The 54,721-nt window shown below is 71.2% G+C and carries 55 protein-coding genes and 4 pseudogenes (2 of these 59 only partly in view); 15 read left to right on the top strand and 44 right to left on the bottom strand.

The genetic code is table 11. The features are described 5' to 3' along the window. Window positions 1-359: the 3' portion of a hypothetical protein gene (locus OG552_RS34410; RefSeq protein ID WP_329139766.1), read on the top strand. The gene continues 19 nt to the left of window position 1, outside the view; the window shows 359 of its 378 coding nt (coding positions 20-378); the start codon falls outside the window, past its left edge; its stop codon occupies window positions 357-359. Between the two features lie 46 nt (window positions 360-405). On the opposite strand, the pseudogene OG552_RS34405 reads toward OG552_RS34410, so the two are convergent. Further along, window positions 406-660: pseudogene (locus OG552_RS34405) on the bottom strand (ATP-binding protein); the annotation flags it as partial. On the opposite strand from OG552_RS34405, the gene OG552_RS34400 reads away from it, so the two are divergent. Both OG552_RS34400 and OG552_RS34395 read left to right on the top strand, forming a co-directional pair. After that, on the top strand, window positions 604-864 hold the full coding sequence (locus tag OG552_RS34400; RefSeq protein WP_329139764.1) for a hypothetical protein: 261 nt from the start codon (window positions 604-606) through the stop codon (window positions 862-864). The pseudogene OG552_RS34405 and the gene OG552_RS34400 overlap by 57 nt on opposite strands. Beyond that, window positions 861-1,295, top strand: coding sequence for a DUF6228 family protein (locus OG552_RS34395; RefSeq protein WP_329139762.1), 435 nt, complete (start codon window positions 861-863; stop codon window positions 1,293-1,295). Before OG552_RS34400 ends, OG552_RS34395 begins: the two co-directional genes overlap by 4 nt. A gap of 77 nt (window positions 1,296-1,372) precedes the next feature. Here OG552_RS34395 and OG552_RS34390 read toward each other — a convergent pair whose 3' ends face one another. From OG552_RS34390 to OG552_RS34345, 10 genes are all read right to left on the bottom strand, one after another. Next, window positions 1,373-1,657, bottom strand: coding sequence for a tyrosine-type recombinase/integrase (locus tag OG552_RS34390; protein WP_329139760.1), 285 nt, complete (start codon window positions 1,655-1,657; stop codon window positions 1,373-1,375). A 90-nt stretch (window positions 1,658-1,747) separates the two neighbouring features. Further along, window positions 1,748-2,035, bottom strand: a complete 288-nt coding sequence (locus OG552_RS34385; RefSeq protein WP_329131265.1) for a hypothetical protein — start codon at window positions 2,033-2,035, stop codon at window positions 1,748-1,750. 36 nt (window positions 2,036-2,071) lie between these two features. Beyond that, a complete protein-coding gene (locus tag OG552_RS34380) occupies window positions 2,072-2,437 on the bottom strand; it encodes a hypothetical protein (protein ID WP_329131267.1) in 366 nt (121 codons plus the stop codon). A 61-nt stretch (window positions 2,438-2,498) separates the two neighbouring features. After that, window positions 2,499-2,951, bottom strand: a complete 453-nt coding sequence (locus OG552_RS34375; protein ID WP_329131269.1) for a hypothetical protein — start codon at window positions 2,949-2,951, stop codon at window positions 2,499-2,501. Between the two features lie 51 nt (window positions 2,952-3,002). Further along, window positions 3,003-3,464, bottom strand: a complete 462-nt coding sequence (locus OG552_RS34370; RefSeq protein ID WP_329131271.1) for a hypothetical protein — start codon at window positions 3,462-3,464, stop codon at window positions 3,003-3,005. Further along, window positions 3,461-5,659 carry a site-specific integrase gene (locus OG552_RS34365; RefSeq protein WP_329131273.1) on the bottom strand — a complete coding sequence of 733 codons (2,199 nt, stop codon included), beginning with the start codon at window positions 5,657-5,659 and terminating at the stop codon, window positions 3,461-3,463. Before OG552_RS34365 ends, OG552_RS34370 begins: the two co-directional genes overlap by 4 nt. Further along, window positions 5,656-7,371, bottom strand: coding sequence for a hypothetical protein (locus OG552_RS34360; protein WP_329131275.1), 1,716 nt, complete (start codon window positions 7,369-7,371; stop codon window positions 5,656-5,658). The genes OG552_RS34365 and OG552_RS34360 overlap by 4 nt, the downstream gene beginning before the upstream one ends. Then, the gene (locus OG552_RS34355) at window positions 7,371-8,843 is read right to left on the bottom strand and encodes a site-specific integrase (RefSeq protein ID WP_329131277.1); all 1,473 of its coding nucleotides are present in this window, start codon (window positions 8,841-8,843) and stop codon (window positions 7,371-7,373) included. Before OG552_RS34355 ends, OG552_RS34360 begins: the two co-directional genes overlap by 1 nt. Window positions 8,844-8,933: 90 nt before the next feature. Next, the gene (locus tag OG552_RS34350) at window positions 8,934-9,722 is read right to left on the bottom strand and encodes a tyrosine-type recombinase/integrase (protein ID WP_329139759.1); all 789 of its coding nucleotides are present in this window, start codon (window positions 9,720-9,722) and stop codon (window positions 8,934-8,936) included. Window positions 9,723-9,726: 4 nt separating this feature from the next. After that, the gene (locus OG552_RS34345) at window positions 9,727-10,002 is read right to left on the bottom strand and encodes a hypothetical protein (protein WP_329139758.1); all 276 of its coding nucleotides are present in this window, start codon (window positions 10,000-10,002) and stop codon (window positions 9,727-9,729) included. 107 nt (window positions 10,003-10,109) lie between these two features. On the opposite strand from OG552_RS34345, the gene istA reads away from it, so the two are divergent. After that, window positions 10,110-11,462, top strand: coding sequence for an IS21 family transposase (gene istA / locus OG552_RS34340; protein WP_443071109.1), 1,353 nt, complete (start codon window positions 10,110-10,112; stop codon window positions 11,460-11,462). Beyond that, a pseudogene (locus OG552_RS34335) lies at window positions 11,459-11,797 on the top strand (ATP-binding protein); the annotation flags it as partial. The gene istA and the pseudogene OG552_RS34335, both read left to right, overlap by 4 nt. Before the next feature lie 67 nt (window positions 11,798-11,864). Here the strand turns inward: OG552_RS34335 and OG552_RS34330 are convergent. The 8 genes and pseudogenes from OG552_RS34330 to OG552_RS34300 form a co-directional block, all read right to left on the bottom strand. After that, on the bottom strand, window positions 11,865-12,209 hold the full coding sequence (locus tag OG552_RS34330) for a hypothetical protein (RefSeq protein ID WP_329139755.1): 345 nt from the start codon (window positions 12,207-12,209) through the stop codon (window positions 11,865-11,867). A 172-nt stretch (window positions 12,210-12,381) separates the two neighbouring features. Then, complete coding sequence (locus OG552_RS34325) at window positions 12,382-12,726, bottom strand: DUF6262 family protein (protein WP_329141349.1); 345 nt, start codon at window positions 12,724-12,726, stop codon at window positions 12,382-12,384. Beyond that, window positions 12,701-13,099, bottom strand: a complete 399-nt coding sequence (locus OG552_RS34320; RefSeq protein ID WP_329139754.1) for a tyrosine-type recombinase/integrase — start codon at window positions 13,097-13,099, stop codon at window positions 12,701-12,703. The genes OG552_RS34325 and OG552_RS34320 overlap by 26 nt, the downstream gene beginning before the upstream one ends. A gap of 373 nt (window positions 13,100-13,472) precedes the next feature. Continuing rightward, window positions 13,473-13,772, bottom strand: a pseudogene (locus OG552_RS36575) (tyrosine-type recombinase/integrase); the annotation flags it as partial. 375 nt (window positions 13,773-14,147) lie between these two features. Continuing rightward, window positions 14,148-15,908: an acetyl/propionyl/methylcrotonyl-CoA carboxylase subunit alpha gene (locus OG552_RS34315; RefSeq protein ID WP_329139753.1), complete on the bottom strand. Its 1,761-nt coding sequence runs from the start codon at window positions 15,906-15,908 to the stop codon at window positions 14,148-14,150. Between the two features lie 491 nt (window positions 15,909-16,399). Further along, window positions 16,400-17,218, bottom strand: a complete 819-nt coding sequence (locus OG552_RS34310; protein ID WP_329139751.1) for a DUF2785 domain-containing protein — start codon at window positions 17,216-17,218, stop codon at window positions 16,400-16,402. 157 nt (window positions 17,219-17,375) lie between these two features. Beyond that, window positions 17,376-17,732 carry a DUF2255 family protein gene (locus OG552_RS34305; RefSeq protein WP_329139749.1) on the bottom strand — a complete coding sequence of 119 codons (357 nt, stop codon included), beginning with the start codon at window positions 17,730-17,732 and terminating at the stop codon, window positions 17,376-17,378. Between the two features lie 299 nt (window positions 17,733-18,031). Then, the gene (locus OG552_RS34300; protein ID WP_329139747.1) at window positions 18,032-18,607 is read right to left on the bottom strand and encodes a TetR/AcrR family transcriptional regulator; all 576 of its coding nucleotides are present in this window, start codon (window positions 18,605-18,607) and stop codon (window positions 18,032-18,034) included. Between the two features lie 101 nt (window positions 18,608-18,708). Between OG552_RS34300 and OG552_RS34295 the strand changes: the two genes are divergently transcribed. Further along, window positions 18,709-19,683, top strand: a complete 975-nt coding sequence (locus OG552_RS34295) for an NADP-dependent oxidoreductase (RefSeq protein ID WP_329139746.1) — start codon at window positions 18,709-18,711, stop codon at window positions 19,681-19,683. Window positions 19,684-19,820: 137 nt separating this feature from the next. Here the strand turns inward: OG552_RS34295 and OG552_RS36570 are convergent. After that, window positions 19,821-19,937, bottom strand: a pseudogene (locus OG552_RS36570) (TetR family transcriptional regulator); the annotation flags it as partial. Between the two features lie 85 nt (window positions 19,938-20,022). Between OG552_RS36570 and OG552_RS34290 the strand changes: the two are divergent. Next, window positions 20,023-20,538, top strand: coding sequence for an FBP domain-containing protein (locus OG552_RS34290; protein ID WP_329139744.1), 516 nt, complete (start codon window positions 20,023-20,025; stop codon window positions 20,536-20,538). Between the two features lie 214 nt (window positions 20,539-20,752). Here OG552_RS34290 and OG552_RS34285 read toward each other — a convergent pair whose 3' ends face one another. After that, window positions 20,753-21,313: a TetR/AcrR family transcriptional regulator gene (locus OG552_RS34285; protein ID WP_329139742.1), complete on the bottom strand. Its 561-nt coding sequence runs from the start codon at window positions 21,311-21,313 to the stop codon at window positions 20,753-20,755. Window positions 21,314-21,417: 104 nt separating this feature from the next. Between OG552_RS34285 and OG552_RS34280 the strand changes: the two genes are divergently transcribed. Then, the gene (locus OG552_RS34280) at window positions 21,418-22,332 is read left to right on the top strand and encodes an NmrA family NAD(P)-binding protein (protein WP_329139740.1); all 915 of its coding nucleotides are present in this window, start codon (window positions 21,418-21,420) and stop codon (window positions 22,330-22,332) included. Window positions 22,333-22,606: 274 nt separating this feature from the next. Here the strand turns inward: OG552_RS34280 and OG552_RS34275 are convergent, their stop codons facing one another. After that, complete coding sequence (locus tag OG552_RS34275) at window positions 22,607-23,494, bottom strand: AraC family transcriptional regulator (RefSeq protein WP_329139738.1); 888 nt, start codon at window positions 23,492-23,494, stop codon at window positions 22,607-22,609. A 196-nt stretch (window positions 23,495-23,690) separates the two neighbouring features. Here OG552_RS34275 and OG552_RS34270 point away from each other — a divergent pair, with 196 nt between their 5' ends. After that, a complete protein-coding gene (locus OG552_RS34270; protein WP_329139736.1) occupies window positions 23,691-24,449 on the top strand; it encodes an SDR family NAD(P)-dependent oxidoreductase in 759 nt (252 codons plus the stop codon). Window positions 24,450-24,502: 53 nt separating this feature from the next. On the opposite strand, the gene OG552_RS34265 is transcribed toward OG552_RS34270, so the two are convergent. The 5 genes from OG552_RS34265 to OG552_RS34245 all read right to left on the bottom strand — a co-directional run bounded on the left by OG552_RS34265 (window position 24,503) and on the right by OG552_RS34245 (window position 30,007). Further along, entirely contained in the window at window positions 24,503-25,405 is a 903-nt protein-coding gene (locus OG552_RS34265) for an ABC transporter substrate-binding protein (RefSeq protein ID WP_329139735.1), read from the bottom strand. A gap of 87 nt (window positions 25,406-25,492) precedes the next feature. Beyond that, window positions 25,493-26,614, bottom strand: coding sequence for an ABC transporter substrate-binding protein (locus OG552_RS34260; protein ID WP_329139734.1), 1,122 nt, complete (start codon window positions 26,612-26,614; stop codon window positions 25,493-25,495). Window positions 26,615-26,634: 20 nt separating this feature from the next. Next, entirely contained in the window at window positions 26,635-27,567 is a 933-nt protein-coding gene (locus OG552_RS34255; protein WP_329139732.1) for an ABC transporter ATP-binding protein, read from the bottom strand. Beyond that, complete coding sequence (locus tag OG552_RS34250; protein ID WP_329139730.1) at window positions 27,567-28,346, bottom strand: ABC transporter permease; 780 nt, start codon at window positions 28,344-28,346, stop codon at window positions 27,567-27,569. Before OG552_RS34250 ends, OG552_RS34255 begins: the two co-directional genes overlap by 1 nt. Window positions 28,347-28,840: 494 nt before the next feature. Next, window positions 28,841-30,007, bottom strand: a complete 1,167-nt coding sequence (locus OG552_RS34245; protein WP_329139728.1) for a hypothetical protein — start codon at window positions 30,005-30,007, stop codon at window positions 28,841-28,843. A gap of 315 nt (window positions 30,008-30,322) precedes the next feature. On the opposite strand from OG552_RS34245, the gene OG552_RS34240 reads away from it, so the two are divergent. Continuing rightward, a complete protein-coding gene (locus OG552_RS34240) occupies window positions 30,323-31,183 on the top strand; it encodes a LysR family transcriptional regulator (RefSeq protein WP_329139726.1) in 861 nt (286 codons plus the stop codon). 10 nt (window positions 31,184-31,193) lie between these two features. Here OG552_RS34240 and OG552_RS34235 read toward each other — a convergent pair whose 3' ends face one another. From OG552_RS34235 to OG552_RS34190, 9 genes are all read right to left on the bottom strand, one after another. Then, window positions 31,194-32,528: an FAD-binding oxidoreductase gene (locus OG552_RS34235; protein ID WP_329139724.1), complete on the bottom strand. Its 1,335-nt coding sequence runs from the start codon at window positions 32,526-32,528 to the stop codon at window positions 31,194-31,196. After that, complete coding sequence (locus OG552_RS34230) at window positions 32,525-32,965, bottom strand: acyl-CoA dehydrogenase family protein (RefSeq protein WP_329139722.1); 441 nt, start codon at window positions 32,963-32,965, stop codon at window positions 32,525-32,527. Before OG552_RS34230 ends, OG552_RS34235 begins: the two co-directional genes overlap by 4 nt. Before the next feature lie 44 nt (window positions 32,966-33,009). Further along, window positions 33,010-34,152, bottom strand: coding sequence for an LLM class flavin-dependent oxidoreductase (locus tag OG552_RS34225; protein WP_329139720.1), 1,143 nt, complete (start codon window positions 34,150-34,152; stop codon window positions 33,010-33,012). Window positions 34,153-34,165: 13 nt separating this feature from the next. Continuing rightward, window positions 34,166-35,185: an ABC transporter substrate-binding protein gene (locus tag OG552_RS34220; RefSeq protein ID WP_329139718.1), complete on the bottom strand. Its 1,020-nt coding sequence runs from the start codon at window positions 35,183-35,185 to the stop codon at window positions 34,166-34,168. Between the two features lie 69 nt (window positions 35,186-35,254). After that, entirely contained in the window at window positions 35,255-36,061 is an 807-nt protein-coding gene (locus OG552_RS34215) for an ABC transporter ATP-binding protein (protein ID WP_329139717.1), read from the bottom strand. A gap of 2 nt (window positions 36,062-36,063) precedes the next feature. Then, window positions 36,064-36,978, bottom strand: coding sequence for an ABC transporter permease (locus OG552_RS34210; RefSeq protein WP_329139715.1), 915 nt, complete (start codon window positions 36,976-36,978; stop codon window positions 36,064-36,066). Beyond that, window positions 36,975-38,921: a rhodanese-like domain-containing protein gene (locus OG552_RS36565; RefSeq protein WP_443071108.1), complete on the bottom strand. Its 1,947-nt coding sequence runs from the start codon at window positions 38,919-38,921 to the stop codon at window positions 36,975-36,977. Before OG552_RS36565 ends, OG552_RS34210 begins: the two co-directional genes overlap by 4 nt. Beyond that, entirely contained in the window at window positions 38,918-39,667 is a 750-nt protein-coding gene (locus tag OG552_RS34195; RefSeq protein WP_329139713.1) for an alpha/beta hydrolase, read from the bottom strand. The genes OG552_RS36565 and OG552_RS34195 overlap by 4 nt, the downstream gene beginning before the upstream one ends. Window positions 39,668-39,835: 168 nt before the next feature. Next, window positions 39,836-39,988, bottom strand: coding sequence for a hypothetical protein (locus OG552_RS34190; RefSeq protein ID WP_329139711.1), 153 nt, complete (start codon window positions 39,986-39,988; stop codon window positions 39,836-39,838). A gap of 157 nt (window positions 39,989-40,145) precedes the next feature. Here OG552_RS34190 and OG552_RS34185 point away from each other — a divergent pair, with 157 nt between their 5' ends. Further along, the gene (locus OG552_RS34185) at window positions 40,146-40,559 is read left to right on the top strand and encodes a TIGR03668 family PPOX class F420-dependent oxidoreductase (protein WP_329139708.1); all 414 of its coding nucleotides are present in this window, start codon (window positions 40,146-40,148) and stop codon (window positions 40,557-40,559) included. 43 nt (window positions 40,560-40,602) lie between these two features. Here OG552_RS34185 and OG552_RS34180 read toward each other — a convergent pair whose 3' ends face one another. After that, complete coding sequence (locus OG552_RS34180; protein WP_329139706.1) at window positions 40,603-41,805, bottom strand: cysteine desulfurase-like protein; 1,203 nt, start codon at window positions 41,803-41,805, stop codon at window positions 40,603-40,605. 287 nt (window positions 41,806-42,092) lie between these two features. Here OG552_RS34180 and OG552_RS34175 point away from each other — a divergent pair, with 287 nt between their 5' ends. After that, window positions 42,093-42,941, top strand: a complete 849-nt coding sequence (locus OG552_RS34175) for a prephenate dehydratase (protein ID WP_329139704.1) — start codon at window positions 42,093-42,095, stop codon at window positions 42,939-42,941. 36 nt (window positions 42,942-42,977) lie between these two features. Here the strand turns inward: OG552_RS34175 and OG552_RS34170 are convergent, their stop codons facing one another. The 6 genes from OG552_RS34170 to OG552_RS34145 form a co-directional block, all read right to left on the bottom strand. Then, window positions 42,978-43,892, bottom strand: a complete 915-nt coding sequence (locus tag OG552_RS34170; protein WP_329139702.1) for a carbohydrate ABC transporter permease — start codon at window positions 43,890-43,892, stop codon at window positions 42,978-42,980. Beyond that, a complete protein-coding gene (locus OG552_RS34165; RefSeq protein ID WP_329139700.1) occupies window positions 43,889-44,821 on the bottom strand; it encodes a carbohydrate ABC transporter permease in 933 nt (310 codons plus the stop codon). Before OG552_RS34165 ends, OG552_RS34170 begins: the two co-directional genes overlap by 4 nt. After that, window positions 44,818-46,206: an ABC transporter substrate-binding protein gene (locus OG552_RS34160; RefSeq protein WP_329139698.1), complete on the bottom strand. Its 1,389-nt coding sequence runs from the start codon at window positions 46,204-46,206 to the stop codon at window positions 44,818-44,820. The genes OG552_RS34165 and OG552_RS34160 overlap by 4 nt, the downstream gene beginning before the upstream one ends. Window positions 46,207-46,256: 50 nt before the next feature. Next, a complete protein-coding gene (locus OG552_RS34155) occupies window positions 46,257-47,354 on the bottom strand; it encodes an enolase C-terminal domain-like protein (protein WP_329139696.1) in 1,098 nt (365 codons plus the stop codon). Between the two features lie 70 nt (window positions 47,355-47,424). Next, entirely contained in the window at window positions 47,425-50,727 is a 3,303-nt protein-coding gene (locus OG552_RS34150) for a discoidin domain-containing protein (RefSeq protein WP_329139694.1), read from the bottom strand. A gap of 111 nt (window positions 50,728-50,838) precedes the next feature. Then, window positions 50,839-51,690 carry a FadR/GntR family transcriptional regulator gene (locus tag OG552_RS34145; protein WP_329139691.1) on the bottom strand — a complete coding sequence of 284 codons (852 nt, stop codon included), beginning with the start codon at window positions 51,688-51,690 and terminating at the stop codon, window positions 50,839-50,841. 320 nt (window positions 51,691-52,010) lie between these two features. Between OG552_RS34145 and OG552_RS34140 the strand changes: the two genes are divergently transcribed. Beyond that, window positions 52,011-52,334: an L-rhamnose mutarotase gene (locus tag OG552_RS34140; protein WP_329139689.1), complete on the top strand. Its 324-nt coding sequence runs from the start codon at window positions 52,011-52,013 to the stop codon at window positions 52,332-52,334. Window positions 52,335-52,429: 95 nt separating this feature from the next. On the opposite strand, the gene OG552_RS34135 is transcribed toward OG552_RS34140, so the two are convergent. Next, window positions 52,430-52,771, bottom strand: a complete 342-nt coding sequence (locus OG552_RS34135; protein WP_329139688.1) for a hypothetical protein — start codon at window positions 52,769-52,771, stop codon at window positions 52,430-52,432. 139 nt (window positions 52,772-52,910) lie between these two features. On the opposite strand from OG552_RS34135, the gene OG552_RS34130 reads away from it, so the two are divergent. Continuing rightward, window positions 52,911-53,573 carry a response regulator transcription factor gene (locus tag OG552_RS34130; RefSeq protein WP_329139685.1) on the top strand — a complete coding sequence of 221 codons (663 nt, stop codon included), beginning with the start codon at window positions 52,911-52,913 and terminating at the stop codon, window positions 53,571-53,573. Further along, window positions 53,570-54,721: the 5' portion of a sensor histidine kinase gene (locus OG552_RS34125; protein ID WP_329139684.1), read on the top strand. 471 nt of this gene lie beyond the right edge of the window; 1,152 of the gene's 1,623 nt are visible here — the first part of the coding sequence; its start codon is at window positions 53,570-53,572; the stop codon falls past the right edge of the window. The genes OG552_RS34130 and OG552_RS34125 overlap by 4 nt, the downstream gene beginning before the upstream one ends.

Here is a 54,721-nt window from a genome sequence, read left to right as displayed (position 1 = left end):
GGATCATCAGTCCCGCGACCCGTGCGGTGGTCAGCGACCACCCGGCCATGCGTATCGGAGCTGAGTATCCCGTTCTGGAAGTGCTGACCGCAGTGGACCGGGTGCTGCTTCGTATCCCGGATCCGGTCGACAGCCCGCCCGGGGCCTTCGACAGCTCAGGACTCTGGGACGCGTCCATGTTCGCTGTCGTCAGCGACCGGGTGCCTGCTTGCTGGGTTGCTTCGCTGGATGAGGGAGCCTTGAGTCTGGCTCCGCGGGAGTGGCAGCGCCCCGGGTTCTGGGAGGACTTCTTCGACCAGGTGCCCGTCGCCGTTGCCGAATACGACCGGTGCAAGGCCGAGATTCTCCAGCAGTGCTGATGCCCGGGGCGGTCCTTGTTACGCAGTGCTCCGCCCCGGAACGGTCTCAGGCCCGTCGGCGCCTTTCCTTCGTCTGAGCCAGTCGGAACGAGTCGGTGCCGGTCTCGACGATGTGCGCGTTGAACGTGACACGGTCCACGATTGCCGCGCAGAGCCGTGGATCGGTGAAGGTCTGCTTCCGCTCCGAGAAGGGTGCGTTCGAGGCGATGGCGATCGCGCGTCGTTCTTCGCGTTCGGTGAACACGTGGAACAGCAGTTTCGCGCCGGGTTTGTCCAGATCGAGATATCCGAATTCGTCGATCTATGCCGATATCCGCAGAGCTGGATCTATGCCGAGACCGCGACCATGCCGACTGGCGTGAAGACGAAGAGCGATGGTCGCTGGGTGCTGGCAGCACCAGATGGTGGTGGCAGCCTGGAATTTCGTCAAGAAGTAGCAGCGGCTCGGGCGCCCCAGAATGGTGATGCCGTCGACTTGCCGGTGTGCGTATCCTTCGGCGGGTGAGTCTGATCGAGGTGGGTCCGGAGCAGGTCGAGCTTGTCGTCGGTGGGCGGGGGGCACTCGCGCCCCGTGTCCGGTTGTTCGACTTGTCGCGGGCTGACGAGTATGAGGCCTCCTTCGCCGTGGAGGCTGTTGCCGACGGTGTCCGCGCACGGCTCGAAGCCGTGACTGTGACCGTCTGGGACAATCTGGACGAGTTCTTCGACAACCTTGCGCGCGACTTCCGCGGTTGGGAGGGCGAGCGGGTCTGGGTCAACAACCATCTGGTCGTGACAGCGACCTTTGGCTCGGGTGGTCACGTGTATCTGAGCTGGACCTTGAGGTCAGGCTTCTTCCCCGAGGACTGGAAGTGCACCGTCACGAACGTGGTCGAAGCCGGTGAAGGAATGACGACCCTGGCCGCTGACGTGCGCGAATTCCTGGGCCAGGAGTAGGTCGTCAGCGCGCTGAGCCGAGAACGTCACCTCTCGGCAGGTTCAGCGGCAAGCCCTTTGAGAGGGTCTCGGCATAGTCACAGGCGATCGAGGAAGGCCAGAACCTTGTCGGTGGGCCGGTAGCGGCCCGGCCGGGCCGCTACCGGTGCGGTCAGCGCGAGCGCCTTCTCCTTGATGGTCATGTCGGCATGGACGTAGGCGTCGGTGGAGCGGACTCCGGCGTGGCCGAGCCAGAGTGCGATGACCGTGGTGTCGACGCCGGCCTGCAGCAGCGACATCGCGCAACTGTGCCTTGTGTCCGCAGAGGCCGTGTGCGGATCAGCCCGTGTTGCTTTTGAGCTGGCGGGACTCGGAGGCGGCATTCGCCGCGTTTCTCCCGGGCCGTGTTGCATTGCGGCCACCCAGATGTGAGGCAGGCCACACTTGTGGGTGGCGCCCCTGGACCGTGCTGATCACGCTTCCTCGATGCCCTGGACGAGTCGCTGATGTTCCCTCAGCTCGGTGGTCCGGGCTGCACTCGTGAGTACGATCTCCTTCGCCGTCCCGAGGGATCCTTGGCCTGCGCCGAGCAGTTCGCGGGTGACGACGATGGAGTCGATGACGCTGGCCCCCTGACTGTGCAGAAAGCGTTGGACGGCCTCCATTCCGCGCTCCTGTCCGAACAGTGGAAGGCTCTGCTCGACCAGAGAGGTGAGGCGGGCGGCTCGGTCAGGGGTGAGGCCGTGAACGTCGTCGAACATGGGATCGATCCCTCCTGGATACTGCTGCTTCGATGCTCAGGTGACCTGGGTTTCTTCGTTGTTCTCGCGCTCCGCAAGGAACTCGTCGAGTAGTTGGAAGAGAACCTCGATCGCGCTGGCTTCGTCCTCGGGCGGCAGGTCCCAGGGGTTGTCCCAGCCGTCGGGAAGGGCGATGTGCAGGACCTGACCGGGCCATGCGTGGTTGCAGCCCTGTCCTCGCCGGGCAACAAGCCACTCGCGCCATCCCGTCAGCCCTGGAGACCGGTGCCGGGCCGCGTTCTGGTCGTATCCGGTGAGGAACGCGGTCAGCGCGTGGAAGGAAGGTCGGCCGACGAACATCCCGGGCCGCTTGCCGACGTTGGAGAAGTACTCGCGTTCGCTCATTTCGATCAGACTGGTCATGAGTCCGTTCTCTCGCGGATCGGGGTCGCGGTCTCGCGGACCTGTTGGGGCGGCGACGGGGTCAGGGACAGATCCAGCAGTAGAGACGGGCATTTCGGGCGACCGCTCGGCCGGCGAGTTCGGACAGCTGTTCCAGGAAGCTGGCGAGATTCTCTGGATCAGCCGGGTAGTAGAAGACGCCCTCGGTGCTCGACCAGCTGGAGGCGATTGAGCGCGAGGACGTGGCTTCGCAGGTCGCGAGCGCGTCCCGGAAGGCGTCCGTCAGCGACACGACCACCAGTTCGCCGTCCCCCAGCATCCCGATGAGGCTGCCGTGTCGGGGGTCGGACTGGACATCGGCGGCGGATCGTCCTGTCATGAGGGCCTCGGCGGGGGTCAGCTCCGCCACTGGATCGATGCCCTTGATCACCAGTTGGTCATAGCCGGTCCCGCTGGGCTCACCGTCGTCTCGGACGACGGCTCGAACAGCGTCGTCGTCATCAGCGGCGGCGAAGTAGCCGTAGAGAACGCCCATGGGCAGATCATCGCATCCGCTGCTGACGGCGCCGCAGGTCGGGACGGTTGCCTAACTGCAGGATCCGATCGTCGTGGTTCGGGCTGCTGGGAGGCGTGTCACGCCGCTGATCGTCGCCGCCGACCTGCGGAGGTGGAGGATCTCGTCGTGCTGGGCGGCGAGCCGGGCCAGGGCCTGAGTGCGGAACTCGCCGAACTCTTCGTTGGTCTCTTCCGCAGTGGCCAGCCGCGTCTTGAGCGCGGAGACCTCAGCTTTGAGCCGGGCGATCTGAGCCTCGCGCGGATCGGGGATCTCCCCCGCCTGCTGAAGGGCCTGCAGGCGGCGTTCGAGCTCGACGCGGAGGTGAGCGTAGGGGCGGCTTCCGTAGAACGCGGTGCGGTCGACGGCCGCTTCGCGGGCGAGGGTCTTGACGTCGCATTTTCCGCCGGGCGGGATCTCTCCGCGTAGGAGCCGGTCCATGGCGGCCCGGATGCGGTTCTCGTTCTCGGCCCGCTGGGCTGCGGAGATTCTCATGCGGATTCCCTGTTCACGATGTTGGCGCTGTCGATCTCGGTGACGACCCGGAGAGCGCGGTCGTAGTCGGCTTGGAGCCGGGCGCGTTCGGTCTTTCGGGTGGTGCCGAGCTGGCCGAGGAAGGTCTCGGTGCGTCCGGCGTGCTCGGCCCAGACGGGCCGGTGGCAGGGGTGATGGGTGGCCTGCGGGCAGCGGGCGGAGTCACACATCCCGACCAGTGGACGGTCGGCTGTCGGGGTGCCGGCCAGCTTGAGGCAGAGCGCTCGGGAGGGGTCGGTGAACCAGCAGTAGTTCGCGGGTCCGAGGTGAAGGACCTTGGCCCGTTTGGTCAGCAGGTTGAGCACGTCGCGGTCACCGCGTTGCGTCTTGGGCGCGGTTGCTGCCTCTGGGTCGAGTTTCCCGTCGATGCTGGCGAAGAACTCGGTGAGGCTCCGTGCGCCGGGGCCGGCGGGCAGGATGCCCTGCTGGTAGTTCCGGAACTCTTGCAGGACCAGGTCCAGGTCTCGGTCGCTCTCGTGCTTGTTGACCTCGGACAGCAGCTCGGCCTGAGCCCCGCCTGGACGGGAGGCATACCCTTCTGTCGTGGCCACTGCGATGTGTTTCAGGTGGATTTTGGTGGCCAGCACGCCGCCCGGCCGGTAGGCCATTTCCAGGGCCAGTGTGCGACGCAGTCGCCTCGGATTGACTTGCCCTTCCGGGATCGGGGCGAGCCCGAGACGGTGCCCTGCCGGGGAGTTGACCCAGTTGCGGAACCACTTGTAGCGAACGGAGAAGGCGAACCGCCCGAAGAGAAGTGCGCCCTCGTGGCGGTCGTCGTGGAGGTCTTCGGCGAGTTCGACGGCGCGATAGACGGGCTCGATGACGACCCATTCGTCGTCGGTGCCGCCCAGCGGCTGCCCCTTGATGACCTTGCTGGCGAGCCGGTAGCGGGTGAGCCCGGGGACGGGTTCCTCGACCGGCAGTCGGCAGCCGATGCGAAGCTCCATCAGCTCGCTCGCGCGCATGCCGGAGGCGGTGGCCAGCACGATCATCGCGGCGGTGCGGACGACGCCGACCAGTGCGACGGCCTGGAGGCGGTGCAGAGGCAAGGTCCAGGGCAATACCGACGAGGTGTCCGCCGCAGTGATCTCGGCGGCGTCGCGGGCGAAGACCTCCTTGATCCCCACCGAGGTGACCGCGGCCTCCAGCGACCCGCGCAGGCGGTCCATCCATTTGGCCTCGAACTGGGTGACCCCGGCCTGGCGGGCCAGAACGCCCGTGGCCAATGTCAGGAGAGGGTCGTCAGCCGCCCAGCCACCAGCGAGCCGGTCGGCGACGTGGTGGTCGGCGAGCATCGGCAGGGGTGTGCACGTATCCGTGTACTCGTTCAGCAGCTCGGTGAACTCGGCCGCCGGGGCGACGTGGACCGCACGGAGCCCTCGCGCTTTGCGGGCGGAGAGCTTGTCGGCTTCCCGGATCTGCTGGACGAGTTCAACCGCGTGCGGCCCCAGGGAGGAGACCAGGAACAGGGCGGCGGCGAGCATCGGCTGCAGGACCGTGTCGTCGACGGGCTGGGTCTTGTTCTCGGTCCGGCCGCTGGGCATCTCGGCGATCGCGGAGGCGGTGGCCCCGCCCCAGGGCCGCAGATCGGCCGGGACACTGTCCGCGGTGAACAGTTCGCGGTAGTTGACCAGGTCGACGACGACCTGCGCGGCCGCTCGCCGGGTTCCCGGGCTCTGTTCGCCGACGACCGCGCCGTCTTCGTCGAGGACATAGCGCCGGTGAGCCATGTAGGCGTCGCAGACACGGGTGTCGATCTGCGCGAGGCTTGACACCCCGGCCTCGGACAGCCACCGGCAGAACCGGGTGAGCTCGTCCAGGCGGCCCGCGCAACTGGTCAGGTGCAGGGCAGTGCGATGGGCCCGGGGCAGCGGAGCGACAGCCGGGTGCCGCGGGGCGAGCATGGCCAGGACCAGTTCCTTGCCGACCAGCCGCCACCGCTCGTCGGTGATCTCGGCGAAGTCGAAGCGGCGCGTGCAGAGGGCGAGCTGGACGGGCAGGCCGACGACGTCGGTGAAGTCCCAGACGTCGTCCTCGAACATCGGACGGACAGTGCCATCGGGGAGCGTGAGCCCGGCTTCGAGGCAGACGTCGGTGCCAGCGAAGACCGCGGACCGGCCGTCGAAGGCGGGGGCAGTGGCGAGGGCGGTGGTCATGCAGTCATCTCCTCGGGCCGCAGGGGAAGTTCGTTGTCCTGGTCCTCGACCTGGTGGGCCGCTGCAGCCAGGACGGCGGGGTCGAAGCGGTCCAGGACCTGTTGGACGCGGGTGGTGTAGGGGCCGAAGACGGCCATGAAGTGGGCGGCGGGCATCTGCTGCCACTGCCGAGAGAAGAACGCCTTGAGCCGCAGCAGGTTGCCCGCGTGCCGGGGCGCGAAGACGGCCAGCGGGCAGAGCAGGCAGACCCAGGGCCGGGCCGGGCAGGGCTTCCCTTTCGGGCCGTGCAGCCCGGACAGCTGGTCCCCGCAGGCGGCGGTGAACACGTCGCGCTGTCCGCCGACGAGCTCGGCGATCACCGCATCATCCAGGTCCAGCTCGGCCACCAGCTGTGGGTAGCCGTCCGCCAAAGCGGCCGCGTCCTCCTCGGTGATCACGGTCGGTGGGTGGGCCCGGCGGAGCATGTCGTGCTGGGCGTCCTCGATGACCGTCTCGACAGCGTGCCGCTGGGCCGGAGTGGTCGCGGTGAGGTAGTGATCGCCCTCGACATCCGGGCTGTGGTTCGGGTCGATCGTCGCCCGCCCGCTGCCCGTCCAGGACGTCTTGTCCCGCATGGCCTCGTGGGTGGTGCGGATCCGTGAACGGTGGATCTTGAGCGGCTTCCCGTCGTTCCCGACGACCGCATGGCGAAGCGCCCACCGCTGGACGGCGACCCGGTCGATCCGGCGGACGCGGCCAGATCCGCCGGCCCGGCTGACTCCCACCCAGAGTCTGCGGCGTTCCTCCGGTGGCACGAAGGTCCGCAGCAGCGCGGAGTGGGCGAGCCACTGCTCCAGCAGCCAGACCGCCCGGCGGGGCAGGTTCAGGCTCTCGGCCGCGGTGCGGCGCTTGATGTAGGAGAGGAGGACCGTCGAGTCACCGGCCCAGTCGATGTCCCCGACCACCAGGTCGGCAATGCCGTCGGGGACGATGCCGGAGTAGATCCCGAACAGCAGCCTGTAGGCGATCAGCACGTCCAGGTGAGGGAAGACGGCCCAGGTCGCGTCGTGGAAGCCGCCGCGCTTGTGCACCAACGCCGCCGAGACCCCCAGGTGCCGGCCGAACTCGCTGATGCTGACGGGCCCGACCCGGGCCAGCAGCCAGCGCAGATTGCCCGACTTCCAGCCGCCTTCAAGGGGGTGCTGTCCGCTGGCGGCATCCGCCAGCGCCCGGCGGTGGGCGTCGTACGAATCGTCGACCAGAGTGCGGCAGATCCTGGTCAGGCGCTGCCACTCCTCCTCCGGATAGGGCGGCAACGGCTGCCGGTTGGGCTGGATGTTGAAGTGGCGCCCGGCAGCGAGGTCCAGCACTCCGTCTCCGAGCGTGCCGCCGCTCTGCGCGTAGCCCTCCAGCAGGCTGCGGGTCATGGCCTCCAACCTCGACGGGCTGGACATCCAGAACCCGGCCAGCTGCCCCCGCCGCAGCTGACCGGCACCGCCGGCGAAGCCCTGAGCGGCCAGGGTGCGGACCATGCTCCGCAGCGACTGGATGTAGAAGTTGACGGTGCCCTCCGCGTCCACGGTGCCGTGCGGATGGATCAGGCCCACAAGACCGAGGGCCAGATCCCGGGCCAATTGGGGATTGGGAAGTCCGTGCAGGCTGTAGTCCGAGCGGCTGCCGTCGCTGAACACGCAGGTCAGGCCGAGGGGCTCGTCGATCAGCATGGTGGGCATCAGAGGCCACCGTCCTCGGTCTCGTCGTCGAACTCGGCAGCAGCCTCCCGCTCGGCGGCCGCATCCTCGGTCAGCCCGGCCACGGCCCTGGCCCCCTCGTATGCCTCCCGGTAGATGCGGGTCGTGTCCAGGCGGCGGAGGTACTTTCCCGTGGTCAGGACCGTGGAGTGGCCAAGAAGATCACGAAGCACCAGCAGCGGGTCCGCCTTGCTCAGGTAGAAGACCAGAGCGGCGTCGGCATCGGTGTCCCGCACGAGCTTCGCGGCCTGCCGGTAGTGCCCGGTGACCAGGTATTCCAAGGTCCTCATCGAGAAGGTGTGGCGACATCGGTGGGGCCAGACGTGCGGGAACCGGGGCTCGAAGCGGGCCCGGATCCGGTCGGATGTGCGCTCGAAGACCGTGGCCCAGGCGGTGAACGGGCCGCCTCCGTTCTTCACCGCCAGCAGGCACGACCCGCCTTCCGGGGCGATCAGGCGACGGCGCTCGGCCGGGGTCAGCGACTCCCAGGAACGGCGGACTCCGTTGATCAGCCCTCCCCGGGCGTCCGGCTCGGTCACCATCAACGGCTCGCCCCACCGCCTTGGCGGCCGCCAGTCCGAGCCCTCCGTCGTGGCGGCCCGGTCCAGCTCCAGGTAGTCGTGCAGCCCGGCCAGTGCCTCGTAGGAGGTCCACGTGGTGCGGAACTTCCTGCCCTTGGTGATCCCGGCCGGCACCGGGAACGGGATAGGGACAGCGGTCGGCTCCGGCGGCAGCGCGGGGATCTCCCAAGGCAGCAGGTAGGTGAACTCCTGCAGCCTCATCCCGGTGGCCAGCGCGTGATCCCCGACCGCCGAGTTGCGGGTCAGCTCCCGCCCATGGAACCCGGTGTCCTGCGAACCGTCCGGTGCCAGTCCCCGCAGCCCCTTGCGGAACAGCTCGGTGAAGTCCGGCTCCAGGTACTTGATCGTCACGTGCGGCTTCGGAGTGCGGCGGACCGCCAGGTTGACCTTCACCTCCCGTCCGGTTCCTGCGAACAGGGCCCGCGCGGACCGGTAGGTGAACGGCTCGGCTGTCGCGTACTCCTCGTTGATCGCCCACCGGTAGAACAGCGACAGGATGCTCATGTGCTGGCCCCAGGTCGTCGCCGCGAATCGGGCCTTCAATGGCCCCGCCGCCCGATGCTCGGCGTACCGGCTCAGCCCCGCCTTCAACCGCTCCCGCGCGTCGAACAGCCCCACCCCGTGCTCGGCCAGGAACTCCATCCACTCCTTGACCGCACGGGCGTAGTTCCCCCACGAGCTCGGCGCGGGCGCCCCGCTTGCCGGGAGCTCACGTAACCACCGGTTCACCACCGCTGTCGGACGCGGCGCTGCCGGGCCGTCCTCGAAGCGCAGGTCGTCGTCGATCAGGACCGGCATCCCCTCGGGGATCAACGGTCGATGCTCGACATCCCAGGACTGCCAGCCCCGGGACGAGAAGAACGTCAGGATCATGAGCGCTGACCCTACGAACAGCACACAGCGCGAAGCAAAGCCCAAACGGCAAGGCCACCGGCCTACTTGGAGAGAATCGCTACACGCAAACTAAGCGGAGACAATGTGCCGCAGGACGTGCGGGTGGATGCTCTTGTCCAGCAGGGACGGGCAGGATCGCGCCGCGGTCTGGGTGTGGGTGCCCAGACGTTGAGCGACCGCGTCGCGGCTGAGGCGCCGTCCGGTGCGAGTGCAGAAGAGGGGGTCGCCGGCGCGTCCGGCGCGTTCGTTCAGCCAGGCGCTCAGTAGGTTCTGGACGGGGCGGTCGAGCGGGACGGGGCGCTGTTTGCGTCCCTTGCCCTCGCAGCGAACGGCGGCGCCGTCGCCCAGCGTGATGTCGTCGCAGTTCAGGCTGGTGAGTTCGGTGACGCGCAGGCCAGTCTGGACGGCCAGGGCCAGCATGGCCTTGTCCCGTCGTCCTTCCCAGCGTTTCGGATCCGGTGCCGCCAACAGGGCGTCGACCCACTGGGTGGTCAGGAACGTGACGGTCCTCTTGTCGAACCGCTTCGGCGGGATGTCCAGGACCCGCTGGATGAGCAGGGCGTGTTCGGGGTGCTGGAGCACGGCGTAGGAGAACAGGGAGCGGATCGCGGCCAGGCGGACGTTGCGCGTTCGGGTGCTGTTGCCGCGCTCGGCCTCCAGATGGTTGAGGAACGCGGAGATCACGTCCGAGCTCAGGTTGTTCCAGTCCAGCTTCGCCGGAGTGGTCCCGGTCCGCTGCTGGACGAAACCGAGCAGGAGGCGGATCGCGTCGCGGTAGGCGGCAATGGTGCGGGGGCTGGCCTGGCGCCGGCGGGCAAGCCGCTCGGTGAAGAACGCCTGCGGGATTGGTGCGATCACAGGGTCATGGGCGGCCCGCCTTCCGGATGCCGTCGCGGCGGGCGGCGGCCAGTGCGAGCAGTTCCGGGGCCGCCGACAAGTACCAGTAGGTGCAGGCCGGTTCGCGGCGCCCCATATAGGTCGACAGCGACGGGATCTTCGCCTGGACGTTGTCCTCGGTGCGATACCAGTGCAGCCGGGCTCCAACGGCGAAGGTGAGTCGGCGTACATATGAACGTCCCCACCTGCGTACGGATGAACGCGGCCAGTTTTTGATGCGTTGAGGGGGCTCCTTCGGCACGCTGCTGCTTGGTCGTTGTGGGGCGGTGGAGGTGATGGACAGTGGTCCTGGATTCGCACCGGTAGTTGGAACTGCGTCGTTTCCGCGGCTTGTTGGAGTCCGGATCGATGAGCCTGTCGGAGATCGCCAGGGAGACTGGGCTGGACCGGAAGACGGATCGGAAGTACCTCGTGGCCCCGGGTCCATCCATCCCGCCGCGTCGGTCGCCGACTGGGCGGTCCCGTGCCAGGGTGATTGACGAGTTCGCACCGCTGATCGGCTCGATGCTCCGTGCGGAGATCCTGATGAAGGCTGCGGTCATCCACGAGCGGCTGGCCACGGAATACGGGTTCTCCGGCAATTACCAACGGGTCAAGCTGTACGTTCAAGAAGCCCGCCCGAGGATCGCTGGGAATCTCGGCATTACCCCGAAGCAGCTGGCGGGGATGCACCGCCGCTTCGAGGTGATCCCCGGTGCCCAGGCCCAGGTCGACTGGGGCAACGAGGGCAAGATCCTCGCTCACATGGGCGTCGCAAAGGTCTACTCCTTCCACATGACGCTGTCGTACTCCCGCGACCCGTTCTGTTGCTTCACCACCAGCCAGGACCTGCAGACGTTCTTCGACCGCCACCGGCGTGCGTTCGCGCACTTCGGCGGGGTGCCGATGACTGCCGTCTACGACCGCACCAAAACTGTTGTCCGCCGACATGTCGCCCCGGGTGAGGCAGTTCCGCTGCATCCGGAAGCGGTCGGCTTCGCCGGCCACTATGACTTCGACATCGACGTGCTGGCCGTCTACCGACCCACCGGCAAAGGCCGCGTCGACTGGCAAGTTCTCATCGTCCGCGACCACGTCCTGTCCGGCCGGGCCTTCTCCTCCATCGAGGAGAAGGACGCGGCGTTTGCCGCCTGGGTGCCGCACCGGCGCGCGCAGATTTACAAGACGTACCGAGAGGTGATCGGCGAGCGGGCGGCCCGCGACCATGCGGCCCTCAAATCCCGGCCGCCCACCCCTTATCTGGTGGCCGAGCGGCACCTGCGGCCGGTCGGGAAGGACCGTTTGGTCGCCTTCGGCGGAAACCTCTACCCGGTGCCCGCCCGGAAGGTCCGCCCGCGTCAGCCGGTGGAGATCAGGGCTACGAAGTCGCAGGTCATGCTGCATTCGACCGCCCCCGATGTCAGTGGTGAGACGCTGCTGGCCATACATCCGCGGGCGTTCGGGAGAGGCGTGCGTGTCGTCGAAGAGAGGCACTGGGACGGTCTGCCCACTGGCAAGGGACGCCGGACGACCACCGGCGACGTTCCCTCCCGGCCTCGCCTTGAGCGGCCTCTCGGAGAGGAGACCGGCTCACTGCAAGCCCTGCTGAACCGGGCCGCAGCCACCCGGATCGAGGTCGGCCGCAGACCGCTGTCGGTCTACGACGAGCTGACCGGCACCCGCCCCTTCTCCACCCGCAGCGAGAACAAGGAAACGTCTTGAGCGAGCTCACCGGCAACCGCATCCGCACCACGGCCGCCAAGCTCGGCCTGCCCCACCTGGCGGAGACGATCAACGAGTTCACCCGCCGGGCAGACGAGGGCAAAATGGGATACCAGGACTTTCTCGACCTGGTTCTGTCCGAGGAACTGGCAGTTCGTGACGACCGGCGCTTCCGTCAGGGCCTGCGGCTTTCTCGGCTGCCGCACCACAAGACGCTGGATGAGTACGACTTTTCCTTCCAGCCGGAACTCGACCCGCGCAAGGTCAAGGACCTCGCCACCCCGTCCTTCGTCGAGGCCAAGGCGAACGCGGCCCTGCTGGGGCCGACCGGTATCAACGGGTTCAGATGTGAATATGGAGTTCTTGCATGTCAGAACGTTGCTGAGATTGCTGCCAGGTGAGTCAGCGCAGGCTGGCAAGTTCGTTGACGTAGCGGGTGGGGGTGCCGAGGAAGAGGTCGGGCCGTGCGGGGCCGTGGACGATGTTGAGCGTGTCGAGACGGTAGGTCCATTCGCCGCCGCTTGAACCGGGAAAGCGATAATTGATTTGCCAGCGGAGCCACTCTCCGTGGGCGAGGCGAACGGCCGGGGGACGCCGCCATCTGCGCGGCATGCCGAATGGCGTCGCGACCAGCTGAACCCGCAGCAGTCCGTCGACTTCCCGCAGGAGCACTCCGGTGTCCGTGCTGGAGTCGGGCATGTTGTCGTGCGCCACAGATCGGGGTTGGAAGTCTTCGGCTTCGCGCATCCGGACCTCGTGCATGAAGGGTGGCGAGCCAGGTGGCAGCGGAAAGGCCGTCGGGGTCGCGTTCCGACGTGCGGCTCCAATCCCGCCGCGGGATTGCTTGGTCCATGACGTGCGGACCCACTGCACCACTGTCTCCACGAGCCTGATCCTGCGGCATGCCAGTCGCTGGCCGCTACTCCATTTCGGCGGGGGCCGTCCGTGACAGGCCGCGCCGGGCGAGTTCGCGTCGGAGGTCGAGATTCTCGCCGTGGGCTTGTTCGAGCGCGTCTCGCAGGGCCTGTACTTCTTCTCGGTGCTGTTTCTTCAGGCGGGTAATCTGGCTGGTCAGCGCGAGGACGAGGGTGCTCTGCTCGTCGGCCTGAGGCGTCGGTGCGGGAACCTGCCGGGCTTGGGCCCGGAGTCGTTCGATGCGTCCTCGCAGGTCGAGGTGGTTATAGAGGAACGCGTGGGAGACGTGGGCCTCACGCTGAACGGCCTGGAAGGTGATCGGCTCACCGCGCTTGACCAGGGTGCGGATCGCCTTCTCTGCCGCGGCGGTCTTGGCCTGGGATTTGGCCTTCGCGGCGGTGGCGAGGGTCTGGGTGCGCTTGGCGCGGGCGTCGTCGCACGCAGGCATAGATCAGCCGCCTGCCGGTGAGGGAGCTGAAGAAGGCGGGGTCCTTGACCCTGGGCATCAGGTCTTCGCTGGTGCTGTCCTGCAGCGGGACCAGCTGGGACTTGCCGAACTTGGACTCGCGGATGTGCAGCACGCCGTCGACCCAGTCGATGTCGTCGCGGTCCAGCTTGATTGCCTCGGCGATGCGCAAGCCGGACGCGGCCGGCAGCCCGATCAGTGTGCGATAAGTGGCCGCCCGCAGCGGCTGGGGGATCGTCTCTTTGGCCGCCGTCATGATCGCTGCGATGTCGGCGCCGGAGTAGAGGAAAACGGGCCAACCCGCGGACGGCGGTGCTCCGTCGAGGGCTCGCCGTCGTGATCACCTCGGGCTCGCGGGTCTTCACCCAGTCCAGTGCGGCGGCGATGGTCACGGTCTGTTCGCCACGGTCGTCCATGGAGCGCACGAAGTCCGGCAGTAGATAGGCCGCTTCGGCCACCCGGTGTGCCAGCGAGCGGCGAAGCCCCAGGTAGTCGTCGACTGCTTGGCGAAGATCAGTCATGCCGCCTCCGTCCCGGGCCAGGGCTGAGCGACCGCGCAGGGCGATGAAGTCGACCTTCGCGTAGAGCGCGGCCGTAGCCAGGTCCTGGTGCCGGAGCACCTGTCCGATCGCGGTGAGCCCGGCGCCGTGTCGGAGCATGTCGGCGGCCAGGGCATGACGCAGTCGGTGCGGACCGACCTTGAGTGTGCCGGCCCGGCGACAGGCCCGTTCCACCACGTCGCCGACCAGGTCCGCTCGGATCGGACTGCGCGGAGCCTTGCAGGTCAGGAAGACATGGTGGGCATCCAGGCGAGGTCTTGGGCCGGACAGGTAGGCGCCAGGGCCTCGCCGACGTCGGCCGGGAGCGGGAGCCGGACGCCGATCCGGCTGGTCCGGTCGACTGTCTCTGAGAGTGGCGGACCCGGCCATTAGCGGGGCGGGAAACGATCTCCGCCGATTCGGGAAGCGATCTTCGTATGCCTCCGGAGTACCTGGCCAGGGGTACTCGAGAACACCCCTTTCCTTGAGGGTCCTGCCCCTTGCGGCGACTTCTCCGCCGAACGGTCGTCCGTGGCTTGTCGCGCAGTTCCCCGCGCCCCCCTGACGGGGCACGAACTCCCTTGCCGCAGGGGAAGACGTGCCCCGAAGGGGCGCGGGGAACTGCGCGAGCAACCGGCCACCGGCCGGGGGCCGGGGATGATGCCCCGTGGGGCAGGTCGTGCCCCGTCAGGGGCGCTGGGGGCACCCCCCGCCGGCCGGGGGGGCCGGGGGGCGGCCGGTGGGGGGTGGGCGGGCGGTGCGGGGTCAGTCCTTGATTTCGCAGATGACCGCGCCGGAGGTGACGGACGTGCCGACGTCCGCGGTGAGGCCGATGACCGTGCCGGAGCGGTGGGCGTTGAGCGGCTGTTCCATCTTCATCGCTTCGAGGACGACGATGAGGTCGCCCTCGGTGACCTGCTGGTTCTCCTCCACCGCGACCTTCACGATGGTGCCCTGCATCGGAGAGGCCAGCGCGTCACCCGACGCCGCCTTCGTCGCCTTCGACGCCGCCCGCCGTTTCGGCTTCGCACCGCCCGCCGCCGCGGTCCGCGCCAGCGTCATCCCCAGCGAGGCCGGCAGAGAGACTTCGAGGCGCTTCCCGCCGACCTCGACCACCACCGTCTCCCGCCCCGGGACCTCGTCCTCATCCACCGCGGGCCCCGCGAACGGCGCGATCGTGTTCACGAACTCCGTCTCGATCCACCGGGTATGAATCGTGAACGGCCCCCCGTCCCGGGGATTGAACGCCGGGTCGGTGACCACAGCCCGGTGGAAGGGAATCGCGGTCGCCATCCCCTCCACGGTGAACTCACCCAGCGCCCGCGCCGCACGCTGCAACGCCTGCTCCCGCGTCGCACCGGTGATGATCAGCTTGGCCAGCAGGGAGTCCCACGCCGGCCCGATCACCGACCCCGACTCCACCCCGGCGTCCAGCCGCACCCCCGGCCCGGTGGGCGGCCGGAAGAGGGTCACCGTGCCCGGCGCGGGCAGGAAATTCCGCCCCGGGTCCTCACCATTGATCCGGAACTCCAGCGAATGCCCCCGCAGCGGCGGGTCGTCGTAGCCGAGGGCCTCGCCGTCGGCGATACGGAACATCTCCCGCACCAGATCGATGCCGGAGACCTCCTCCGTCACCGGGTGTTCGACCTGCAGGCGGGTGTTGACCTCCAGGAACGAGATCGTCCCGTCCTGCCCCACCAGGAACTCACACGTCCCCGCGCCGACGTAGCCGGCCTCGCGGAGGATCGCCTTCGACGCCGCATACAGCTGCGCGTTCTGCTCCTCCGACAGCCAGGGTGCGGGCGCTTCCTCGACGAGTTTCTGGTGGCGGCGCTGCAGGGAGCAGTCGCGGGTGGAGACCACCACGACGTTGCCGTGGGTGTCGGCCAGGCACTGGGTCTCGACGTGGCGGGGGCGGTCGAGGTAGCGCTCGACGAAGCATTCGCCGCGGCCGAACGCGGCCACCGCCTCCCGGACCGCGGAATCGTAGAGCTCGGGGACTTCTTCCAGGGTCCTGGCGACTTTGAGTCCGCGTCCGCCGCCGCCGAAGGCGGCTTTGATGGCGATGGGGAGGCCGTGTTCCCTGGCGAAGGCGACGACTTCGTCGGCGCCGGTGACGGGGTCGGGGGTGCCGGCGACCAGGGGTGCGCCGGCGCGCTGGGCGATGTGACGGGCCGCCACCTTGTCGCCGAGGTCGCGGATGGCCTGCGGCGGGGGGCCGATCCAGGTCAGGCCCGCGTCCAGGACCGCCTGGGCGAACTCGGCGTTCTCGGAGAGGAAGCCGTATCCGGGGTGGACCGCGTCCGCGCCGGACTCCGCGGCGGCGGTCAGGACCTTGCCGGCATCGAGGTAGCTGGTGGCAGGGGTGTCACCGCCCAGCGCGTACGCCTCGTCCGCGACACGGACATGCACCGCGTCCCGGTCGGGATCGGCGTAGACGGCCACGCTGGCGATCCCCGCGTCCCGGCAGGCACGGGCAACACGGACTGCGATTTCACCGCGGTTGGCGATGAGCACCTTACGCACGAACACTCCCTCCCGGTAGCGAAAGTTCCCGTCAACCAGCGTCCATCGGCCCGCCGACAGCACTCAAGGCGGCCTTCTTCAGGTCTCCGTGAGATTCGGCAACCGCGGCTCAGCCGTGTCGGCGAATCGCCACGCCGACGTCAGGCGACCGTCAACCGCGACGGCGAAACCCGCGCTCACGGGTCGGAGAAGCGGAGAAGTCGATGCGCGGGGCCACCACCGGCGGCGTCGTGCCTCGGACGCGACCGTCCGCACGCGGCGATGTCCGGCGGACAGGACTGCCTGCGCGCACGTCGGTCCGCGCGCGGGATTGCCCGCACGCACGCCTGTCTTCCGTACTGAATTACCCGCGCACACCTGTCCCCCGTACTGAATTACCCGCGCACGTTTGTCCGCGGACGCGATTGCCCGCGCGCGCCGATCATGGCGGACCGGGACCGTAGGACGCATTCAAACGACGTGGCACGCCGTACCCCTCGTCCGTCCCGCTGTCAGGCGAGCCATCCGTACGGCAGGCGCAGGAGGTCCGCGACCCTCTCGGCGACGGCCTCCGCGTGCGGCGGGACGCCCTCCTCCGCGAGGCCGCGGCTCAGGTGGAGGTGGAGGGACTGGAGAGTGGCGAATGTGTTGAACGCCCACGGCGGAACCGCTCCTGGCCCGCCGCCGTCGAGTGCCTGGGCCACGACGGCCAGCCAGCCGGTTGCCTCCTCGCAGGTCAGGCCGGGGGCGAGCAGGATGCCGGTGAGCGCGCGGGCGAGACGGGCGTCCTCCAGTTGTACGTAGCGGTGCCCGGTGTGCGGGGCGGTCATCCGGCGGGCGCACAGGTCGAGGAGTCCGGTGCGGCGGGCGGGCAGCGTCCGGGCGAACGCGGCTGCCGCGTCGGCGCCGTGGGCGACGGCGTGCAGCCAGCCGAGGGAGTCGTCCCAGCCGCGGGTGTCACGCTCGGCCGGATACCAGGAGGCAAATCCGGCGTACCAGCGCTCCGCGGTTGCCTGCGGCACGGCTCCGGGAACGGCTTGCCCCCGGGTCAGCGCACACCGGAGCACGAGTGGTGCGAAGGCCCTGGCCTGTACCTCGGGGTGGGTGAAGCGGTCCGCGGCCGTGTCACCGAGCTCCACCAGGACCTCGTCGAGGTGGCCGTCCCGGATCCAGCGCGCGCACGCGGTGCAGGCGCGCTCGTCACGGACTTCGGGGTCGGGCGAGACCAGCATGGCCGACAGTTCCCCGGCGAGCCAGGAAGGCGCCACCCCCTCGGGGAAAGGGAAGCCGTCCGCGGCGATCGACGGCCAGTCGACACGATCCGTACGCACCGCGTCAGCCTTCCACGCCTTCCCCGGCGTGCGCCACCGCCTTCCGCCTCGGGCACCGGACCGCGCACCCCGGACGGGCCGGCCCGGAACCGCCCAGCCGGCCGCTTCGAACGCTACGGCGGACCACCGACGGCGGATCGTACGGGCGCGAGCGGGGTTACTGCGGGGTGACCTGCATGGTGTGGGCGCGTGCCTGGCTGGAGACGATGTCCTTGAGCGACGACGCCTGGGCGGCGTACTTGGTCTTGTACGCGTCGTCGACCTTGGCGTTGGTCTCCTCGTCGTCCAGGTTCTCGACGGTCACCGGGTACCGCTCGGAGCCGTCGACGAAGGCGGCCCGGCCGGCGCGCTGGACGCGGCGGTACCACTTGGAGTCAGGCCCGTAGCCGCTGCGCACGTACGGCACCCCGTCCACGACGACCGACCAGATCGGGGTGACGACCTCGCCCCCGTTCTGCCGGGTGGTGGCGATGTGCACGGTGTCGGTGTTGGCGAAGTAGTCGATCGCGGTCATGGGAACGCTTCCTTCCGTGGGGGCTCTCTCCATCTCCATGGTGCGCGGATCGGGCCAGGGGCGGCCAGCCGACAGCGCCCGGTCGGGGCCGTACCGGCGACCGTGCCGCCACCCGTCACGTCCCGAGGTGACCGGCGACCGTGCCGCCACCCGTCACGTCCCGAGGTGACCGGCGACCGTGCCGCCGCCCGTCTCCTCGGGACGGCGGCACGAGGCGCTCAGCCGCGGGAGACCGGCCGCGGCTCGGGCTCGGCGCCCGGCCCCGTGCCGTACTCCCCCGGCCGGACGGCGGGGACGGGTCAGGCGCCGGCCGGCTCCTCGTTGAGTACGCCGGCCAGCAGCAGATCCGTCAGCCGCCGGATGGCAGGCGTCGCCTTCTCCGCCGGGAGCGCCCGGAAGGAGGCGATCGCCATCAGGGCGATCCGCGTGTCCTCGACCGACACCCCGCCGCGGACCGCACCGCCGTCCCTGGCCCGGTCCACCAGCCGTGCGAACGCCTCGGCGTGGGCGCGCCGCTGCTCCGCGAACGCCGCTCCCGCGGGGTGCGCGCCCAGCAGTGCTTCGTTGAGGCCCCGGTTACGGGTCTGCCCCTCGGCGAACCGGATGATGGTGCCGCGCAGCGCCCGCCGGGGGTCCGGGTCGGCGAGTGCGGCCCGCATCTCCGCCCCGCACCGCCGGGCCTGCTCGGCGAGCACGGCGGAGAGCAGATCCTGACGCGACGGAAAGTGCCGGTAGACAGTGGCGACAGCCACGCCCGCGCGCCGGGCGATCTCCCGCACCGGCAGGTCCAGCCCGTCAGCGGCGAACGCGTCCCGTGCCACCGCCACGAGGTGCGTGCGGTTGCGCTCGGCGTCCGTCCGAGGTTTCCGGGTCAATGCGTCCCGCCCGCCTCTCACTTCGCGGCTGTCCGGAGGAAACCTCCGCTTCCGCTTCTACGGTAGTGCGCGATCAAGGTGTCCGGTTCAGAGAGGTGATCATGTTCGCAGCCCACTTCGACAGGTTCGGTCCTCCCGAGGTGCTCGGCGTCGGGCCGTTTCCCGAGCCGCACGCGGGTCCGGGAGAAGTCCGCGTCCGTGTCAGAGCCGCGGGGGTCTCCCCGGTGGACCTCTCCCTCCGCGCGGGAACGTCGCCGTCGGCCGGGCGGCTCGCGCTGCCGCACGTCCCGGGGGTCGACGCGGCGGGAGTCGTCGATGAAGTGGGTCCTGAGGTCACCGGCGCCGCGGTCGGGGACGAGGTGTTCGGCGCGGTCGATGTCGCACGCCTCGGCGGCGCGAGTGCGCAGTTCGCGGTCCTGAGGTTCTGGGCGGCGAAGCCGGCCGCGATGCCGTGGGAGGAGGCCGGCGCCGCCGGTACGAGCATCGAGACGGCGACCCGGGCGCTCGATCTGCTGGACGCGCGGGAGGGGACAACGCTGCTGATCGACGGCGCGGCCGGTGGCGTCGGCAGTGTCGCCGTGCAGTTGGCGGTGGCACGTGGTCTTCGGGTGATCGGGACGGGCCGCCCGGAGAGCGGGGAATTCATCGCGCGGCTCGGCGCGGTTCCCGTCACCTACGGCGAAGGGCTGCCCGCACGGGTCCGCGCGCTGGGCGCCGGGCGGGTGGAGCGGGCGCTCGACCTCGCGGGGGCCGGCGGGCTCCGCGAACTCGTCGGGATCACCGGCTCGGCGGCGTCCGTCGTCACGATCGCGGACTTCACCGGCCCGGAACTCGGGGTCCGCCTCTCGCTCGGCGATCTCGGGGGCCAGCCGCACGGCCGCCACGGACTCGCTGTCGCGGCGGCACTCTTCGAACAGGGGCGCTTCCGGCTTCCGTTGCAGAAGGTGTTCCCCCTCGCCGAGGCGGCCCAGGCGCACGCGTTCGCGGCGCATGAGCCGCGGCGGGGCAAGGTCGCGCTGACCGTTTCTGCCCCACCGGGCGACCACCGGGAGCAGGCGCCGGGTGCGCCGGTTTGACGAGTCACGGTCCCGCGTCCCGGGGCGGCGGTGAAGGGCGCCTTCCGCCGGGGGTCCGGGTCGGCGAGTGCGGCCCGCATCTCCGCCCCCCACTGCCGGGCCTGCGCGGCGAGCACGGCGGAGAGCACAGCGGAGAACAGATCCTGACCCGACGGAAAGCGCTGGCGGACGGTGGCGACAGCCACGCCCGCGCGCCGGGCGATCTCCCGCACCGGCAGGTCCAGCCCGTCAGCGGCGAACGCGTCCCGTGCCACCGCCACCACCACGGGCCTGGCCGGGCGGGCCGGGCGGGCCGAAAATGGCGCGACACCGACCGGTCACGCTGTTAGCTTCACGCCCATGGACCCCCTCGGTGAAGCGCAGATCCGCGGCTCGTTCGTCAACTGCTCGAAGGGCGAGGCGAAGCGGATCAGTCTGCCCCGGGACCTCGGGGACCTGCCGTGGGCCGACCTGGACTACCTGGGCTGGCGGGATCCGGGCGCCCCGGACCGCGCCTACCTGGTCCGGCCGGGCGGCGCCGACGGCGCTGAACCGGTCGGGATCACCCTGCGGATCGCGCCCGGGGCACGCCGGAATCTGCTGCGCAGCAGTCTGTGCTCGCTCTGCCTGACCGGGCACTCGGGCGGCGGTGTCGACCTGCTGGCCGCGCCGCTGGCCGGCGCGGCCGGACGGCAGGGCAACACGGTGGCTCTCTACATGTGCGCGGATCTGGCGTGCTCCCTCTACGTCCGCGGCAGGAAGACCTCGGCGCTGGCCAAGCGCCTGGAGGAGACCCTCACCCTGGACGAGCAGATCGCCCGCACGCTGCGGAATCTCGACGGCTTCCTGACGAAGGTGACCGGCACCCGCGTCTAGCGGGTGTTTGAGAAGCCCCGTCCGGCTCAGGCGCCCGACACCCACGCCCGCACCGAACGCCGTAACCCCCGCCCTGCGGGCGGACGGCGCTACTTCTCAGCACGCCCTGGGCGCGGCCCCCCGGTTCTGGCACCGGCGCGGGCGCGGGACTGCAGGCGGCTGAGGTCCGTACGCGGTGCTGACCTGCGAGCGGTGCGGGCCCGTAAGGGGACCGTCACCTCGGAGGGCTGACGCCCTCCACCGCCAGGCCGAGCAGCCGGTGTGCCTCGGCGTTGGGGTCCGGGTGGTGTTCCGTGGCGAGGACGATGCCCGTGACCAGCGCGAGCAGATCCGCTGAGGTCACGCCCGGCGGTACGGCGCCGGCCTCCGCGGCCCGGTGCAGCAGCGGGTCGACCGCGTCGGTGAGCTTCACCGAGCAGGCGTTCACATGCTCCGGGTCGGTGATCCCGTCCTGGAGCAGCGCGTCAGCCATGCCCCGTGCGGAGGCGGCGTACGTGGTGAGCGCGCCCAGCCAGTCCAGTAGCGCGGCCCGCGCGTCGGCCGCGCCGGCCAGTTCCACCGCGCGGACGCCCAGCGCCTCGATCCGCTCGCTGAACACCGCCTCCAGCAGGGCGCGCCGGCTGGGGAAGTGCCGGCGCACGGTGGCCGAGCCGACTCCCGCGGTGCGGGCGATCTTTTCCAGGGAGGCGTCGGCGCCGTGCGCGGCGACCTCCTCCTCCGCGACAGCGAGGATCCGGGCGTAGTTGCGCCGGGCATCCACGCGCTGGGCGGTCATGGCGTCATCTCCGAGCTTGCTAAGTGGCGGGGCCCTCCGTATCGTACCGGAAGGTAAGTGGCGGGCCCCGCCACTTAGCTGCGTGCCACCACCCGAGGATCACTATGACGTCAGAATCCCCCGCACCCGTCCTGGTCACCGGCGCCACCGGCCGGCAGGGCGGCGCCACCGCACGCGCCCTGCTCGCGAGAGGCATTCCCGTACGGGCGCTGGTCCGCGACCCGGCGACCGACCGGGCGAAGGCGGTCGAAGCGCTCGGCGCCGAGCTGGTCACCGGCGACCTCTACGACCGCGCCAGTGTGATCCGGGCCGCCGAAGGGGTTCGCGCCGTCTTCTCGGTGCAGATGCCCGACATGAACGGGCGTGTTTTCGAAGGCGAGTTGACCCAGGCCGTCAACCTGATCGAGGGCGCGCGGGCCGCCGGCGTGCCGCAGTTCGTGCACACGTCCGTCACCGGCGCCGGGCAGCACACCGAGGCGCCCGGCTGGGCGGAAGGCCGCTGGGCGGCGATGGAGCCCTACTTCAGCACCAAGGCCGGGATCCAGGACCGCGTCCGTGCGGCGGGCTTCGCACACTGGACGCTCATCAAGCCGGGCACCTTCATGGAGAACTTCCTGCCCTCCGAGGCGTTTCTGCTGCCCCGCGGGGTCGAAGGCGGCCTGGTGAGCATCCTCAGGCCCGGGACCGAGCTGTCCCTCGTCGCGGTCGACGACATCGGCACGGCGGCCGCGGCCGCCATCGCCGCACCCGAGCGGTTCGACCGGGTCGAACTGGAGCTGGCGGGCGACTACCTGTCGATGACCGACATCGCCGCGACCCTCTCCCGCGCCCTGGGGACCGAACTCACCGCGCCCGACATGACTCTGGACGAGGCCAACGCCGCCGGCATGACCCCGGCCGGCGCCTCTCACGAGTGGATGAACGTCGCCGGCCAGCCCGCCCGCCCCGAGTACGCGCGGGCCCTCGGCATCCCCCTCACCACCTTCGAGGAGTGGGCCGGGAAGTATCTCCGCCCCTGAGGGTTCCGCGGAGCCGCCCCGGGGCCGGGTCGCCGGGGGGAGCAAGGCCCGGTGGAGGGTGGGTCAGGGGAGTTGCGCGACGGCTCCGTACATGGCGACCTCGGAGTCCTGGACCTGGCCCTCGGTCCCCGGGGCCGCGCGCCAGTTGTGGACGAGGCCGACGGTTCACTGCCCTGCCCTGTCCGGGCCGTGGAAGCAGGCCGCGGGAACGGGCACGGGCCGCGGGGTACGGGGCACGGGCCGCCGGCGAAGGGCAGCCTCCGGCCCCGCGGCCTCAGATCGAGGTCCGCAGCCGCGTCGCATCCTGACTGGGCGGCGTGCCGAAGTGCCGGCGGTATTCGCGGCTGAACTGCGAGGGGCTGTCGTACCCCACCGCGTAGCCGACCCCGGCGATGTCGTCGGGGCGCGTGACGAGGAGCAGGCGGGCCTCGTGCAGGCGGATCTGCTTCTGGAACTGGATCGGGCTCATCGCGGTGACCGCCTGGAAGCTGCGGTGGAAGGCGGACGTGCTCATCCGGGACAGCCGGGCCAGGTCCTCGACGCGGATCACCTCGGGGTAGTGGTCCCGGATCCAGCGCACGGCCCGGTTGACGTGATTGAGGCTGCTGTCCGCGAGGCCGAGCTGGCGGACGGTCGCGCCCTGTTCGCCGGTGATCAGCAGCCAGAGGATCTCGCGTTCGATCATCGGCGCGAACAGCGGCAGGTCACGCGGCCGGTCGAGCAGCCGCAGCATGCGCACGGCGGCGTCGATGAGCTCGAAGGAGGCGTCGCTGACCGTCATGCCCGGCGGGGCCGCCGCCCCGCGGTTGCCACGGGGGAAGTCACCCGCGGCCGGGTCGAGCAGCAGGTCGGCGATGGCGGACGGGCGCAGCGTGAGGCCGAAGCCGAGAGCGGGCTCCTCGGGGCCGGCCTCGGTGTACTGGCCGGTGACGGGGAGGTCGACGGACGCCACGAGATACTGCCCGGCGCGGTAGTCGTGGACCCGGTCGCCGAGCACCAGGCGCTTGGCGCCCTGCGCGATGAGCGCCATCACCGTGCCGGAGGTGGACACGCTCGGCGCGGCCGGCTCCCGCGTGATCGAGACCAGTACGCCGTCGATGGCCGTGGTCTCGCCCTCGCGCGCGTGCCGGGCGATGAGCGCTCGCAACTCGTCCAGGGGCATGACCCGATTCAAACACAGGCCGGCCGTGGCGCTCACTGGGCCACTGGCGTGAAAAGCAGGATCGTGCAAGACACCGACAGGAATGACCTACGGCTTCACGGGTCGGCGCTGCTTGGCTTGAGGAGTGGCGCCGCTGCGATCGACAGGCCGGAGAACCGGCGGACGGCGGCGCGTCCATCCCGATGAGAGGTACTCCATGTCCATCGCAATCGTCACCGGCGCCAGCTCGGGCATCGGTCAGGGCGCGGCCATCGAACTGGCCAAGCGCGGCTTCGGTGTCATCCTCACCTACGGCAGGAACAAGGAAGGCGGTCTGCGGACCGTCGCCGAGATCGAGGAGCTCGGCGGCAAGGCCGTCGCCCTCCCGCTGGATGTCGGCCTCAGCCACACCTTTCCCGCGTTCAGGCAGGAGGTGACGCGGGCGCTCGACGAGACCTGGGGCGCCACGCACTTCACCTCACTGGTGAACAACGCCGGCTTCGGCCGGATGTCGATGTTCGAGGACACCAGCGAGGAGCTCTTCGACGAGTTCATGCGGGTCATCCTCAAGGGGCCGTTCTTCCTCACCCAGACCCTGCTGCCGCTGCTGGCGGACAATGGCGCCATCGTCAATACGACCAGCAGCAGCGCGCTGGTCACCGGCGTCGAACCCGGTTACTCGGCCTACGCCTCGGCGAAGGGCGGTCTGCAGGTGCTCACCCGGTACATGGCCAAGGAGTTCAGCACCCGCGGTATCCGGGTGAACTCGATCGCGCCCGGGCCGACGCGCACCCGGCTCGGCGATGACGCGTTCTCGAAGTACCCGGAGGTGATCGGCCCGATCGCGGCGGCGACCGCGCTCGGCCGGGTCGGCGAGGCCGAGGACATCGGCATGGTCGTCGCCATGCTCCTCTCGGAGGAGGGCCGCTGGATCACGGGGCAGAACATCGAGGTGTCCGGCGGCCACAAGCTGTGAGGCGCCGGGCCGCCCGTCGTCGGGTGACAACGGGCGGCCCGGGGAGGGTGCGGTCAGAGCGCCAGCTGGAGGCGGTTGTCGACGATCTGGGTGAAGTCGGCGTCCTCCGGGATCAGGTCCCAGGCGACCATCCAGTCGTAGGTCCGCTGGAACTCCTCGGCCGGGTACGGCGCCGGCTCGGCGTAGCGGAGCCGGTCCCGGCGGAAGTCGGCCGGGTCGAGGTGGACGATGTCCTCGGGGACATCGGCGATGAGGTAGTGCAGGTACGGCTTCGGGTCCTCGTTGATCTTGTGCACCGCCTTGATCACGGCACGCTGGATCGCGGTGAAGGTCTCCGGGTCGAGGTTCGGGTCGGCGATCTCGGCGCCGACGTAGAAGGCCTCGGCGATCAGCTTGTAGCCGAGCTTCTCGGCCACCGTGATCCACGGCTCCATGACCGCGGCCGCCTCCACCTTGCCGTCGCGCAGCGCCTCGAAGCGCTCCCGGGGACCGCCGATGTGGACGACGTTGATCTCCTCCTTCCGCAGGAAACCCTCCAGCGTCTGGATGCCGATGTAGTGCGAGCCGTGGTGGAAGTTCACCGCAACCGACCGGTTGGCGAGGTCCTGCGGATGGTTGGCCGGGTCGTCGGGCCGGACGTAGATCGCCTGGCTGCCGATGGCGGCGCGCTTGCTGACGACCTGGCCGCCGCGGCCGCTGTCGTACGAGCGGCGGATCTGCCCCCACTCGCAGGCGCGGTAGAGCGACGCCTCGCCCTCCTCGAAGGAGGACTTGGTGGTGAACGCGGAGATCAGGTGGTGGTCCTCGACGGGCTTGATGACCGCTTCCCGCTGGCCCTTGCGGACCAGGTCGACCTCCAGCCCCTCCTCCGCGAAGTAGCCCTCGTCGCGGGCGACGAAGTAGGGGAGGGAGAAGATGGGGCTCGACGTCTCGCTGACGAGTTTCTTCAGTGCCATGGTGACGGCCCTTCTGCGTAGGTGCTCATGATGGGGTCCGGCGCGTTGCCGGGTGGCCGCGGCCGGCCGGCCGCGGGTGGTGCCGGATCAGCGCAGGACGTGCGCGATGGTGGTCTTGTTGGGCAGGGGTCCGTAGGTCTTCTCAAGGCCCTGGTAGAAGCCCTGCTTGTCGAGGGAGTCGATGTAGGAGTTGTCGATCAGCGGGGCGAGGTTCTGCAGCGCCTGCTGCTGGCCGGCCGGCTGGTACTTCACGTAGGGCGTGAAGTAGTCGGCGGAGCACCGGCCGGGCGGGGCCTGGATCGGCGGCAGGTAGGCGTCGAAGCTCTTGCTCAGCGTCGCCTTGTCCGCCGGGTCGGAGGGGTCGAGGCCGAGGAACTTGCCCAGCGACTGGACGGCGTCGTCCTTGTGGGTCTGGTACGACCAGATGCCCTCGCCCAGGCTCTTGAGGATCGCGGTGACCGTGGTGGGGTTCTTCTTCGCCCAGGAGGCGTTCACCAGGTAGGGGGTGGGCGGCCCGGTGGCGTAGCCCAGGTTGGGCAGACCCGCCTTGTCGGCGCGGAAGTTGAAGGGGGTGGAGAGCAGTCCGCTGTCGATCTTCCCGCTGGTGAGCGCGGTCAGCACATTGGGGATCGAGCCGAGCGGCACGAACTTCACCGCGTCGGCCGCGAGGCCCTTGCTCGCCAGGTAGGACTCCATCGCCACCTGCGGCGCGCCGCCGAGCGACGGGACGCCGACCTTCTTGCCGGCCAGTGCCGCCACCGACGCGGTGCCCTTGCGGGCGTACAGGTAGTAGCCGGTGTTCTGAGCGACACAGCCGATGACCTTGACACCGACGTGCTTGGCGTAGAGGTCGAGCACGTCGCCGCCGGCCAGCTGGTCGAACTGCACCGAGCCCGCCACGAACGCCGCCTTGAGCTGCCCCTCGGCGGAGAGCGGCGTCGTCACCGACAGGCCGTTCTTGCTGAAGAAGCCCTTGCTGACGGTGTACTGGAAGGCGCCTTGGGAGGCCGACACCGATCCGGTGGGCACGGTCAGCCGGGTCGTCGAGCCGCTGCCGGCGTCCGATGCCGAGCCGGAGCCGGAGCCGGAGTCCGAACCGCAGGCCGTGAGCACCGCGGCGAGCACGGCCGCCAGCGCGACCACGAGGGTGCCTGCGCCGGTCCTGCGGCCGGTGACCGCGCGGCGCGGCGGGATCTGTCGCTGTCTCATCGGGCGTCTGATCGGGCGTCTCATCGGGCTTTTCTCTTCTCAGGGGTCGGGTCGGCGCCGGGGCCGGCCGGGCGCGGGGCGGTCTCGGAGGCGTGCGCGCGGTCGTCGCTCTCCTTGAGCCGCTGGTAGATCCGGGAACTGACCGCGGCGAGCTGCTCGCTGTGCTGGAACTCCTCGGTACGCGGCCGGTGTTCGTCGACGGTGAAGGTCTCGACGATGCGGCCGGGCCGTTCGCTCATCACCGCCACGCGGTCACCGAGGAAGACCGCCTCGCGGATGTCGTGGGTGACGATGACCGCGGCGGTGCCGAGCGCGTGCAGGGTCCGGGAGAGCACCCGTTGCAGCCGTTCGCGGGTGAGGGTGTCCACCGCGCTGAACGGTTCGTCCAGCAGCAGTACCGCCGGGTCGATCGCCAGTGCCCTGGCCAGGTTCACCCGCTGCTGCATACCGCCGGACAGGGCGGCCGGCCGGAAGTCGTGGAAACCGGAGAGCCCCACGATCTCCAGCAGCCGGTCGGCCTGTTCGCGGCGCTCCGCGGTGCTCAGCCGGGCGCCGTGGGCACGCAGCCGCAGGCCGAACTCGATGTTCTTGCGCACGCTCCACCAGGGGAAGAGCGACGGCTGCTGGAAGACATAGCCGGTCTCGGTGGTCCGGCCGTCGGCGCCGCGGGTGCCGGGCGCGCGGCCCTGTACGGTGACCTGCCCGGTGTCGAGGGCGGCCAGGCCCTGGACCACCCGCAGCATCGTGGTCTTGCCGCAGCCGCTGGGGCCGACGACGGCCACCACCTCACCGCGGCGGACCGACAGGTCCACCCCGTCGAGTACCGGCAGCGGGCCCGACGGTGTCGCGTAGTGCGTACGGGCGCCGCTGATCTCGATCACCGGCTCCCCGGCGTCCGGCAGCGTGCCCTCGGATGTCCCGGCGGGTCCCGTCGACCTGGTCAGGAAGCTCATCAGACACCCACCCGTGCGGTGCGCGCGGCGGTCAGGCGCCGCTCGAAGTACCCGACCAGGCCGGTCAGGACGAGCCCGATCACGCTCAGCGTCACCACGCCGACATACACGTCGTCGGTGTTGAGATTCTGCTGGCCCGAGATGATCAGGTAGCCAAGGCCCGAGGTGGAGCCGAAGAGGTCCGCCGCGACCAGTGCGATCAGGGAGCGGCCGATGGCCAGCCGGACCCCGGTCAGGATGTGCGGCAGGGTGCCGGGAAGCGTCAAGTACCAGAGTGTTTCGAGGGAGTTGGCGCGGAACGCGCGGGTCACGTCGCGCAGGCCGCCTTCCACCACGGCGGCGGCTCCGGCCTGGGTGCTGATGACGATGGGGAAGAACCCGGAGGCCACCACGATGGTGATCTTCGCGGTGTCGCCGAAGCCCAGCGCGACGATGACCAGCGGGGCCACCGCGATGACCGGGATGGTGTAGAGCACGGTCACCCAGGGGCCCACCGCACCGGCGATCCACCGGTTGGCGCCCAGCAGCAGGCCGACCACCGTCCCGGCGACCACCGCGATGGCCAGCCCGCTGAGCAGCTGGACCAGGCTGAGCCTGATGTCCGCTCCCAGCGTGCCGGCGCCGAACAGATCCCCGGCGTCCTGGGCGATCTCCCAGGGACCCACCACGGCGAGCTTGTTGGGGTGGAAGACGCTGATCACCAACTGCCACAGCGCGAGGCCGCCGACGATGGACAGCGGCGGCACCGCCAGTCTGCGGATACGTCGGCCGGTTGGCATGCTTCTGGTGCTGGCAGAAGCGGGCACGGAAGTCCTCCAGTGCTCGTGGCGAAAAAAGGGGCGCAGGCCGGCCGCGGCACAGCGCGGGCGTCGCATGGCTCAGGGAGCCCGGTGCACCGCGGTCAGGGCCGCTCGGTGCGAAGCGATGGGGCGTGACGCGCTCCGTCGGCGGGATCACGCCGAGGAGGGGAGAACGGGTCCGCGTGTGAGAGGACGCGGCCACGCGCGTTCAGCGACAGACGCCCCCGCTGTAGAGACTGAAGTCGAGGTACCGCCGCCGCGACAGGAAGTCACCAGCGCAAGTCATGACCACGAGTATGGGCAGCGTCCGTCGAGGCTGTCAATGCATCGCATTTCATTGACATGAAAGTGTGTGCGGCGCCACTCCCCTGCTCAGACCACGGCTCGGCGCGGAAAAGGGCGCAGGTCAGTGCGGGGACAGCGGCCGGCCAGGAGGGCGGTGGAGCGCCGATCGGCGTGCGGTGGTGGGCAGTTCAGCGCGCGGCGGCACGCAGCGAGGGCCGTCCGCCACGGTCCGCGATCCGCCGCTGGGAGGTGGTCGGGCGACCGCCGGTCCGCTCCAGCCAGACACAGATCAGATCGGTCCACGCGTGCACCCGGGCCATCCCGAAGATGTCCAGTGCCATCAGCCGGAGCAGCCGGTCGGTACGCGCCTGGTTGCCGAAGGCGGTGCGCCGCTTGCCCAGCCGGGTCTCCAGTTCCGCCAGCGCGGCCGGCACCGCCCGGCGGGACAGGTGGACGCCGGGCCGGCGGGCGGCGAACTGACGCGCCGTCATCGGGCCGGCCGTCGCCAGCCATCGGTCCAGCTCGGGCAGCCGGTAGCGGCGCGCCTCGGCGGCGAAGCGGTCCCAGTCCTCCGGACCGCGCCAGGCGCGCTGCAGCAGGATCCACAGGCGTACGTCCCGCCCGTCAAGACCCCGGCTGCGGCAGATGCGCCGTGCCGCGGCGCGCATCACCGCCTCGTCGGTCCACACCTCGGGGGCCGCCGAGGGCCGCGGCCACACCGCGGCCACCGCACGCGCCAGACCCGCGGAACCGTCACCGACGATTCGCACCGGACGGCCGGTCCTGGCCCGCGCGAGTTCCCGCAGGAACGCGGCCCAGTGCCGCGCCCCCGTCCCGGCGGCCGAGCCGATTGCGAAGACCACCGCCCGGCCGTCCGCCTCGTACGTCATGGCCACGAACACCGAGAAGACCAGGCCGGGCCGGCTCTGCGGCCTGCCCGGCGGGACCACGGTCAGCGGCAGGACACCCACCAGCACGGTCTCCGGCCAGGCCGCCGCGTACGGAGCCTGGGCGTGCCACAACGCCTCGGCGTAGACCTCGACCCAGTCCGACACCAGGGTGCCGTGCCGCCGGGAGGGGACAGGGGTGCCGGGCGGACCCCACCGCCGTGCGGCCTGCCGGCGTACGGCCTCCCCCGCCTGGGCATAGCTCGTTCCGCGGCTCACCGCGACCAGTCCGGAGGCGATGTCGTGGGCGGTGAACTGGTACTTGCGGGCGGTGCGCAGCTCGTCGGTGGGCGAGCCGGACTCCTCGCCGCCGGCGGCCGGTTCCGGCTCGCGCGGCGCGATCACCGTAGGAGGGGTCAGCGGCGCGGTGAAGCGGTGGGAGGCAGCGGCGGACCCGGGTTTGGCCATGTCGCAGACGTACAACTGGCGTTGGCGGCCGGGCTTTCCATAGCGCCCGCCCAGAACGACCTTGCTGTCCTCATGGCCCGGAACCGGGCATCGCGGCAGCGCTGCCGCCGGCGCGTCAAGCGTCACCACAGTCGTGATTACAGACGGTGTGCCGGTCAACTGTCAAGAAGCGCGGGCCGCCGGACGCACCGGCAGGGGTCCGGGCCCGGTGTGCGGCGGGGTGCGGATCCGGCCGTCGCGGGCGCCCGCACCGCTCCGGCAGCCCGTACATGCTGCCGTAGGGTTCCGGAAACCGCAGGTTGGTACGCTCGCGGCATGGCCGAGGTTCTGGACATCGCCGCGCTGCGCACCTTCACCTCGATTTCCGACTGCGGGGGCTTCCACCGGGCGGCGGCGGCCATCGGTCTGTCGCAGTCCGCGGTGAGCCAGCATGTGCGCCGGCTGGAGAAGGCGGTCGGCCGGCCGCTGGTCGAACGGGACGGCCGGGGCATGCGTTTCACGCCGGAGGGCGAGACGCTGCTCGCGGAGGCCAGGAAGATCCTCGCCGCGCACGACGAGGCGCTGGTGCGACTGGGCCGCGCGGAACGCGATTCGGGCACGATCGTCGTCGGCTCGACCGAGCACGCCGCGGACCGCATCCTGCCCGCCATCACCAGCGTGCTCCAGCAGCGGTACCCGGTGCACGGCGTGCGCTTCCGGATCGACCGCAGCGCCCGGCTCAACGACGGCCTGGACCGCGGCAACATCGACGTTGCGGTGTTCCTGGGCGACTCCAGGGAGCGGGACAGCGCGTCCGCGGGCGCGCTGCCGCTGTCCTGGTTCTCCGCGCCCTCCTGGCGGATGCCGGCCGGCGGGACACCGATCCCGGTGGTCGTCATCGACAACCCCTGCACGATCCGCCGCCGGGCGCTGGAGACGCTGGCCGACCACGGTTTGCCGGCCGCGGTCGTGGTGGAGGCGGCGTATCTCGCCGGGGTGATGAACGCGATCCGCGGCGGCCTGGGGGTGGGGCTGCTCGCCGATGTCGGGCCGCCGCCCGAGGGGCTGCGGCGGCGGGACGACCTGCCGCCGGTGCCGCCCGAGCTGCTCCATCTGCGGGCCAGGACCGAGGCTCCGCCGAGGCTGGCCGAGGTGACCGCCGCGGCGGTCCGCGACCTGCTGGCGACCAGGGTCTGACGCCGGGCGGTCATACGGCCTTGCCCGGGTTGAGGATCCCGGCCGGGTCGAAGACCGCGCGCAACCGCCGCTGGAGCGCCAGGTTCCGCTCCCCCAGGTCGTTCCCGAGCCAGGTGCGCTTGAGCACGCCGACACCGTGCTCACCGGTGAGGGTGCCGCCCAGGTCCAGTGCCATGGTGAAGATCGCGTCGGCTGCGGCCCACACCTCGTCGTCCAGCTCGCGGTCCCGGTCCACCACCAGGATCGGGTGCAGATTGCCGTCGGCGGCGTGGGCCATGGTGAACACCGGCACGGCGTGACGCTTGGAGATCGCCTGGATCTCCTCGACGGCTTCGGCGAGCCGGGAGCGCGGGACCGCGACGTCCTCGATCAGTACCCGGCCGAGCCGTTCCAGGGCGGGCAGCGCCTGGCGGCGCACCGCCAGCAGCTGTTCGGCCTCGGCGTCGTCCCGGGCGGCGAAGACCCGGGCGGTGCGGTCGCCGAGCACCGCCAGGACCTGGTCCGCCTCGGTGGCGGCGGCGGGTCCGTCGGTCTGCACGAGCAGGAAGGCACCGGCCGCGGGTCCGCCCGGCGTGATCCGTTCGACGGCGGCCAGGGTCGGCGCGTCGAGGAGTTCCGCGACGGCCGGCTGTACTCCGGCGGCCGCGATCGCGGTGACCGCGGCGGCCGCCGCGGCGATGTCGTCGAACCAGGCGGCCACGGTGGCCGTCCCGGCCGGCAGCGGACGCAGTCTCACCGTCGCGCCGACAATCACCCCGAGGGTGCCCTCGGAGCCGGTGAACAGGCCCGTGAGGTCGTAGCCGGTGACGTTCTTGACGGTGCGGTGGCCGGTGCTGATCACCTCGCCGTCGGCGAGCACCACATCCAGGGAGAGCACCGAGTCGCGGGTCACCCCGTACTTCGCGCAGCGCAGGCCGCCGGCGTTGGTGGCGATGTTGCCGCCGATGGTGGAGATCGCGGCGCTCGCCGGGTCGGGCGCGTAGCGCAGGCCGTGCGCGGCGGCGGCCCGGTCCAGGTCGGCGGTGATGACCCCGGGCTCCACGACGGCGAGTTGGTCGGCCACCGAGATCTCGGTGATCCGGTTCAGCCGGCTGACGTCGAGCACGATGCTGCCGTCGGTGGCCGCCGCCGCGCCGGACAGGCCGGTGCCGGCGCCGCGGACGACGACCGGTGTGCCGGTCGCGCTCGCGTGGCGGAGCACCGCCCGCACATCGGCCACGGATGCGGCCAGGGCCACGCCGAGCGGCCGGCCGGCGGGCACCCAGCCGGACCGGTCGAGCCGGTGGGCGTCCACCGTTTCGCGGTCGGTGGCGAAGCGGCCGTCGGGCAGGGCGGGCCCGCTCATGAGGACGCTCCGGAGGCGGCGGGTACCTCTGCTCCGATGCCGGGCAGTGCGGTGTCCTCCTGCGAGGCGTGCACGCCGGCCGACTGGATGTCGCGGAAGTGCCGTTCCAAGGGGCTGTCCTGGGCGAGCCCGGGGTTGCCGAGCAGCCGCACGCCGGCCTGGACGGCGGCGGTGGCATGGCGTACGGCGATCACCTTGGCGGCCAGGGCCTCGGCGCCGGACACCGGGACCGCCCGGTCCAGCCGGCCGGTGGCGCCGGAGATCAGCTGTTCCGCGGTGGAGAGCAGCGTCCCGATCTCCCCCGCGGCCTGCTTGAAGCGGTCCGCGGTGAGCAGTCCGGCGTCGTGCACCGCCTGGATGGCCGTGTGCGGGAAGGCCCCGCTGCGGTCGTGGCCGGCCGGGGCGAGGGGCGGCGCGGTGGTACGGGGTCTGGGCACGGGCGGGGTCCTTGTCGTGTCGCGGGGCGGAACGGGCGGTGGGGTCAGCCGGCCGCGGCGAGCGGTTCGCCCCGGGAGCCGGCGCCTGCCGCGCCGGTCGCGGCACGGTGGGCCAGCTCCTGGCGGACCAGCGGCAGTACGTAACGGGCGTAGTCGATCGCGTCGTTGAGCGGGTCGTAGCCGCGGATGGAGAGCAGTTCGCAGCCGATGTCCACGTAGTCCAGCAGCGCCTTGGCGACGGTTTCGTAGCTGCCGACCAGCGCGGTGGAGCTGCCTGCCGCGTTGGTCGCGGTGACCAGCGGCGTCCACAGCGCCCGGTCGTGGAGTTCACCGCGGGCGGCGACCTCCAGCAGCCGCTGCGAACCGGCGTTGGCGGGGACGCCGTCGCCGGGCACGGGGTAGCGGGCGCCCTTGGGTGCGGCGGCCACGGTCTGCCGCACCTTGCTCAGGGTCTCGTGCGCCTTCTCCCAGGCCAGTTCGTCGGTCGCGGCGACGATGGGCCGGAAGGAGACCCAGATCCGCGGGTGCGGGCGGCCCGCCGCGTCGGCGACCGCGTTGACCGAGGCGATCTGCTCGGCGGTCTCCTTCAGCGGTTCTCCCCAGAGCCCGAAGATGTCCCCCTGTCGGCCGCCGACCTCGTACGCCTCGCGGGAGGAGCCGCCGACCGAGACCGGGATGGTGTCCTGGTAGGGCTTGATCTCGGTGGCGAAGTCCTCGAACCGGTAGAACCGCCCCTCGTGGCTGATCGGGCCGGTCGCGGACCACACCTCGCGCAGGACGGTGATGAACTCCTCCGACCTGGCGTACCGCTGGGCCTTCGTCAGATAGTCGCCCTCGCGGGCCTGTTCGCGGTCGTTGCCGCCGGAGATGATGTGCAGGCCGAGCCGCCCGCGCCCGATCCGGTCGATGGTGGCCAGTGCTTTGGCGACCCGGGTGGGGAAGACGAAGCCGGGCCGGTGGGCCAGCATCGGCTTGATCCGCTCGGAGTTGTTCACGACGAACTGGGCGACCTGTTCTGCGTCGACACTCGCCGAACTGTAGGCGACCAGCGTCCAGTCGAAGCCGCCGTCGTCGAGGGCCCGTACGAAGCGGCGGGTGTAGTCGACGTCGAAGCCGGCGTGCCGGCCCGGACCGCTCGCCTCGGTGGTGTTGGTGGTGTGGGTGGCGCTGATGAACTCGACGGGCATGGCGGGGCTCCGATCACTTGGCCGGGGAGTGGGGGTACAGGGAGGTGTCGGCCGTGCCGGCCACCTGTACGCCGGTGGGCAGCGAACCGATCCGGTGCATCAGGTCGGAGACGCCCTGCACCTTCGCGGTGATGTCGGGTGAGACCGGCTGGAGGGCGCTCGCGCCCTGGGAGACGACCGTCCTGGCCACGTCGGCGGGCACACCGTTCTTCTGGGAGAAGACGTGCGCGTACTCGTCGGCGTGCGCGGTGGTCCAGGTGTAGGCGGCGGAGAGCCGGTTGAGGAAGTCGGCGATGGCGGCCTTGCGGGCCGGGTCGGCGACCGAGGACTGCGCGGCGGAGATGAAGCCGACGCCGCTGGTGCGGCCGTCCCGGCCGTCGACGACGATCCGGGCACCCTTCTGCACCGCGATGTCCTGGTAGATGCCGAAGGTCGCCCAGGTCTGGATCTTCCCGGCGTTGAACGCGGCCTGCGCGGCGGTCGGCAGCAGGTACTGCACATGGACGTCGGAGTACTTCAGCCCGGCGTCGGTGAGCACCTTGGCCAGCAGGTACTCGGCGATGCTGCCCTTGGCCGAGGAGACCACCACGTCCTTGCCCTTGAGGTCCTGGACCGTCTTCACCGGGGAACCGGGCCGGGCGATGATCGCGGTGCCGGCTCCGTTGGAGGTGGCGGCGGCGACGAGTTTGATCTTCAGACCGCCGCTGATCGCTTGCAGCGTCGGCAGGTCGGCGGCGGTTCCGGTGTCGACCTGGCCGCTCTGCATGGCCTGGAAGAGCGGTGCCGCGCCCTGGAACTCGGCCCACTTCACCTTGTAGGGGGCGCCCTTGAGGGTGCCGGCCGCGGTGAGCAGGGTCTGCAGTCCGTTGGCCTGGTCGCCGAGGGTGAGGGTGACGCCGGACAGATCGGGGCGCCCGTCGGCGGCGGGGACTGCGGTGTCCTTCTTCGGGGAGTCACCGCAGGCGGCCAGGGAGACGCTGAGGGCCAGGGCGGCGGAGAGCGCGGCGAAGAGCCGCAGGGCGGAGCGGGGCATGAGTGTCCTCAGGGTCGGTACGAGAAGGTCGTTACGGGCAGGGGGCGATGGAGGGCGGCGGAGGGCGGCTCAGGCGCCGGCCGGTTCGCGGTCCCCGACGCCGAGCTTGGCCAGCAGGTCGGTACGCAGCGCCACGAACTGCGGCGATCCGATGTCACGGGGCCGGGGCAGGCCGACCACCGTCTCGTGGGCGATGCCGCCGTCCCGCATGACGAGCACCCGGTCGGCGAGGAGCACCGCCTCCTCCACGTCGTGGGTGACCAGCAGGACGCCGCAGTTGTGCCGGGTCCACAACTCACCCACCAGGCGCTGGGCGTTGACCCGGGTCAGTGCGTCGAGCGCGCCGAACGGCTCGTCGAGCAGCAGCAGATCGGGCCGGCGGACCAGCGCCCGGGCCAGTGAGACGCGCTGGGCCTCGCCGCCGGAGAGCGTCTTGGGCCACACCGAGGCGCGTTCGGTCAGTCCCACCTCGGCGAGGTAGCGATCGGCGAGTTCCCGGTCGGCCCGGCCGGGAAGCCCGAGGACGACGTTGCGCCACACCTTCTTCCACGGCAGCAGCCGGGGCGCCTGGAAGGCCACCGCGCGGCGGCGGGGCACCGTGACCGTGCCTTCGATGTCGCGGTCGAGACCGGCGAGGACCCGCAGCAGGGTGCTCTTGCCGCAGCCGCTGTGGCCGAGGAGGGCGACGAACTCGCCGGGCCTGATGTCGAGGTCGAGCCCGTCGATCACCCGGCGCTCGCCGAAGGCGCGGACCAGTCCCCTGACCCGGACGGAGGTGTCGGCCGCTGGTTCGGCCACGGAGTCGGGAGCGGTGTCGGCGGCGGGGTCGAGAGCGGAGCCGGCGGCCGGGGCGGAGTGCGCTGGGTGAGTGGTCATCGTCATGCTCCGTCGAAGGATGCGCGCCAGGAGAGCAGGTACGTGGTGGCCAGCCGGACGATCAGGTCGCTGACCAGGCCGAGGACGGCGTAGACGACCAGACAGACCACGATCACGTCGGTCTGGAAGAACTGCTCGGCGTTGTTCATCAGGTAGCCGATGCCGTTGGTGGCGTTGATCTGCTCGGCGAAGACCAGGGCGAGCCAGGCGCTGCCGAGGGCGTAGCGCAGGCCGACCAGTGCGCTGGGCAGGGCGCCGGGTAGCACGATGTGCCGGATCTGCCCCCACCTGTTCAGGCCCAGGACGGTGCCGGCCTCCACAAGCTGGGAGTCGACGCCGCGGATGCCGGCGTAGATGTTGAAGTAGAGCGGGAAGGTCACCGCGATCACCACCAGGGCGATCTTCGGTTTCTCGTCGATGCCGAACCAGACGATGAACAGCGGGATCAGGCCGACCCAGGGCAGCGCCCGGAGCATGCCGACGGTGGCGTCGATGAGGTCCTCGCCGAGCCGGAAGAGCCCGGCGAGCAGGGCGAGCGAGGTGCCGGCGACCGCACCGATCAGGAAGCCCTCGACCACGCGCTGGGTGGACGCCCAGATCGCCGAGCCGAGCTGCCCGCCGGTGGTCAGGTCCCCGCCTTTGCGGAAGACCGCGACTGGCGAGGCGAGGGTGTCGGGGGACAGGACGCCGGTCCTGCCGAGCAGCCACCACAGCAGCAGCGCGCCGACCGGGCCGAAGGCGCGGCGGACCGGCCGGGGGATGGGCCGGCGGGTGCTCTCGTGCGCCGGACGGATCGTCTCGGACCCGCCGCCGAGCGTCGCCGGCGGCTGGGCGCCGCCGTCGGCGGGCGGCTCTTCGGCCGGCTTGCCCACCGGGCCCGCAGGGCCGGCCGGCCGGGACATCTCACTGGTGCTCATCGCTCTCCCCCCAGGGTTTCTGGCACGCTCGGTGCGTGCCGGTCGTCGGCCCCGCCCGGTTCAGATCCCGTCCTGCCCGGTTCAGGTCCGGCCCCACCCGGTTCGGGCCCGGTCGCGACCGGGCGCAGCGGGTCGGCGGACCATGCCGACCACGAGCCGGGGTAGAGCGCGGCCTCGATGCCGGCGTTCGCCAGCGCGGCGATCTGGTGGGCCGCGGTGACGCCGGACCCGCAGTACACGCCGACCGGCCGGCCGTCGCCGGCCCCCAGGACGGCGAAGCGCTTACGGGTCTCCTCGACGCCGGTGAACCGGCCCGCCCCGTCGAGGTTCTCGGCGGTGGGCGCGCTGATCGCGCCGGGGATGTGACCTGCCCGCGGGTCCACCGGCTCGGTCTCCCCGCGGTAGCGCTCCCCCGCCCGGGCATCCAGCAGGACGCCGTGACGGGGCAGTCCGGCGGCCTGGTCGGCGGTGAGCACCGGCAGCCGCCCGGGGGCGAGCACGATGTCACCGGGCGCCGCGGCGGTCTCGTCGCCCTCGGCCAGGGGACCGCCGATGGCCCGCCAGGCGGCGAGGGAGCCGTCGAGGATCCGGACGTCGGCGACGCCCGCCCAGCGCAGCAGCCACCAGGCCCGGGCCGCGGCCAGTCCCCCGGCGTCGTCGTAGACCACGACAGGGCGGTCCGCAGTGATGCCCCAGCGGCGGGCCGCCTGCTGGAGTGCCGCCGGGTCGGGCAGCGGGTGCCTGCCCGCGGCCGGAGTGGCGGGCGCGGCCAGTTCGGTGTCCAGGTCGGCGTAGACCGCCGAGGGGATGTGCCCGCGCCGGTAGTGGCCGCGGCCGTCGGGGTCGCCCAGTGCCCAGCGGACGTCGAGCAGGACGGGCGGGTGGTCGCCGGCGGTCTCCGCGCGCAGGTCGGGGGCGGAGATCAGCACCCGGGGCGGGAGGCCGGGGACGGTGGCCGCGAGGTCGGCGTCGCCGAGGGAGCCGGCCGGCGTGCCCTCCCGGACCGCCCGCCGCAGGCGTGCCACGACCGCGGAGTTGGCGGGCGCCGTCCGTCCGGCCAGGCGCGCCTGGAGCACGATCTCGCCGTTGAGATGGTCGACTTCCAGCGAACCGGCCCGGGCCACGCTCTGCCAGGTGGAGTTGCCCCCGCGGGGAAAGCCGGGGATGTCGTGGAGGGTGAGTCCGGACAGGTCGGGTCCGCCCGGTGCGTCGCGGTCCGCCACGGGCAGTCCGGCGGCGGCGAGGACGTCCCTGGCCTCTTCGGCGAGCAGCGCCGCGGCCGCGTCGCGGAGCGCGCCGGGACGGTACAGCGCCTCCAGTCCGTTGACGGTGTTGCCGATCAGCTTGGCGGTCTTCCACCCGATGATGTCCGGGACCACCCGCACCGCGAAGTCGGCGGCGCGCAGGTCCGCGGCCAGCCGGCCGAGCAGCGGATGGTCGGCACCGGCCGGGTAGCGGCCGATCCACAGCGCCGCCGGGGTCGGGGCGGCGGGTGAGATCACGACGCCTTCCTCGACGTACACCGCGGGCACCCATACGCTCGCGCCCAGCACGTCGGCGAAGCGGCGCAGCGCGATGCGCTCGCTCTCCAGACCGTTCTGCGGGACCACGACAGGCAGTTCTGCGGCGGCGGTCGACCGGCCGCCGTCGTGCCGGGTCACCGGTTGCCAGGCCCATTCCGCCACGGTCCGCTCGGTGTCCTGCGACTTCACCGCGAGGACCAGTGCGTCGTCCCCGGTGAGCGTCACCTCGTCCGGGCCGCCGGCGTACGGCACGGTCACGTCCGTTGTGCCGTCCGGCCGGACCAGGCGCAGCCGGTGCTCGCGCAGCGCGGCGAGCTGCCGGCCGCGGGCCACCAGCAGGACGTCGGCACCGGCGCGGTGCAGCGCCTCGGCGAAGGTGACGCCCACCGCGCCCGCGCCGATGATCACATAGCGGGTCACGGGTGCAGCTCCTCTCGGACGGCGACGGCCGGGGCGTCCGCGCCGGCGCGCAGCCGTTCCAGGAAGAGCAGCACGGTGGCGGCGCTGGTGCGGTGCGAGATGTCGTTGAGGGCGTCGTGCCGGCCGCCGACCAGGGTGACCAGTTCGGCGGCGGGGGCTGCGGCGTAGGCGGCGCGTGCGTGGGCCGGCGGGCTGACGGGGTCCTCGGCGCCGTGCAGTGCGAGCACCGGGACGCTGATGGCGGCCAGGTCCGCGCGTTCGAACCAGGCGGGGGGCAGCGGCGCGTACAGGGCGCCTCGCTCGACCCGGCCGGCTGCTTCGAGCCGGCCGCGGTGGGTCGGGCAGGAGGTCCGCGCGGCGAGTTCGTCCTCCCACGGGACAGTGGTCTGCTCCTGCTGCGGGACCGGCAGCCCGGCCAGCAGCAGGGCGTCCACCTCCACGTCACCACCGGCCGCCAGCCCGACCGCGAAGAGCGCTCCGGCGTCGGACCCGGCGAGTACGAACGGCCGCGGCGACTCCTTGTCCGCGCGCAGCTGCCGCACCTGCTCAGCGGCGTCCTGCGGCCAGCGCGTCGGGTCGGCCACGGCCCGCACCCGGTAGGCGTCGGCGCCGATCCGCGACCCGAAGCGTTCGTACAGCCGCGGGTCCTCGCCCCGCCCGGGCAGCAGCACGACGGTGCCACGCGGGGCGAGATGAGGTGGATTGTCCCAGGCGACGACGGCGGGAACTGTGCTGACGGAAGTCATGAAGGGGTCCTCGCGACAGAAACGGCCGCCCGGCGGGGAGCGGTGCGGCAGGGGGGCGCGGCCCGTGGCTGACGGGCCGGCAGAGGTGCCGGTCAGGGCAGGGGGAGGGCGCGGACCTTCATGCCGCGCGGGAAGCGCCCGGCGGCGTGATCCGTACCGAAGGGAACGTCAGCCGCGACGACAGCGCGCGGACGTGGCGGTGCCGAAGTCGATCACCCGGCGCTGGGTCAGTCGCGGCGCGGCCTTGGCGCCGACCGGACCGCACACGGCATCGCGGACCGGAGCGGGTCCGGACCTCCTCGCGAGCACGTGGGTCATCATGTCCATGAGCATGCAGGACCGGGGCGCCGCCGTCCAACGCCGATTCCTGATCGGGATCGATCACGTTTTGCGATCGGTCGTGATGCCGGCTGTCTTCCGGGCCTGCGACCGGGCGTCGCGTGCCGTCCGGGCCCGCCCGGGTGGGTACGTTCGCGGTATGAACCTCTCCGTGGCCGAGGTCCGCCGGCGCTTCGCCGGCTCCCCCGTCGCCCGGCTGGCGACCGCCGACGCGGCCGGAGTGCCGCACATCGTGCCCATCACCTTCGCGGTGGACGGCGACACGATCTGGTTCGCCGTCGACCACAAACCCAAGCGCTCGACCGATCTGCGGCGGCTGCGGAACATCACGCAGAACCCCGCGGTGGCGGTCCTCGCCGACCACTACGCCGCCGACTGGTCCACCCTGTGGTGGACCCGCGCCGACGGCCGCGCGCGCGTCCACAGCGCGCCGGACGAGCGCGCGGTGGCCGGACTCCGCCGCAAATACCCCCAGTACGCCGAGGCACCTCCGCAGGGCCCGCTCGTCACCATCGAGGTTCACCACTGGACCGGCTGGGCCTTCAGCGACTGACCGGCCGGCGTCGTCAGGGGGCCGGCGGATCGCCCGGGGCCGGTCAGCGGGCGGCGGAGGCGACTCCGGCCAGCAGCCGGTCGACGTCGTCGGTGGTGTTGTACGGGGAGATGCCGGCGCGGACCGCGCCGGCGGCGCCGAGGCCGATGCGGCGGGCCGGCTCGATCGCGTAGAAGCTGCCGGCCGGGGCGTTCACACCGAGGGCCGCGAGGTGCTCGTACACCTCCTGGGGCGAGCGGCCGGCCACGGAGAAGAGCGCGGTGGGGGTGCGGTCCCCGGGCGAGCCGTGGAGGGTCACCGCGCCGATCGCCGCGAGGCCATCGAGGAGCCGTGCGAAGAGTTCCGCCTCGTACGTCTCGACCTGCCGCATCGAGTCCAGCAGGCGGGTGCGGCGGGAGCCGTCGCGGCTCCCGCCGAGCGCCGCGGCGAAGTCGACGGCGGCCGTGGTTCCGGCCAGCAACTCATAGGGCAGCGTGCCGAGTTCGAAGCGCTCGGGGACGGCATCGGTGGACGGCTGCAGCTTGTCGGGGTGGACCGTTTCCAGCAGTTCGGGGGCGGCGGCCAGCACTCCGTGGTGGGGGCCGAAGAACTTGTACGGCGAGCACGCGTAGAAGTCCGCGCCCAGGTCCGCCATCGAGACCGGCGCGTGCGGCGTCAGATGGACCCCGTCCACGTAGACCAGGGCCCCCACCGCGTGGGCCGCCGCCGCGACGGCCGGGATGTCCGGGCGGGTCCCGAGCAGATTCGACGCGGCGGTCACCGCCACCAGGCGGGTCCGGGGGGAGAGTACGGCGGCCACGTCGTCCACCGTGAGGCGGCCGGTGCCGGGGTCGAAGTCGGCCCATCGCACGGTCGCGCCGGCCGCTTCCGCCGCGGCCACCCAGGGGCGGATGTTGGCGTCGTGGTCCAGCCGGGTCACCACCACCTCGTCCCCGCCGCTCCATCCCTTGGCGAGCGCCCGGGCCATGTCGTACGTCGCCTGGGTCATCGACCGGGCGAACACCACGCCTGCGGGCCGGCAGCCCAGCAGGTCGGCGACGGCCGCGCGGGCGCCGGTGACCACGGCTTCCGCCCGCCGCTCGGCGGCGGTGACCGCCCCGCGGTTGGCGATGCCGCTGCACAGCGTCTCGGCGACGGCCTGCCCGACCGCACGCGGCACCTGCGAACCGCCAGGTCCGTCGAAGTGGGCCACCCCTTCGGCGAGGGCGGGGAATTCGCTGCGGACCTGTGCGATGTCGAAGGGCATGTGCTCATCCTCCCCGGTGGGCGATGGCCAGAGCCAGGAGCCCGAAAGGCGTGACAGCGACTCCAGACGTGCACCAGCGGTTTGCCGTCGCCGGCAACAGTTGCACACGCGGGTGAAAGCCGAACGCCCGCTGCCGCCTCGCGGGCCCGATTCGGGGGACAGCGGCGCCGCGTCATACGATGTCAGTGGCTTGCCGCGGAGCCGCGTCGCCGACCCGCGGCGCCGGTCCCGCGGAGCCGGTCCGCCGGACCGCCGTCGGCGCCGCACACGCAAGGAATCTCGTGGACATGACCACCGTCACCGCCTATCAGGGCGAGCCCGGCTCGAATTCGGCCATCGCGGCGGAAGCCCTCTACCCGGGCGGCACGCGGCTGCCCTGCCGCACCTTCGAGCAGGCCATGGACGCGGTCACCCAAGGGGTGGCCGACGTGGCGGTGATCCCGGTGGACAACTCGGCGGCCGGCCGGGTGGCCGACGTGCACCACCTGCTGCCCGAGTCGGGCCTGTCCATCGTGGCCGAGTACTTCCTGCCGATCCGTTTCGCGCTGATGGCACCGAGCGGCACCTCGCCGGCACAGCTCGAAACCGTCCGCAGCCATGTGCACGCCCTGGGCCAGTGCCGGAAGGTCCTGCGCGACGGCGGCTGGCGCACCCTGGTGAGCGACGACACGGCGGGCGCCGCCCGGGAGGTAGCCGAGCTGGGCGACGCCCGCCACGGCGCACTGGCACCCCCCGCCGCGGCGGCGCAGTACGGTCTCGACATCCTGCTGGACGGGGTCGAGGACGAACACGACAACACCACCCGCTTCATCGTGCTCTCCCGGCAGGCCGTGCACCCCGGTGTCGGCGACGGCCCGATGGTCACCAGCTTGTTCTTCACCGTCCGCAACATCCCCAGCGCGCTGTACAAGGCGCTGGGCGGCTTCTCCAGCAACGCCGTCAACATCACCAAGATCGAGAGCTACCAGATGGGCGCCGGGCTCCACGCCAGCCGGTTCTACATCGAGATCGACGGCCACGCCGAAGAACCGCGGGTGGCGCTGGCGCTGGAGGAGCTCGCCTTCTTCTCCTCCGAGGTACGCAACCTCGGCGTGTATCCCGCGCACCCGCACCGCCTGGTCAGCCGCGGCGCGTAGGGCTCCGGCGCTCCCGCCCCGCCGGGCCGTCCGCCTTCACTCCTTCGTCGCGCCGGCCAGCATGCCGGAGACCAGGGTGCGCTGCGAGAAGAGGAAGAGGACCAGGACCGGCAGGATGGCGACGATGATCGCCAGCGAGAGTTCGGGGATGGTGATGTTCAGACCGGCTCCTGCCACCGGGTTGAACGACGGGGTGGAGCTGAGCAGTTGGTTCAGGCCGACCTGGATCGGGAACTCGTCGCTGTTGGGGAGGACCAGGTACGGCAGGAAGAAGTTGTTCCAGTTGCCGACGAAACTGAAGAACGCCACCAGCCCGACGACCGGCTTCGCCAGCGGCAGGGCGATCCGGGTGAAGAGCTGCCACTCGCTGCAGCCGTCGATCCTGGCCGCCGACAGCAGGTCGCGCGGCAGGCTCGTGGCGAAGTAGATGTACACCAGGTACACGCCGAACGGGTAGAACGAGAACGGCAGGATCACCGACCAGACGGTGCCGATGAGGTGGAACCGGTTGAGCTCCAGGAAGATCGGCAGCACCAGCGTCGCCGACGGCATGATCATCGTCACCAGCGTGATGACCAGCAGCGTCTTGCGCCCGCGGAACCGGGTCAGGGCCAGGGCGTAACCGGCCGGCAGGCTGGTGAGCAGCGTCAGCACCAGCGAACCGACCGAGTAGACCGCGGAGTTCCGCAGCCAGATCAGCACCGCGCCGTCCTGGAAGGCGAACAGGTGCCGCCAGGCCGCGCCGATCTGCTGGAAGGAGCCGAAGGAGAGCGGGTTGTCGTGCACGATCTGGCCGGCGGTCTTCGACGGCGCCAGCAGCAGCCAGATCACCGGCAGCACGAAGAACACCAGCAGCGCGGCCAGCAGGACGGCGACGACCGCGACCGAGACGGCACGCGACGGCGTGGCGCGCCGGCCCGGCGCGCTCAGGGGCAGGGTGGTCTGGGTCATTTCTCATCCAACGTGAACATGTCCGAGCGGGCCACCAGCAGCCCGGCGCAGAGCAGACCGAGGGCCAGCAGGAAGACCGAGATCGCGGCGGCGCCGTTGAAGTCGCCCTGCTGGAAGGCGTAGACGTACGCGAGCTGGTTGGGCGACCAGGCGGGGCTGACCCGGCCGAGGCTGGCGGTCTGCAGGAGTTGCGGCTCGACGAACAACTGGGTGCCGGCCGCGAAGGCGAGGATCGTCATATAGGCGATCCACTGCTTGATCATCGGGATCTGGATGTACCAGGCGGTCCGCCAGGGCCCGGCGCCGTCCATCCGGGCGGCTTCCAGCACCTCGTCGGGGATGTTGTTCAGCGCCCCGTACATCACGACCATCCACCCGCCGGCGCCGGTCCAGAAGGCGATCAGTACGAAGATCACCGGCAGATTGCCGGGTGCGAGCACCGCGGCGAAGCTGTCCAGGCCGAACGACTTCAGCAGCCAGGAGACCGGACTGACGTCGGGGTCGAGCATGAAGAGCCACACCAGGACGCTGGCGACGCCGGCCAGTGCGCCGGGGATGTAGTAGAGGAACCGCAGCAGCGCCGACAGGCCGGGGCGGACCCGGCCGCGCAGCACGACGGCGGTCAGCACGGTGAGGACCACCAGGACGACGAGCCACATCACCAGGTAGACCAGCACATGGCTGAAGGCGGGCACGAAGCGGTAGTCCCGCGCCACCTTGGTGAACTGGTTGAGCCCGGTGAACTGGCCCGCGTCGTTGGTGAAAGCCAGATAGAAGGCGTAGCAGGTGGGAAAGACGCCGAAGGCGAGCAGCAGGAGCGTGTATCCGGCGATGAAGAAGTAGCCCGCGGCCCCGCCCGCCCGCCGCCGCGGCGAGGTGCCGCGGCGGGGGGTGGAGACGGTGACGCGCCGGGTGGCCGGCAGCGTCATTGGTTGGTCACCTGGTATCCGTCGGCCTTGGCCTCGTCGCTGATCGCGCTCTGCCAGGCGGGCAGCGTCTCGGTGAGGGTCTTGCCCGCGGTCAGCGCCGGCAGGACGACGCTGGACCAGGCGGTCGCGTCGGAGAACTTGGTGTTCGACCAGCCGGTCCACACCTCGCCGGCCGCCTGCTGGAACGGGCCGCTGACGTCGGTGGCGAAGTAGTCGCGGTTGGCCGGGTTGGCCAGCCACGCGGTGGCCGCCGCGGTGTAGGCGGGGTAGGTGGGCGCCGACGCCTGGTTGTCGTTGGAGGTGGTGAGCCAGGCGGCCAGGTCGGTGGACGCCTTGAGGTTGGCGCTGTGCGCCGAGACCATCCACACGCCGCCGCCGACGTTGCCGGTCGAGGCGGTGGTCTCACCGGGCCAGGTCAGCGGCGGCGCAGCGGCCATCTGCTTGGCGGGGGTGTTGAAGGCGGCCTTGAACAGGTACTGGCCGTACCACGAGGGACCGTAGGCCATCAGGACCTTCGAGCCGCCGCTCTTGGCGAAGCCCTGGCTGAAGAAGCCCTGTGTGGTGACGGCCTTGGCGGCTATCAGCTTGTCGAGCAGCGTCGCCATCCGGGTGCACTTCGGGTCCTGCAGCGCCACCCGCAGGGTGTCCGCCTTGACCAGGCTGAACGCCGGGCACTGGCTGGACCACAGGTACGACTCCTGGGAGTTGGTGTCGCCGACCGAGCCGACCAGGTACCCGGGGTGCTCCTTGGCGACCTGCTCGCCGAGCGCCTCGTACTGCGCCCAGGTGGTGGGGACCTGGTATCCCCACTGGTCCATCAGCTTCTTGTTGTACCAGAGCACGACCTGGGCGATGTCGTTGCGCAGGCAGTAGGTGTGGCCGTTGAACTGGCAGGGGGTCAGCGAGCCCTTGGCGAAACCGTCCAGCGTGCTCTGCGGCACCAGCTTCTGGTCCAGGGGCGCCGCGAACGGGGTCGCACCCGGCTTGGTGGGGGCCGAGGCCCAGGTGACGTCGGTCGGGGTGCCGAAGACGACATCGGGCCACCCGCTGCCGGTCCGGTCGAAGAGCTGGACCTTCGTCTGCAGGTAGGTGGAGCCGTCCGCGCCGCCGTCGTAGGTGACGATCTTCATCTTCACGCCGGGGTGGGACTTCTGGTACGCCTGCACCGCCGGCAGGCGGGTGGAGTCCGCCCAGACGGTGATCTGGGAACCGTCCTTCTGGGGGGCCGGCTTGAACGCCGACTGCCCGGCCGTGTCCGACTTCGGCGCGGTGTCGGCGCTGGCACAGCCGGCCAGCACGGTGGCGGTCACCATGGCCAGCAGCGCGGCGCCGGCCCGTACGGCGGTGCGGCGCAGGCCGGTTCTCGGAGATCCGGAAGACCTCATCGTCTTGCCTTTCTGTTCACGTCGGTTCACATCTGTTCGTGTTCGGCGGTTCAGCTGGGCTGCTCGACGAAGCGCTGGAGTTCGGGTCCGTAGCCGTAGTCGAGCGGAAGGGCGATACCGGGGCCGGTGGGCGCGTGGACGAGCCCGCGGCTGTCCACATGGCGCTCGCGCACCACCCTCGTCGCGGTGACGAGGGACTCGTAGTACGTGGTGTTGGAGATCGCCATGCACAGGTGGTGGTTGGGGATGTCGGAGCCGTGCACCTCGGCGCGCAGCCGGAAGGCGTCGGCCAGGTGGGCGGTGCGCATGGCCCCGGTGATGCCGCCGCGCAGGGTGGTGCCTGCCCGTACCCCGAAGGTGGCGGCGCCGGCCCGGATGAAGTCGGCGGAGTTCATGTGGACGCCGTCGGAGGTCTCGGCGACCAGCAGCGGCACGGTGACGGACGCGGCCAGGGTCCGGTACGCGCTGATGCTGAACTCGCGGATCGGCTCCTCGTACCAGAGGTAGTCCGCCTCGGCGAGGGCCTTGCCCAGGCGGATCGCGTCGGGCAGGTCGAAGCCGGCCGAGCCGTCGTACATCAGCGGTACGTCGGGGCCGACGTGCTCGCGCAGGGCCAGGCAGAGCGCCGCGTCCCGGCGGGCATCGCCCCAGGCGTGCAGTTTGATGCCGCGGTAGCCGAGTTCGAGGCACTGGTCCGCGACGTCGAGGAACTCCTCGGTCGTGGCGAAGGTGGAGGTGGAGGCGTAGGCGGGGATGGCGTCGCGGAAGCCGCCGAGCAGCTGCCAGACCGGGCGGCCGTCGATCCGTCCGGCCAGGTCCCACAGGGCGGTGTCGATGAGGCCGAGGGTGGGGAGCGGGAGTTCGTGGATGCGGTCGAGCTCCCACACCCGGTGCCAGAGCCATTCGCGGCGCAGCGGGTCCTGGCCGACGAGTTCGTCGCGGAAGACCCGGTCCACCAGGTCCTGCAAGGTGGCGGCCGCTCCCGGCCGGGCGAACAGCGCCACCCCCTCGGCGCCCTCGTCGGTGCCGATCCGCAGGACCGCGCCGTCACCCACCGGAGCGCTGCCGCTCAGTCCCTCCCGCCAGCGGAAGGGCGGATCGGCCGCGGGAACGTCGATCCGGTGGACTTCGACATGAGTGATCTTCATCCGTGCTTTCTGCCTCTGTGAGCTGCTGCTGTGGTGGTCGGGCCGGCGGGCGCGGCTGCCGGCGACGGGGTCAGAAGCCCCCGTACGCCTGGAGTTCGCAGACGCTGCCGCCGTTGAAGCTGGAGCCGGTGACGGTCAGCCGCAGGTAGCGGGCGGCGACCGGGGCGGCGGGGAAGGAGTAGTTCGCCGCGGCGGAGGTGGAGTCCGCGGTGTGGTCGTCGAGCGTCGACCAGTCGGCGCCGTCGGTGGAGTACTCCAGCAGGTACTTGTAGCCGCTGGGCTTCTCGAAGGTGGTGACCACGCTGGAGACCTGGGTCACCGCCCCGAGGTCGACCTGGATCCAGGACGGGTCGGGCAGGCCCAGGCCCTGCGCCCAGCGGGTCGACAGATCACCGTCGACCGCCAGGCCGGGGGTGTTGGGGTCGGAGTACGACGACGCGGTGACCGTCTTGCCCTGTGCCAGGTCGTGGTCGGCGGGCATGGTGACGGTGGCTCCGGGGGAAGCCGGGGAGGCGTTGAGTGCCGCGTCGCGGGCGACGACCGTGAAGCCGTAGTCCTGCTGCGGGGTCAGTGCGCCGACCCGCAGGGTGGTGGCGCCGGTGACGGCGATCCGCTTGCCGTCCTGGTAGACCGCGTAGCTGGTGACGCCGGTGTCGTCGGTCGCGGCCGGCCAGCTGAGGTCGGCGACGCTGGGCAGTACCGGGGTGACGGTGGGCCGGCCGGGCGCGGTCGGCGCCTGGTGGTCGGTGCTCGGCGGCAACGCGGTTCCGTAGACCTGGAGTTCGTAGACGCTGCCGCCGTTGAAGCTGGAGCCGGTGACCGTCAGCCGCACATAGCGGCCGGTGACATCACCGGTGGCCGGTGCGTAGTTGGTCGCATCGGTGGTGGCGGCCGCGGTGTGGTCGTCCAGGGTGGTCCAGTGCGCCTCGTCCGGGGAGACCTCGATGCGGTAGCGGTAACCGCTCGCCTTCTCGAAGGTGGTGATGGCGCCGCTGACGTCGTACTGCGCGCCGAGGTCGACCTGGATCCAGGACGGGTCGGGCAGGCCCAGGCCCTGCGCCCAGCGGGTCGACAGATCACCGTCGACCGCCAGGTCAGGGGTGTTGGGGTCGGAGTACGACGAGACGGTGACCGTCTTGCCCTGCGCCAGGTCGGTGCCCGCGGGCATCGTGACGGTGACCGGTGTGCTGGGCCGCGACTCGTTGCCCGCCGCGTCCCGGGCGGTGACGGTGAAGTGGTACGTCGCTCCGCCGGTCAGGCCGGGGATACGGGCGGAGGTGCCGGTGGAGGCGCTGACCAGCACGCCGTCCCGGCGGATCGCGTAACCGGTGACGCCGGTGCTGTCGGTCGCGGCCGGCCAGCTGAGGTCGGCGACGGTCGGGAAGTCGGCGACGGCGGTGGGAGTGCCGGGCGCGGTGGGCGCCTGGTGGTCGGTGCTCACCGGGTCGGGGTCGAGGTGCTGGTAGGCGGGCTCCAGGCCGGCGTTCTTCACGATGGAGGCCGGGAGCTGGGCGCAGCTGTCGACGGTCGTGTTGCCGCTGATGGTGTCGTCGGTGCTGTTGAACTGGGCGCTGTAGGCGGAGGTGGTGGTGAAGTTGTGGTCCGCGGTGATGTCCATGCCGTGGTTGAGCAGCAGCCACTGGTAGGCCACGTCGCAGAAGGCGTTCTGCGTGGTGTGCCAGTAACGGCTGCCCTCGTCCTGGTAGATGGCACCGTAGGCCTGCGAGGGGATGCCGCGGATGTAGTTGCCCGAGACCACACCACCGGGGTTGGCGCTGAGGGTGTAGATCGCGCCGCCGTCCGCCTGGTGCTGCATGATGTCGCTGATCTCGTTGTCGCTGATCACGTTGTCGCGGCTGGTGGTCGGTGTGTCCCAGACCGGGACCCCGGAGTTGCCGGGGTAGTTGGAGTCGCCGCCCTTGTCGGTCAGGCCCCAGCCCCAGCCGACGGAGATGCCGCTGTAGGGCAGGTCGTAGACCTTGTTGTGGGTGATCACGGTGTGGTCGGTGTAGCCGGCGAGGATGCCCAGCGAGCCGTTGTACTGGTCGGCGACATCGGTGACGACGTTGTCGGTCACCGTGTTGTCCTTGGTGATCGAGCGGGGGTCGTCGGGGTGGGCGTCGATGACGTCGGTGCCGCCGATCTGGATGCCGGTGGCCGCGATCTCCTTGAAGACGTTGCCCTTGATCACGGTGCCCTGGGTGCCGGTGTTCAGGTTGAGCCCGACCGCGCCGAGGTGGGTGAAGGTGTTGTCCTCGAAGGAAATGCCGTGTCCGTAGCCGACGTTGACCGCGCCGGGGGTCTTGACCCACTTCAGCCGGGTCGAGTCGAAGTCCGGATTGTCGTCGCCGACGATTCGGAAGCCGGCCTGGCCCTCGACCACGCCGTCCGGCGAACTGGGCGCGAGCCAGGTGGCGTAGGAGAAGGTGAGGCCCTTGAAGGAGATGCCGCTCACCGGGTGGCCGGGGGTGCCGTCGAGGTCGACGAGATCCTGGACGCGCGGCACGGTGACGGTGGCGGTCCGCAGGTCCTGGCCGGCCTCGGGCATGTAGTAGAGGTCGCCCTTGCTCCGGTCGAGGTACCACTCGCCGGGGGTGTCCAGCAGCTCGCGGGCGTTCTCCAGCCAGGTCGGGTTCTGGATCTCCTGGCCCTCGTGGAGGTTGGCGTTGTGGAAGCAGGGCTGCTGCATCGTCAGGGTGGTGCCGGAGACCGACTGCACCGGGCAGCGGTACATCATCCAGCCCCAGCGGCTGACGATTTCCAGGTCCGACGGGTTCTTGTACGCGTCGAGGCTGGTGTCGGTGATGGTGTAGCCGGTCGCGGTCTTGGTGAACCCGGGCGGGTTCTCCGGACCGCGGGCGCGGGTCTCCAGCGAGCCGTTGACGTAGAGCTGCCGGGTGTCGAGGCTGCCGACGTGCGCCTTGTAGACGTGGTGTGCCGGGTCGGCGAGGGTCCAGCCGGTGACCTGGCTGCCGCCGCTGATCACCGGGTGGGCGCCGGGGGCGGCCTCGTAGACGATCCGGTGGCCGCCGGTGCCGGAGTCCTGGCCGGTCAGGGTGAAGGTGGCGGGCAACTGGTAGGTGCCCTCCCGCAGTTCGACGTGGATGTCACGGTCGAGGTGGTGGTTGATGGTGCGGACGAAGTCCCGGGCGTGCTGGAGGGTCTTGAACGGGTGCGCGCTGCTGCCGGCCCCGGTGTCGTGGCCGGAGACCGGCGAGACGTAGACGGTCCTGGCGGGGGGCTGGTGCGAGGACGCCTGCGCGGAGCCGGCGCCGAGGGGTATCGCGGCGCCGGCCAGGGCCAGGACGGCGACGATGGCTCTCAGCCCTCTTTTTCGGACTGGAGTGCGATATGGAGCAGAGGGGGTCGACACGGGTTTCCAATCGCCTGCGGGATGGTGGTTCCGGGAGCCCGGGCGGTGGCCCGGGCTCCCTGGCGTTGGGCGGCTCTGTCCACGGGTCGTGGTCGCCGGCGCCCGACCGGCTCAGGAGACGGACGTCTCCGGTGGCGGTTGCTGCTGCGGTGCTGCCGCGTCCCGGGGCTCGGGAACGGACGGGGCTCTCTCGCCGGGACGCTCGGAGAGGTTGAAGAGCCGGTCGCGGATCTTGCGTTCGAACTGGTGGCGGGTGGTGGCGATGTGCTCGGCCATCAGTTCCGCGGCGCGGTCGGCCTCGCCGGCCGCGACCGCCTCGGCGATGGCCAGGTGCTGCCGGCCGGCGACGGCCAGCGAACCGGGTACGTCCCCGTGGAAGAGCAGGACGTCGGACTGCGCGGCCAGGCGGCGCACATTGCCGACGCTCGCCCGCAGGAAGACGTTGTGCGCCGCGACGCCGACCGCGTCGTGGAACCGGGCGTCGGCCGCGGCGAAGGCGTCCACGTCCTGTACCTGCCCGGTGTCCAGCGACAGTTGCGCGCTCTCCTTGATGTCGCGCACCTGGATCGGGGTGGCCAGGGCCGCCGCCCGGCGGGCGGTCTCCGACTCGATCACGGTCCGGTAGTCGAGGAGCATCAGCACATGCTCCATACGGGTGGGCTGGAAGTGGGCGAGGTGGTCGTCGGCGATCCCGCCGGGCGACTCGGCGACGAAGATGCCGGCACCGCGCCGGACGCTGACCCGCCCGAGTGCGGCGAGCACCTTGACGCCCTCGCGGGTGACGTTCCGGGTGGCGCCCAGGATCTGCGCGAGCCCCTGCTCGGTGGGGAGCCGGTCGCCGGGCCGCAGGTTCTGCTCGGCGATGTAGGTCAGCAGTTGCTCCGCGACGAGTTCGTAGCCCGGACGGTAGCGGCCTGACGTCTGGTCACTTCCCCTGGTGGGTGGCTGCTCTTCACCTGGCATCGGGCGACCTCCTCACCATGAGATGAATCAGATTCATTTGCGCCGCCACTATGACAGCGGTGTTAAGCGAAGGGAAGACCTTGGTTCGAAATTCATCCACTCGCTCCTCCAAATCGGATGTTTTACGGACGTATTGGCGGAAATTTCGCCGACCGGATGCGGGCTCTTGTCCGACAAGAAGCAGATCCATAGGGTCCTGAGCATCACATGAAGCAGACTCTTCTCGGCGGAGTAGGGTGGCGCAGATCCAGCGCCCGCACTCTACGGGCGGGGCCGCCGCGCCGTGCCCCGCCGACGAGCCACCCGGTAGGAAGGTCCCCATGCGCCGAATGGCCGCCGTGATCCGGTTGCGTCCCGAGAAGGAGGCCGAGTACCGGGCCCTGCACGCCGCCGCCTGGCCCGATGTGCTCGCCGCACTCCGGCGGGCGCACATCGGCAACTACTCGATCTTCCTCAGGGACGGGCTGCTCTTCAGCTACCTGGAGTACACCGGCGACGACTACGAGGCAGACACCGCGGCGATAGCCGCGGACCCGGCGACCCGTGAGTGGTGGAAGCTCACCGACCCCTGCCAGCAGCCTCTCGGCACCGCGGCGGAAGGCGAGTGGTGGGCGCCGGCCGAAGAGGTCTTCCACCTCGACTGACACCGGCCGCCGGCGGGCCGGTGCCGGCCCGGCACGCAGCGGTGGGGGCGACCGTGTCAGGTCGCCCCCACCGCGAAAGTCCGCTCAGCCGGCCTCTAGGCGTCACGCCCCCCGTGCCGCCCGCCGTCCCCGCGGCCCCGCTGGTGATGCGCCCCGGGGTTGTCGTCCGTCCCCTCTCCGCCCCGCCGGTCGTACGCGCCCGGGTTGTCGTCCGGGGTGGTACGGCCCCCGTGGCGGTCCGGCGTCGCAGTGGGTGCGGGCGGAGTGGTGGGCGGGGTGGTGGGCAAAGTGGTGGCCGGGGTCGTCGCCCGGGTCGTGGCCGGGGTCGTGACGGACGGGCCGGGGCGGTCGTCGGTGCCCGCGGCCACCGCCGTGTACGCGCCCGCGCCCAGGACGATGACGGCCGCAGTCGCCGCGACCACGATCTTCTGCTTCATCTCGATGCCTTCCTCGGTGCTCCGGTGGAACCCGCCGAACCCGCGGGAACCTGGGTGGCCTCACTGTCGGCCGGGCGAGCTGAACGCAGCCTGAAGCGACCTGAAGACTCCTTCAGGTACGGTCTGTCACGCTTACCGCGTGCGCCTGCTGATCGTGGAGGACGAGAGACGCCTTGCCGTCTCCCTGGCCAAGGGCCTGGGAGCGGAGGGCTTCGCCGTGGACGTGGTCCACGACGGGCTCGAAGGGCTGCACCTGGCCGGCGAGCACGGCTACGACCTCCTCGTGCTGGACATCATGCTGCCCGGTATGAACGGGTTCCGGATCTGCGCCGCCCTGCGCGCGGCCGGCAACGACGTACCGATCCTGATGCTGACCGCGAAGGACGGCGAGTACGACGAGGCCGAGGGGCTCGACACCGGCGCCGACGACTATCTGACCAAGCCCTTCTCGTATGTGGTGCTGGTCGCCAGGATCAAGGCCCTGCTGCGCCGCCGGGGCTCGTCCGGCGGTTCCCCGGTGGTGCGTGCCGCGGGTCTGGTCATCGGCACCGGCACCCGCCGGGTGTTCCGCGACGACGTCGAAATCGCGCTCACCGCCAAGGAGTTCGCCGTGCTGGAGCAGCTCGCGCTCCGCCCGGGGGAGATCGTCGCCAAGGCGCACATCCTCGAACACGTCTGGGACTTCGCCTACGCCGGGGACCCCAACATCATCGAGGTCTACATCAGTACGCTGCGCCGCAAGCTGGGGCCCGCCACGATCCAGACGGTACGCGGCGCCGGCTACCGGTTGGCGACACCGTGACCGGGGCGGTCCGCGGCCGGCTCTTCGGCTCCGTACGGGCCAGGACCACCCTCGCCGCCACGGTGGTCGTCGCGATCGCCCTGGCCGCCGCGGCCGTCGCGGTGCTCGCCGCCCTGCGGTCGAACCTCACCGGGCAGGCCGACCGCGCGGCGGATTCCACCGCACGGGACGTCGCGCTCCACATCATCGCGGACGTGCCGGCCCCCACGTCGTACCCGGATCTGCGGCTCCCGGACGCGAGCGACCACCCCGTGCAGGTGATCACACCCGACGGCACCCTCCTCGCGGCGGGCAAGGGGCTCACCCGCGTCACGGGGAAGGGCATGGGTCCGGTCACCGCGCCGGTGGCGCCGCCCGCCGCGAAGTCCCCCGCGCCGTCGGCGTCTTCCGTCCCGGCCCCCTCCCCCGCCCTCTTCGACGACGGCGGACGGGGCCGGAGCGGCGGCCCGGGCGATGACGACAACAGCGCGACCGCCGGTCCGCGCGCCGACGACCACCGCGGTCAGGACGGCGGGGACGAGAGCGGCGGCGGCCATGACGACGCCACCACCGCCCCGCCCGCCCTCGGCAGCGTCGGTGACGTGCTGTCGCACACGACGGCGCGGGTCACCGTGGACGGCCGCACCGGCGACTACCGCTTCGTCACCATCGAGGTCACCGACCAGGCGAAGCGGAAGGTCGTGGTCCGCGCCGGGGCCTCGCTCGCGGCCCGGCAGAGTGCGGTCCGCACCGCGACCGCCGCCATGCTGACCGGGCTTCCGCTGCTCCTCCTCGTCGTCGGCGGAGTCACCTGGCTGGTGACCAGACGTGCGCTCACCCCGGTGGAGGGCATCCGGCGGGAGATGGCGGCGATCACCGCGTCGGGCGACCTGTCCCGGCGGGTGCCGCAGCCCAGGAGCCGCGACGAGGTCGCCCGGCTCGCGCGGACCACCAACGAGACGCTCACCTCGCTCGAAGCGGCGGTCGACCGGCAGCGCCGGTTCGTCGCGGACGCGTCGCACGAACTGCGCAGCCCGATCGCCTCGCTGCGCACCCAGTTGGAGGTGGGTTCGGCGCATCCGCATCTGCTGGACGTGCCGGGCGCCGTGGAGGACGCCGTCAGGCTGCAGCGGCTCGCCGCCGATCTGCTGCTGCTCGCCCGGCTCGAC

Source organism: Streptomyces sp. NBC_01476 (genome assembly GCF_036227265.1).
GTDB lineage: Bacteria > Actinomycetota > Actinomycetes > Streptomycetales > Streptomycetaceae > Actinacidiphila.
This window is presented reverse-complemented; position numbering and strand designations above follow the sequence as displayed.

Bases quoted from the DNA above. Each gene is read 5' to 3' on its own strand.
- OG552_RS34390 (WP_329139760.1), bottom strand. From the start codon at position 1,657: ATGCCGCCTCCGAGTCCCGCCAGCTCAAAAGCAACACGGGCTGATCCG.
- OG552_RS34385 (WP_329131265.1), bottom strand. From the start codon at position 2,035: ATGTTCGACGACGTTCACGGCCTCACCCCTGACCGAGCCGCCCGCCTC.
- OG552_RS34380 (WP_329131267.1), bottom strand. From the start codon at position 2,437: ATGACCAGTCTGATCGAAATGAGCGAACGCGAGTACTTCTCCAACGTC.
- OG552_RS34375 (WP_329131269.1), bottom strand. From the start codon at position 2,951: ATGGGCGTTCTCTACGGCTACTTCGCCGCCGCTGATGACGACGACGCT.
- OG552_RS34370 (WP_329131271.1), bottom strand. From the start codon at position 3,464: ATGAGAATCTCCGCAGCCCAGCGGGCCGAGAACGAGAACCGCATCCGG.
- OG552_RS34365 (WP_329131273.1), bottom strand. From the start codon at position 5,659: ATGACCACCGCCCTCGCCACTGCCCCCGCCTTCGACGGCCGGTCCGCG.
- OG552_RS34360 (WP_329131275.1), bottom strand. From the start codon at position 7,371: ATGCCCACCATGCTGATCGACGAGCCCCTCGGCCTGACCTGCGTGTTC.
- OG552_RS34355 (WP_329131277.1), bottom strand. From the start codon at position 8,843: ATGATCCTGACGTTCTTCTCGTCCCGGGGCTGGCAGTCCTGGGATGTC.
- istA (WP_443071109.1), top strand. From the start codon at position 10,110: ATGAGCCTGTCGGAGATCGCCAGGGAGACTGGGCTGGACCGGAAGACG.
- OG552_RS34330 (WP_329139755.1), bottom strand. From the start codon at position 12,209: ATGCGCGAAGCCGAAGACTTCCAACCCCGATCTGTGGCGCACGACAAC.
- OG552_RS34320 (WP_329139754.1), bottom strand. From the start codon at position 13,099: ATGACGGCGGCCAAAGAGACGATCCCCCAGCCGCTGCGGGCGGCCACT.
- OG552_RS34305 (WP_329139749.1), bottom strand. From the start codon at position 17,732: ATGACCGCGATCGACTACTTCGCCAACACCGACACCGTGCACATCGCC.
- OG552_RS34295 (WP_329139746.1), top strand. From the start codon at position 18,709: ATGTTCGCAGCCCACTTCGACAGGTTCGGTCCTCCCGAGGTGCTCGGC.
- OG552_RS34290 (WP_329139744.1), top strand. From the start codon at position 20,023: ATGGACCCCCTCGGTGAAGCGCAGATCCGCGGCTCGTTCGTCAACTGC.
- OG552_RS34285 (WP_329139742.1), bottom strand. From the start codon at position 21,313: ATGACCGCCCAGCGCGTGGATGCCCGGCGCAACTACGCCCGGATCCTC.
- OG552_RS34280 (WP_329139740.1), top strand. From the start codon at position 21,418: ATGACGTCAGAATCCCCCGCACCCGTCCTGGTCACCGGCGCCACCGGC.
- OG552_RS34275 (WP_329139738.1), bottom strand. From the start codon at position 23,494: ATGCCCCTGGACGAGTTGCGAGCGCTCATCGCCCGGCACGCGCGCGAG.
- OG552_RS34270 (WP_329139736.1), top strand. From the start codon at position 23,691: ATGTCCATCGCAATCGTCACCGGCGCCAGCTCGGGCATCGGTCAGGGC.
- OG552_RS34265 (WP_329139735.1), bottom strand. From the start codon at position 25,405: ATGGCACTGAAGAAACTCGTCAGCGAGACGTCGAGCCCCATCTTCTCC.
- OG552_RS34260 (WP_329139734.1), bottom strand. From the start codon at position 26,614: ATGAGACAGCGACAGATCCCGCCGCGCCGCGCGGTCACCGGCCGCAGG.
- OG552_RS34255 (WP_329139732.1), bottom strand. From the start codon at position 27,567: ATGAGCTTCCTGACCAGGTCGACGGGACCCGCCGGGACATCCGAGGGC.
- OG552_RS34250 (WP_329139730.1), bottom strand. From the start codon at position 28,346: ATGCCAACCGGCCGACGTATCCGCAGACTGGCGGTGCCGCCGCTGTCC.
- OG552_RS34245 (WP_329139728.1), bottom strand. From the start codon at position 30,007: ATGGCCAAACCCGGGTCCGCCGCTGCCTCCCACCGCTTCACCGCGCCG.
- OG552_RS34240 (WP_329139726.1), top strand. From the start codon at position 30,323: ATGGCCGAGGTTCTGGACATCGCCGCGCTGCGCACCTTCACCTCGATT.
- OG552_RS34235 (WP_329139724.1), bottom strand. From the start codon at position 32,528: ATGAGCGGGCCCGCCCTGCCCGACGGCCGCTTCGCCACCGACCGCGAA.
- OG552_RS34225 (WP_329139720.1), bottom strand. From the start codon at position 34,152: ATGCCCGTCGAGTTCATCAGCGCCACCCACACCACCAACACCACCGAG.
- OG552_RS34220 (WP_329139718.1), bottom strand. From the start codon at position 35,185: ATGCCCCGCTCCGCCCTGCGGCTCTTCGCCGCGCTCTCCGCCGCCCTG.
- OG552_RS34215 (WP_329139717.1), bottom strand. From the start codon at position 36,061: ATGACCACTCACCCAGCGCACTCCGCCCCGGCCGCCGGCTCCGCTCTC.
- OG552_RS34210 (WP_329139715.1), bottom strand. From the start codon at position 36,978: ATGAGCACCAGTGAGATGTCCCGGCCGGCCGGCCCTGCGGGCCCGGTG.
- OG552_RS34195 (WP_329139713.1), bottom strand. From the start codon at position 39,667: ATGACTTCCGTCAGCACAGTTCCCGCCGTCGTCGCCTGGGACAATCCA.
- OG552_RS34190 (WP_329139711.1), bottom strand. From the start codon at position 39,988: ATGATGACCCACGTGCTCGCGAGGAGGTCCGGACCCGCTCCGGTCCGC.
- OG552_RS34185 (WP_329139708.1), top strand. From the start codon at position 40,146: ATGAACCTCTCCGTGGCCGAGGTCCGCCGGCGCTTCGCCGGCTCCCCC.
- OG552_RS34180 (WP_329139706.1), bottom strand. From the start codon at position 41,805: ATGCCCTTCGACATCGCACAGGTCCGCAGCGAATTCCCCGCCCTCGCC.
- OG552_RS34175 (WP_329139704.1), top strand. From the start codon at position 42,093: ATGACCACCGTCACCGCCTATCAGGGCGAGCCCGGCTCGAATTCGGCC.
- OG552_RS34170 (WP_329139702.1), bottom strand. From the start codon at position 43,892: ATGACCCAGACCACCCTGCCCCTGAGCGCGCCGGGCCGGCGCGCCACG.
- OG552_RS34165 (WP_329139700.1), bottom strand. From the start codon at position 44,821: ATGACGCTGCCGGCCACCCGGCGCGTCACCGTCTCCACCCCCCGCCGC.
- OG552_RS34160 (WP_329139698.1), bottom strand. From the start codon at position 46,206: ATGAGGTCTTCCGGATCTCCGAGAACCGGCCTGCGCCGCACCGCCGTA.
- OG552_RS34155 (WP_329139696.1), bottom strand. From the start codon at position 47,354: ATGAAGATCACTCATGTCGAAGTCCACCGGATCGACGTTCCCGCGGCC.
- OG552_RS34145 (WP_329139691.1), bottom strand. From the start codon at position 51,690: ATGCCAGGTGAAGAGCAGCCACCCACCAGGGGAAGTGACCAGACGTCA.
- OG552_RS34140 (WP_329139689.1), top strand. From the start codon at position 52,011: ATGCGCCGAATGGCCGCCGTGATCCGGTTGCGTCCCGAGAAGGAGGCC.
- OG552_RS34135 (WP_329139688.1), bottom strand. From the start codon at position 52,771: ATGAAGCAGAAGATCGTGGTCGCGGCGACTGCGGCCGTCATCGTCCTG.